Here is a 55,764-nt window from a genome sequence, read left to right as displayed (position 1 = left end):
ACTTGCGCGCGGAAGGCACAACATGACTGCCCTAACCGCGTGTTTTCCCTCAAGCGAGATGTAGGAGGCAGCGCCTATCTCTCGGATGGGCGTTACCTCGTTCGCGTATCGAGTGGCGCAAAGAAAAAGCCGGGGCAAGCCTCGGCTTTTTTCATACATTAGTCAGACAGGACCAACTTCATCGTTCCGTCTACATCCCTATAAACGTCCCGCTTGAAGAACTCGCAATCTCTCCAATACCACTCCACGCGCCCCTCAACCTGCACATCCGGAGCTTTTTCTTCGACGTAAAGATAGTCAATGGAAAGAACCATTTCAGAGCCGTCTCCATTGCTGTATGTCAGTTGTGTTGACTCCAGAAACGCAACCCCCGTCCGGCACCAATAGATAGTGAGGTGGCACTACTGCCGTGCAGGATGAATGGGAAACGGATGCGCTTTCTAGCCCTGCACCTGGGGACTCGACATGCACCCTGTAGCCACCCCTGGCGGAGAAATCCAGCACCTGCCAATCAGGCGTAATAACGGTGTCCTGGGATTGCACGTCACATGCGAGGATTGCCGCGAACAATCCGACGCAGAAAGTTCTTGGGGAAGTCATGTTCTATCGGCCTATTCTTCTGCTTGGGAGAACACACGAGGGAATACAGAAAACGCACTATATCGATGTTGTCCGACCCGCGCCGACATCCTCTCTGGACCCGCTCGCGTAATCCGTTCGGCGACAAAGAAAAAGCCGGGGCAGGCCCCGGCTTTTTCGTGCAGCCATGAGGACGAAAGCAACTACTGCGCTTTCAGATTGAAATCGCCATAGGCCTTCAGCTGTTCGGCGACCGCCGACGGATCACCGACGACGACGATGGATTGCGATTCGGGCGAGAAGTATTTCCTGCCCATCTCGCGCACCTGCTCGGCGTTCACCTTCTGAATCAGGGGCACGTACTGACCGAGGAACTCGGCCGGCAGGCCAAGCAGCCAGTTGCCGGCCAGCGTGCCGGCGACCGAGGCCTGCAGCTGGTTGTTGATCAGATAACCGCCGGCGACGTAGCGCTTGTTCATGTCGAGCTCGGCCGGCGACACCAGTTCCGTGCCGATGCGGTTGTATTCGCCGAAGAACTCCTTCAGCGCCGCGCCGGTCACTTCGTTGCGCACGTCGGCGCCGCCGACGATGCTGCCGCCGTTGCGATAGGTACGCGAACTGGCCGAGGCGCCGTAGGTGTAACCCTTGTCCTCACGCAGGTTCTGATTCACGCGGCTGCTGAAACCGCCGCCGAGGATCGTACCCGTCAGTTTCAGCGGCACGTAGTCGGCTTCGGTGGCGGCGATGGCCGGACGACCCAATCGAATCGTCGACTGCACGCTGCCCTTGCGCTCGAGCAATTGTTTGCTCACCGACGTGCTGCGAACGGAGGCAGCGGTGTCCGGCAGCGCCGTGCCGCTGGCTTTCCAATCCCCGAACGCGGCTTCGGCCAGCTTGAAGGCCTCGGCCTCGCTGATGCGCCCGGTGATCACCAGCAAGGCACGGTCGGGACGGAAACGCTGGGCATGCGCGGCTTTCAGGCCGTCGCTGCTGGTCGCCGTGATCGAGGCCTGCGTCGGCTGCGTGCGCGCGTACGGGTGGTCTCCGTACAGCGACGCCGCCAGGGCGCGTTCGGCGCGGAAGCCGGGTTGAGCCTCCGAGACTTTCAGCGATTGCAGTGCGTTCTTCTTCGCCAGTTCCACCTCATTGGCGGGAAACGCAGGATGGCGGGCCACGTTCGAAAGCAGCTGCATCATCGGGCCGGCGTGCGAAGCCAGCGCGTCGCTGTACACGGTGATGCCGTCGAAACCGGCGGCCGCACCGACCGAACCGCCCATGCCCTGCGCCGTTTCGGCGATCTGGCGCGAATCGAGCTTGTCGGTGCCTTCGTTCATCAGGCTGGCGAGCAGGGTCGCGAAGCCCTGTTGTCCGTCGCCGTCGGCGGCGAGGCCGGCGCCACGGAAAGCGAGCACGTAGTCCACGCGCGGCAATCCTTCACGCGGCAGCACCCATACGGTCAAACCATTCGACAGCGTGCGCTTGGCGATCTGCGGCACCGGCAGCGGTTTGTCCTGCGCGTACGGCGGCAGTTCCTTCGGCAAGGCGACATCCGCGCCAGCGAAAGCGACCGGCGAAAGCAGCGAGGACACGATCAGGGCGAGCAAAGTCTTCTTCATGGTCGTCTCCTCAGTTCTTGGCCGCAGGCGCGGCGGCGGCCGGGGCGGCCATCATCGCGGCCGGCTTGCGGTCGATGACGGTGCGGTTGGCCTTGGTCAGGTAGGTGGCGGCAACGCGCTTGATGTCGTCGGACGTCACGGCTTCGATCCAGCCGGGAATCTTGTTGGCCACGGCGGCGTCGCCCCACAGCGTCTGCAGCTTGGCCAACGTATCGGCGCGGGCCAGAAAGCCTTCAAGACCGTTGTACCAATCGGCCAGCATCTGCGTCTTCACGCGCTTGAGCGTGGCTTCGTCGACGCCGTTGGCGGCGATCTTGGCGATGTCCGCGTCCATCGCGGCGAGCAGCGCATCGGCGCTGCTATCAGGCTTGTACAACGCGAACACGGTGAACAGGGTCGGGCCGTCGTATTCCCAGGGGCTGGTCAGGCCGAACAGCACGTCCATGTTCAACGCGAGTTCCTTGCCCTTCACCAGGCTCTGGTAGAACACGGAAGCATCGCCGTCGGCGAGCATCGTGCCGAGCACCGCCATCGGCACCTGATCCTTGCTGCCGCGGTCGGGCATCTTCCAGGCCGCCGCGATCGCCGGCACCTGGGCCAGCGCATCGCTCTGCTGCACGCGCTTCTCGGCCGTGTTCAAGCCTTCGCGATAATCGGGGGCGGCCGGGTCGGACGCGAGGCGATGCCGCCGAAATATTTCTGCGCCAGCGCGAAGCCCTGCTCCGGCGTCACGTCGCCGGCGATCGACAGCACGGCGTTGTTCGGGCCGTAGTAATCGCGATGGAAAGCCTCCACGTCGGTCAGGCTGGCGTTTTCCAGATCCTGGAAACTGCCGTAGCCATCGTGGTTGTTCTCCCACTTCTGGAAGGCGTGCTGGCCGATGTCGATCCACATGAAGCCGCCATAGGGCTGGTTCTTCACGTTGACGCGGATCTCTTCCTTCACCACGTCCTGCTGGTTCTTCAGCGTTTCGGGATTGAAGTCCAGCGTGCGCATGCGGTCCGCTTCCATCCACAGGATCGGCTCGATCGCCGATACCGGCGCCGTTTCGATGTAATTGGTGAAGTCGGCGCGGGTCGAACCGTTGTTGCGGCCGCCGCCGCCAGTGATGACATTGTCGAAGACGCCCTTCTTCGCATTCGGGGTGCCCTGGAACATCAGGTGCTCGAACAGATGGGCGAAGCCAGTACGGTTCTTCGGCTCGAGGCGCATGCCGACGTGATAGACGACGCTGACGCCGACGGTCGGCGAGCTATGGTCTTCGGACACGACGACGGTCAGGCCGTTGTCGAGCTTTTTCACCGCGACAGGCAGGTTCCAGCGATCGGTTTCTGACGCGGAGGCCGATGCGGCGAGCATCAGCCCGGCGATCAGCAGGGAAAGAGGACGGCGACGCATGGCAACCTCGGTTTCAGGGACGAAGCGGGCAGGCTACCGCCCGGCCGGGGCCAGCGGCCCGTGACTGAAGTCACGGATGTCGCGAACAGTTCGCCGCGCGGGTCGCCCAACCCGTCCGCCCATCGCCGGCCAGGCGCGAAGCGAGCGCAGGAGGCGCGAGCATCCGCGAGTCGGTGGCCATGGATGGCGTTCCGACCGAGCGGTCGGCCTGCCGGCTGGGCGGTCTGGGTCAATTGGGCCGCAACTGCACTGCTTCTCATGAACGATGGTTCAGCCCCGATTGGCGCGACGCAGCAAATTCGCGTAGAGTGCGCCCCGTTTGCTGCTCCGGGTTCGTTTTCCCCTCGGTGGCCGCCTGCCGGTTCCCAAGAACCCGCCCGGCCCCCTCCCGCACGTTTCGCAGCGCAAGCCGCCCCGATTCAATACAGAGTCGCTGGCGACAAACTGAGTAACAGACTCGCAGCGCGGTTCCAGGGAACGCTCCGGGTAAAAACGGAGCAACACATGTCCTTTGAATCGCTCGGGCTTGCGCCCGCGCTCGTTCGCGCGCTTGCCGAACGCAACTACACCGCGCCCACGCCCATCCAGGCCGAAGCCATCCCGCTGGTCCTCGCCGGCCACGACCTGCTCGGCGGCGCCCAGACCGGCACCGGCAAGACGGCCGCCTTCGTGTTGCCGATGCTGCAGCGCCTGCATGCCATGGGCCAACGCAACGACCGTCGTCCGCGCGCCCTCATCCTCGTGCCGACCCGCGAGCTGGCCGTGCAGGTCAACGACAGCATCCGCGCGTACAGCAAGTACCAGCGCTTGCAGGTCGCCACCATCTACGGCGGCGTCGGCATGAATCCGCAGGTCGATGCCCTGCGTCGCGGCGTCGACGTCGTCGTCGCCTGCCCCGGCCGCCTGATCGATCATCTCGACCAGCGCAACGTCGATCTGTCGGGCGTCGAAATGCTCGTGCTCGACGAAGCCGACCGCATGCTCGACATGGGCTTCCTGCCTTCGATCAAGCGCATCCTCGGCAAGTTGCCGGGCAAGCGCCAGACCCTGCTGTTCTCGGCCACCTTCGAAGACGCCCTGAAGAAGCTCGCCCTGGAAATGCTGCGCGACCCGCGCGAAGTGCAGATCGCCGCGCGCAACACCATCGCCGAGAAGGTCACGCACCGTGCGCACCCGGTCGACGGCAATCGCAAGCGCGACCTGCTGATCGACATCCTCAGCCAGCGCTGGCAGGAACAGGTACTGGTGTTCGGCAAGACCAAGCACGGCTGCAACCGCCTGGCCGAACAGCTCGAGAAGGCCGGCATCAGCGCCGTCGCCATCCACGGCAACAAGAGCCAGGCGCAGCGCCTGAAAGCCCTGAAGGAATTCAAGGAAGGCAAGGCGCGCGTGCTCGTGGCGACCGACGTCGCCGCGCGCGGTCTCGACATCCCGCTGCTGCCGCTGGTGATCAACCACGACCTGCCGATGGTCGCCGAAGACTACGTGCACCGCATCGGCCGCACCGGCCGCGCCGGCGCCAACGGTGAAGCGATTTCGCTGGTCTCGCCGGACGAAGCGCAGCTGTTGCGCGCGATCCATCGTGTACTGAAGGCCGACATCGAGATGATCACGGTCGAAGGCTATGCGCCGAGCCGCCCGATCCGCATGGGCAACGACGGCCCGTCGGCCGGCCGCCCTTCGGGCAATCGACCGCCGAGCAAGCAGCGCCGTCCGCACGCGCAGCAGAACACGCGCCATGCGCATGCCGGCAATCGTGGCGGCGCGCAGGGTCAGGAACAGCGCCAGCGTCGCGACGCCCGTACGTCGCGCTGATTCCGCCTTCCATCCGTTCCGAAGCCAGGGGCCGCATCGCGGCCCTTGTCTTTTTCCGCCAGCGATTCGACACTCGCCGCGAAGCGGGGAGGCGAAAACCATGATGCGGACGTTCCTGGCGGTACTGGCGGGCCTGATAGTGATGTTCGTCAGCGTGGCGGCGATCGAGATGATCGGCATCTACCGTTACCCACCCCCGCTGGGCCTGGACGTCAACGACGCACGCGCGATGAATGCCTGGATCGCCACCCTGCCGGTGGCGGCGCTGGCGATCGTGGTGGCGGCCTGGGCGGTCGGCGCTTTCGCCGGCGCCTGGACGGCGGCGCGCCTGAGTCGGCGACACGCCCTGCCCTCCGCGATGATCGTCGGCGTTACCGTACTGGTAGCGACGGCCACGAACTTTTTCCAGTTCGCGCATCCGGCCTGGATGATGCTCGCGGGCCTTGCTCTGCCGCTTCCCCTGGCCTGGCTGGGCTATCGCCTGGCGTCGGCGAAGCGCGAGCCGGAGCAGGATCGCGAATGGCGCGGCGGCGATCGCTGACCCGCACGATCGTTCAGAAGGGTTTGGCGATCACCAGATAGATGATGGCCAGCAGCAGCAACACCGGCAGCTCGTTGATGATCCGCAACGCCTTGGCCGACGGCAGCGCGCTGCCTGCGGCGGCACGCTTGAGCAAGCGTCCGCAGAAAACGTAATAGGCCATCATCACTATCACCAGCGTGAGCTTGGCATGGATCCATTTCATGCCGCCGACGATGTCGGGCCACCACTGCGGTGCGACCAGATGCCCGAGCCACAGCGTCAGGCCCAGCAGGAAAGCCAGGCCGAACATGTTGTGCCCGAACGAATACAGTCGCTTGCCCATCAGCAGCAGGCGTTCGCGCACCGCCGGCGCATCGCCGGCCTCGGCGATGTTCACCAGGATGCGTGGCAGGTAGAAGACACCGCCCATCCAGGCCATCACGAAGAGCAGATGCAGGGATTTGGTCCACAGATAGATCATTCGGGCGCTCCATGGCAGGCCCGAAGCATGCCACGAAAGGCCGAAAAAGCGCGGTCTGGAGCGAACAGGTAGAATAGGCACCCATTCCTCCCTCCCCGCCCGGCCGTCTGCGCCCCGGCGCACCGCGAGCACGCCATGACTTCCGAATCCACCGCCTCCGCGGTCCCGTCCTCATTCCGCGAACTCGGCCTCGCCGAGCCGCTGCTGCGCGTGCTGGCGGAAGTCGGTTACGAATCGCCCTCGCCCATCCAGGCTGCGACCATCCCGGAATTGCTGGCCGGACGCGATGTACTGGGCCAGGCGCAGACCGGTACCGGCAAGACGGCGGCCTTCGCCCTACCCCTGCTGCACAAGCTCGACCTGTCGAAGTCCAAGCCGCAGGTGCTGGTGCTGGCGCCGACGCGAGAACTGGCGATCCAGGTCGCCGAAGCCTTCCAGCGCTACGCCTCGCAGATGCAGGGCTTCCAGGTGCTGCCGATCTACGGTGGCCAGAGCTACGGCCCGCAGCTGTCGGCATTGCGCCGCGGCGTGCACGTCGTCGTCGGCACGCCCGGTCGCGTGATCGATCACCTCGACAAGGGCACGCTCGACCTGTCGCAACTGTCCACGCTCGTGCTCGACGAAGCCGACGAGATGCTGCGCATGGGTTTCATCGACGATGTCGAGAACATCATCAAGAAGACGCCGGAGAATCGCCGCGTCGCCCTATTCTCGGCCACGATGCCGCCGGCCATCCGCCGCATCGCCCAGACCTACCTGAAGGATCCGGCCGAAGTCACCATCGCCGCGAAGACGCGCACCGCCGACAACATCCGCCAGCGCTTCTGGCAGGTCAGCGGATTGCACAAACTCGACGCCCTGACCCGCATCCTCGAAGCCGAACCCTTCGACGCGATGATCGTGTTCGCACGCACCAAGCTCGCCACCGACGAGCTGGCGGAAAAATTGCAGGCGCGCGGTTTCTCGGCGGCCAGCATCAACGGCGACGTGCAGCAGGCCCAGCGCGAACGCACCATCCAGCAGCTCAAGGACGGCAAGATCGACATCCTCGTCGCCACCGACGTGGCCGCGCGCGGCCTGGATGTGGACCGCATCAGCCATGTGCTGAACTACGACGTGCCCTACGACACCGAGAGCTACGTGCATCGCATCGGCCGCACCGGCCGCGCCGGCCGCAGCGGCGAGGCGATCCTGTTCATCGCGCCGCGCGAGCGAAACATGCTGCGTTCGATCGAACGCGCCACGCGCCAGCCGATCGAGCCAATGGAATTGCCGACCGTCGAAGCGATCAACGACGTGCGCATCGCCAAGTTCAAGAACCAGATCAGCGAAACCCTGGCGAGCGGCGAATTGGGCCTGTTCCAGCGCCTGATCGAGGATTTCGAGCAGGCGCACAACGTGCCGGCGATCGAGATCGCCGCCGCCCTGGCCAAGATGGCGCGCGGCGACGTGCCGCTGCTGCTGGAAGCGCCGAAGCGCGAGCCGAAACCCGCGTTCGCCGAACGCAAGTTCGAGCAGGGCGAACGTCCGCAGCGCAAGGAGCGCGGCGAACGTTTCGAGCGCACCGAGCGACCGGAACGTCCCGCCTTTCCGAAAAAAGAACGCATCGCACGCGAAGCGGACGCCGGCATGCAGACTTTCCGCATCGAGGTCGGCTACGACCATGGCGTGAAGCCGGGCAATATCGTCGGCGCCATCGCCAACGAAGCCGGGCTCGACAGCAAGAACATCGGCCGCATCGAGATCTTCGAAGACCATAGCCTGATCGACCTGCCCGAGGGCATGCCGCCGGACATCATGTCCCACCTGAAGACGGTCTGGTGCGCGGGGCAGCAACTGCGCATCACCCGCGATGGCGAGGCGCCCGACACCGCCGGCAAGAAACCTGCGGGGCGCAAGCCTTTCGCCAAGAAGGAATTCGGCGGCAAGAAATCCTTCGGCGACAAGCCGCCGTTCAAGGGCAAACGCGAGGGCGGCGACGCCGGCGCTGGCAAGCCCTTCAAGTCCGGCAAACCCAAGCCGCATCGCAAGGGTCCGCCGCGCGACTGACGGACTCGGGCTAATCTAGGGGTATGGCCACCGTGCTGATGCCCCTGCCCCTTCACGATTTCGATCCCACCGAGAGCGGCGTGCCCTGGCGCGTGCTGGAAAGTCGCGGCCATCGCGTCGTGTTCGCGACGCCCGACGGCCAGCCGGCCGAAGCCGACGCGCGCATGCTGACTGGCGAAGGCCTCGGTCCCGCGAAACCCGCGCTGATGGCCGACGCCAACGGACGCGACGCCTATGCCGCCATGAGCCGCAGCGACGCCTTCGCGAAACCGATCCGGCACGACCAGATCGATCCGAACCACTACGACGCTCTGTTGTTGCCCGGCGGGCATGCGCCGCGCATGCGCGAATACCTCGAATCGCATCTGCTGCAAGGCGTCGTCACCGCGATGTTCGCCGCCAACAAGCCGGTCGCCGCGGTCTGCCATGGCGTGGTGCTGGTGGCGCGCTCGCTGGGCAAGGACGGCCTGTCGGTGCTTCATGGCCGCAAGACCACGGCCCTGCTCGAGCTGCAGGAAATGCTTGCCTGGAACGTGACGCGGCTTTGGCTCGGCGACTACTACCGGACCTATCCGCAATCGGTCCAGGAAGAAGTCACGGAAGCGCTGGCCTCGCCGGAGGATTTCATCGCCGGCCCCGCACCCCTGTTCCGCGACGCCCCGGGCAAGCTCGATCGCGGCTTCGCATTACGCGACGGCAATTATCTTTCGGCGCGCTGGCCCGGCGATGTGCACCGTTTCGCGGAAGAATTCGCCGGCATGCTTCCGGCGCGCTGATCGGGCAGGCCGCCGACCTCAGGCCTTGAGCAGCAGGCCCAACATCAACACAGCGAAGGCCAGGGCGATCATCACTCGCACGCGTACCGTACTCATGCCCCGTCCTCCCAGAGTCGCCGCCACCCGTCCCGTCCGAGGCGGCGCAGGGTATCGATATTACGCTCATAGATGCTGGCTGCGTCGGGGAAGGCCTCGACCGCCTTGTCGATGCTGCTTTCGCGCAGCAAGTGCAGGGTCGGATAGGGCGAACGATTGCTGAAGTTGTCGATATCGTCCGAGCGACTGTCGGCGAAGCGGTAGTCGGGGTGGAAACTCGCCACCTGCAGCTCGCCATCGAGTTCGAGTTCGGACACCGCCGCATCGGCGATCTCGAGGAAATCGTTGTAGTCGAGGAAATCCGCCAGCACATGAGGATGGATCAATAGCGTCGTCTCGATCTCGGCCGGATCGGCATCGGCCAGCAGGCGCAACTCATGCAACAGGTCCGCCAGCAGGCCCTCGACGTCGCTCGCATCGCTGACGACGTAGCGGATCTGCCTCTTCGCATGCACCGCCTTCGCGAACGGACACAGGTTCAGGCCGATCACGGCCCGTTCCAGCCATTGCTGCGTCGCATCGAGGATTTCGCGTTCGGAAGTCATCGTCGTCCGTTCCCGTCCGATCGTCAGTTTACGCCTGGCCGCCGACCCTGACCGATACGGCCATGGACGCGCGCGCGCCCTTCTCCCAGAATGACCGCAGTCCCTGGGGAGAGACCCGATGCACCTGCACGCCGCACTGATCACCACCCTCGCCGTCCTGCTCAATATCCTCGCCATCTATTTCGTCGGTCGGGCCCGCGGCAAGTACCAGATCAAGGCGCCCGCCACCGCCGGCCATCCCGATTTCGAGCGCGTATTCCGGGCGCACCAGAACACGCTGGAGCAGACCGTGTTGTTCCTGCCGGTCCTCTGGCTGGCGTCGAGCTACGCCAACGAGACGACGGCCATGGGCCTGGGCTACGCCTGGTTGGTCGGGCGGACCTGGTACCTGTTCGGCTACATGCAGGAAGCCGGCAAGCGTTCGATGGGCTTCCTGATCGGCGCGCTCGCCGCGGTAGGCCTGTTGGGCATGGCGATGGTCGGTATCGTCATGCGCATGCTGGGCTGATCCACGCGACCTGCACGAAGACAACGGCCGGGATTCCCGGCCGTTGCCTTTTCCGCGGCTTACTGCCGCGCGGACATCACCAGCAGGCTCTTGGCGACCTGCGAGTGCACGTAGCCCACGCCGCGGGCGATATGCAAGCCGATCGCGAACAACACGATGGCTACGCCCAGGAAGATCGGGAAGCTCCACCAGGGCGCGGTGAAATACCAGTTGCCGATACTGATCGTGCCATGGTGATTGAACTGGTCGACGATCGGTATCGCGGCGATGCCGAAGCAAAGCGCCAGCAGTGTCACGGCGTAACTGAAGTAGGCCGCGCCGAGCGGCTGCATCAGCAACATGTACAACATCGAGGACCAGCTGCGCGGATCGGTGAACAAGGCCTTGATGCGCTCGAAAGCCGGCACGTCCTGGCTCTTCTGCTGATAGGTCGGGCGACGTGGCATGCGCTCGCCGAGCAGGGCTTCGACCAGGCGTCCTTCGAACAGCGCGATGCCGCGCACGCTGGCGAAGAACAGGATCGCCACCGGAATGCCGATGATGAGGATGGCCAGGCCGAGGCTCAGGCTCATGCCGGTCACGACCCAGGTGAAGTACAGGATGCCCGTCACCAGCGAGAGCAACATGTAGAACAGCGACGAATACGCACGAGCATCGATCAGCACGCCGAAGAACCTGCCGAGGGCCGAACGCTGCGGCTTGCGCGGCGGCGGTTGCAGGGCCTTCGCCACCGTCGTCTCGGTCTGGCGGTAGATGTCGGCCACTTCTTCCGGGTCGCCGTAGCTGCCCGCGATGGACGCGAGCACCGTGGCCTCGTCGAGGCCGGGATTCTCGGCCAACTCGGATCGCAGATACTCCTCGGCGTCGTACAGGGCGTCCTGCACCAGGGCCGGATCGGATCCCGCAAGCGCGCGACGCAGTTGCTCGAGGTATTCGGGAATGGTTTTCGGCATCGGGGCGTTCATGGCGTCCTTCCTTCAAGGATGTTGTCGACGGCGTCGCGGGCGGCGGTCCAGTGTTGGATCCATGCCGACAGGATTTCGCGTCCCTGTGGCGTGATCCGGTAGTAGCGGCGCGGTGGCCCGGCGACCGACGGTTCGACTTCGCTCGCCAGCAGGCCGGAAGCGTCGAGATTCCGCAGCACGGGATACAGCGCGCTCTGCTTGCCGCTCAGGAAGCTCTCGCCCCCGTGTTCGAGGCGCTTGGCGATCTGATAGCCGTACATCGGTTCTTTGGCCTGATCGAGCACGGCCAGCAGCACGAGCGAGACCGTGCCGGTGCTGAGCTCCTTCTGGAACTTCTTGGTGTGGCTTTCTAGTTCGGACATGGGAGGGTCCCGGTTCGGGTAGGAAGGACCTACTGGTGAGGCGATACTATTACCAATCTAACTATAGTGAACCTGCCAGAAGTCATAGCCCCACCTGGGCCGTCCCGGTATCGTGCTTCCAGCCCGTCTGGAACCTCGCCCATGGCCGATCGCAAGCTGCCGGTGCTGTTCCTCGGGCACGGCTCACCGATGAATGCCATCGAGGACAACGCCTGGCGCCGCAGCTGGCAGGCGCTCGGCAAACGCCTGCCGCGACCGAGGGCCATCCTCTGCATTTCCGCCCACTGGGAAACCGAGGGGCCGCGACTGACGTCGAGTCCGCAGCCGGACACAATCCACGACTTCTACGGCTTCCCGAAGCCGCTGTTCGACATGCGCTATCCCGCGCCGGGCAGCCCATCGCTCGCGCAACGCGCGCAGGCGCTGCTCGGCCAGCAGGCGAGCCTGGACGAACATCGCGGCCTGGACCATGGGGCCTGGGCCGTGCTCGAGCCGATGTATCCGGCCGCCGATATTCCCGTCGTGCAACTGGGCTTGGACACGCGCCAGCCCGGCGAGTGGCATTACCGGCTTGCGACGAAGCTCGCGCCCCTGCGCGATGAAGGCGTGCTGATCGTCGGCAGCGGCAATATCGTGCACAACCTGCGTGTCTTCCGCTTCCAAGACGCCAAGCCCTACGACTGGGCGCAGCGTTTCGACGAAGCGGTGGCGCAGCGGATCCGCGAGCGAGCGCACCAGGACTTGCGCGACTATTCCCGCCTCGGCGCGGACGCCTCGCTGTCGATCCCGACGCCGGAACACTACCTGCCCCTGCTCTATGCGTTGGCGCTGCAGGAACCCGGCGAAACGGCGGCTTTCTTCAACGAGGAAGTTCAGAGCTCGATTTCGATGCGCTCGGTGCTGATCGGCGCTTAGCGCCGGAAACCTTCTTCCGGGGCGGCTTGGCCTGCGCGGCGCGTTGTGCGGCCCCGATCGCCAACAAGGCCCAGGGGCGCATGGCCTCGGCCGAATCCATCGCTTCGTCCGGCGCATTCCAGTAACTCATCTCGATGCGACGGCCGCGGCCGTCGTAAACGAAGGGCGCACTGCCAGCCTGTTCGAAACGGATACGCGACTCGCCGTCCACCTTCAGGTAAAGGCGATCTTCGACCAGGATGGCGAAGAACACGCCGTCGCAATACAGGCCGTGGCCGCCGAACATGCGCCGCACGGCGATGCGGCCCAGCGGATCGAGCAGTTCATGCAGATAGTCGATGAAGCCGTCGTCGCGCATGCCGCGTCTCGCCTCCCCTGCGCGATGACTGTACTCTCCTTTCCATGCGAAAAAACTATGACCAGGCCTATTTCGCCCATTGGTATCGCCGTCATGGCCGGGGCCACTCGTCGATGCTGCGACGCAAGGTCGCGTTGGCGGTGGCCGCGGCCGAGTACTACCTCGAACGCCCGATCCGCAGCGTCATCGACATCGGCTGCGGCGAAGGCGTCTGGCGCAATCCGCTGCTGGCGCTGCGCCCCCGCCTGCACTACCAGGGCGTCGATGCCAGCGAGTACGCCGTGCGTCGTTTCGGACGGTCGCGCAATATCGCGCTGGCCGGGTTCGGCCAACTCGCCGAACTGCGTTTCGGCCCGCCGGCCGACCTGCTGGTCTGCTCCGACGTGCTGCACTACGTGCCCGATGCCGAGTTGCGCCGGGGCCTGTGCGGCTTCGACGACCTCTGCGATGGGGTCGCCTTCATCGAAGTCTTCACGAAGGAAGACGATATCGTCGGGGACTTCGAGGGCTTCCTGCCGCGCAAGGCCGATTGGTACCGCCGGCAATTCCGCGAGGCCGGCCTGCGCGCATGCGGATCGCACCTCTACTTGAGCCCGCATCTGTCGGGCCACGGGGCCAGCCTCGAAACCGCCGGCTGAACCCGCGAACCGCAGGCAAGCCTGTGCAAGAATCCGGGCTCACCCTCAGGACACCGCCAATGAAACCGATCGCCGCGACCGCGCTCGCCCTTGCCCTGTCTTCCCTGCTGTCCGGCGCCCAGGCCGAAGAGAAGCCGGCGCCGCCGAAGAAGCCCGTCACGATGGCGGACATCCTCGCCGCTTCCAGTGCCGCGGATTGGCGCCCGCTCGATCCGCAGAACACGCTCTACCTCGAACTCGCCAGCGGGCGCGTCGTGATCGAGCTCTCGCCGGGCTATGCGCCGCTGCACGTGGACAACATCCGCACACTGGCCAAGCAGGGCTATTACGACGGCCTCGCCATCGTGCGCTCGCAGGACAACTACGTCGTGCAATGGGCCGATCCCAACGATGACGAGAAGACGCCGGAGAAAGCCAAGCCGCTCGGCGGCGCCAAGGCGCAATTGCCCTCCGAATACACGGTGCCGATCAGCGATGCGACGCCCTTCACCCGCCTGCGAGATGCCGACGGCTATGCGCCGCAGGTCGGCTTCGCCCAGGGCATGCCGGCCGGCCGCGATCCGAAGGCGAACCAGACCTGGCTGACGCATTGTTACGGCGCGCTGGGCGTCGCTCGCGGCAATGACCCGCTCAGCGGCAGCGGCACCAGCCTGTACGTGATCATCGGTCACGCGCCGCGCCAGCTCGATCGCAACATCAATGTCGCCGGCCGCGTGGTCCAGGGCATGGAGAAGTTGTCGATCCTGCCGCGTGGCACCGGGCCGCTGGGTTTCTATGAAAAGCCGGAACAGTACGTGCCGATCACATCGATCAAGCTCGCGGCTGACGTGCCGGAAAGCGAACGCACCAGGATCGAAGTGTTGCGTACCGACACCGCAACCTGGGATGCGCTGGTCGCGTCGCGCCGCAACCGCAAGGACGATTGGTACCAGGTGCCGGCCGGCCATGTGGAGCTCTGCAACGTGCCCATTCCGGTGCGACCGATCGACGCCGCGAAACCCGCCATCGCCAAATAACCTGAAAAAAACGAGGGGCGGGTTTCCCCGCCCCTCGTCTTCCCTCCCCACTCCTGACGCTTAGAACTCCTGCGAGAAGCGGATGCCGAACGTGCGCGGCTGCGCCACGACGGTATAAGGCTGGTAGCCGCAGGTCAGTGCCGCGCACTGCGCGAAGCGGGCCAGCTCGGCGCGCTCATCGAAGACGTTCTTGATGTAGAAGTCCAGGGACCACGAGTCGCGGCGCACGCCGGCCGACAAGTCCGTCAGCGTGTAGGCATCCAGTTCGCCCAGCAACGCGCTCTGCGCTTCGCGCAGATCGTTGGTGCGACTGCCCTGGTGCGAGACCGCCACCTGCCAATACGCCTCGCCACCGGCGAAGTCGAAGCTGTAGCGCGCATTGAGGTTGCCCTTGACGCGTGCGGTGACCGGCAGACGCGTACCAGCGAAGGCACGATCGTACGGCGACACCGGCAGGTAGCAGTCCGGATCGAGATTGCCGTTGGCATCGGTCGCCGCGCAATAGTCCTTCGTCAGCTCGGCGTCGTACCAAGCCATGCCGCCGCTGATCATCAGGTTGTAGGTCGCCGCCCAGTTGATCTCCGCTTCCAGGCCGCGGATGCGCGCCTGCGCCGCGTTGCGGATCTCGGTCAGGCCGTTCTGGCCCAGGTAGGAGAATTGGAAGTCGTCCCAGTTCTCCTGGAAGATCGCGCCGTTGAACGACAGCCGGTTGTTCGCCCAGGTCGTTTTCCAGCCCAACTCGTAGTTGGTCAGGAAGTCGGAGGTGTACGGCGCCAGCGTGCCCTTGCGGTTGATGCCGCCGGGGCGGAAACCTTCGGACCAGGTGAAATACACCAACTTGTTGTCGTCGATTTCGTAGGTGAAGTTCAGGCGGCCGACGTGGTCGCTCTCGCTGACCTTCTTGTCGAGGTTGACGCAGGGCCCGCCGTTGAACTGCTCGCTGGAGAAGCAAGCCGCTTCGCCGGTCGATCCGCTGAAACCGGCGCCATAGCCGAAGAAGCCCTTCAGCGCGCTCTTGACGCGGAAGAAGCGCAGGCCGGCGGTGACGGTGAACTTGTCGGTGAAGTCGTAGGACAGTTCGCCGAAGATCGCCTCGTCATGGTCCTTGCGTTCCTGCGCGGTCAGCCAGATGGTGTCCGACCAACCCGGCACTTCGAGCGAAGAAGCCAGGTCGTCCACGCGATAGCGCTGGAAGATCTCATGGCCCTGCTGCTGCCAGAACACGCCGCCGACGAAACGCAGGCGGTTGTCCTTCGGCGAAGCCAGGCGCAGTTCGTGGCTGGTCTTGCTGTAGCCGTCGCGCGCCTGGATGTATTGCGCGGGATTGATCAGGTCGCCGTTGTCGTCGTAGAAATAGGCGCCGTAGCCGGCCAGCGTGTCGTACCAGAAGCCGTAGTCGTTGTAGTCGGACTCGGAGTCGACGGTACGGTTCAGGCGGGAGAACGCATACGTCAGGTCGAAGTTGCCGATCTTGCCCTGCACGGTCAGCGCCGCCTGGGTCCAGTTGTCGTTCGACTGTTCCGGATAGAAATGCGTGACGGCCAGGTCGCCAACGCCCGGATCGAAACCGGTGCTGCCGTGCGCGCCCATGTGCTGGGCGATGATCGACGGCGTGACGGTCCAGTCCTCGTTGAAATTGATGCCGAGGGCGGCGCGAATGCCGTAGGTGTTCGAATCGTTGTAGTCCTGCTCGATCCGGTTGTTGTTCTCGATGGTGATGCCCGAGGTCGGGAAGGTACGGCGACCGAAGACATTGTCGACGTAACCGGCCTCGTGCTTCTCCCAACCGACCAGGCGAACGGCCACCTTGTCGTTGATCGGCAGGTTGAGGAAGCCCTCGGCGACGTGGCCGACGCCACCGCCGTCGATGCTGTTGGCCTCGAGGCTGTAACCGCTCGACCGCGCCGACGGATCCGGCTTGCGGGTGATGATGCGCACCGTGCCGGCCTGCGAGCTGGCGCCGTACAGGGTTCCCTGCGGACCGGCCAGCGCTTCCAGGCGCTCGATGTCGTACATGTGGATGTCGAGCGCGCCCTGGATTGTCGTGATCGGCTGCTCGTCGAGATACATGCCGACGCTGGGCTGCGAGCCCGAGTGGTTGCCGTCGCCGCCGCTGGCGACGCCGCGCATGTAGACCTGCACGAAACCCGGACCGGAGAACACGCCGCCACCGGCCGTGCCGTAGGACAGGCTCGGGATCATCTTCGCGTAATCGTCGAAGTCGGCGACGTTCTGCTGCTCAAGCTGGACGTTGCCGATGGCCTGGATGCTGATCGGCACCTTCTGCAGGTTTTCCTCGCGCTTCTGCGCCGTCACGGTCACCGTGCCGATGTTCGTGGTGCGTTCCTTGGATGCGGCCGGCTGGTCCTGCGCCGTTGCGCTGGCATCCTGGGCGGCACTGGTTTCGTCGGCGGCGTACGCAGGCGCGCTGATGGCGAAACAGATCGCCAACGCGAGCGGCAGCTTGGCGGGACGTTGCCGCCTGGTGGTTCTGTGTCTGGCATGGTGCATCGTCTTACTCCCCGGCTGTGGTTCGGTTCAAACGCGTGGATGGGCAAAAGAATCCGGCACCGCCGGATAGGCATCGAGTACGGGCCCCAAGGCGAGTTTCAGCGGCTCCAGCCACGGCGCGAAGTGCCGCCACTGGTTCACGCCGTCGCGATTGATCGGGCGCCGTACCTGTTCCGAACTCGCGGTACGCACCGCGCGTTCGTTTTCGTGGAAACGCAGACAACGTTCGTCGAACGGCAGGCCGCAGGCCTCCAGCAGGTGGCGGATCTCGCCTTCGCTGTCCTCGACCATGCGTTCGTGGAACGCACGGTGCACCGCGCCCGGCTGCACGCGGTCGTAGTGCGCCATCAGCCCGATGTAGTCGTGGTAGTAGCGACCGATGTCCTCAAGGCTGTAGCTGAAGTTCTGCCCGCGGGCGAAATGCTGCTTGAAGTTCGACAGGCAGCAACCCAGGGGATGCCGACGCGCATCGACGATCCGCGCGTTCGGCAGGATCAGGCGGATCAGGCCGAGGTGCAGGAAGTTGTTCGGCATCTTGTCGATGAAGAACGGCGCGTCGGTCTTGCGCTGGATGCGCGTGCGCTGCAGATACTCGCGACCGAGCGCGCGCACTTCGTCGGCACCGAGTTCGGCCAGCGCACGGTGGTATCCGCCGATCGAATCGTCGGCGGCCCGGCGCCGCAGGGCGCGCGTGATCGAAATGATCTCCGGCAACTCCTGCGTGCCCTCCACCTGCGGATGGCTGGACAGTATCTGCTCGATCAGGGTGGAACCGGCGCGCGGCAAGCCGACGATGAAGATCGGATCGGGCGAAGGATCGCCCCAGCCGGCGCGATCGGCGAAGAAGGATTCGTCGTAGGTCTTCTTCGCGAACTCGACGCGCGCGCTGGTTTCGCCGGCGCTGTACGGAACGCGACGCAGGCGCAGGCGGTTGCCCGCATCGTAATGGCGAAAAGAAGCTTCGTACTCGCCAGCGTCTTCCAGCGCCTTGCCGAGCGCGAAATCGAAATGCAAGCGGTGTTCTTCGTCCAGCGAATCGCGCGCGAGTTGCCTGCGCATCGCCGCGATGTCGTCGGCGGAGAACCGGTAGGTTTTCAGGTTGGCCAAGCTCCACCACGCTTCGCCGAAGGCCGGATCGCATTCGATGCTGCGGCGGTAGGCGCGGACGGATTCGTCCTGGCGCCCCTCGGTCTTGAGCGTATGCGCGTAACTGAGCCAGATGCGCGGGTGCGTCGGATACTCGCGCAGCAGCTGTTCGTACAGGGCGATGCCGGCCGCGAACTCGCCGATGCGGCAGAGGATCGCCGCCTTCAGATTGCGCATCGCCGGATTGCGCGCATCGTCGGCCAGCAGGACCTCGATCTGTTTCAGCGCCTCGTCCGGCTGATTGCCGCGGTACAGGACCAGGGCCAGGTTCTGCCTCGCTTCGCGGAAACCGGGCGCCAGTTCCAGTGCGCGCGCAAGCAGGTTTTCGGCGTCCTCGTTGCGGCCCAGGCGCACGGCCAGTTCGGCCAGCATGCGCATCGCCGCAACATCGGTCGGCATGCGATACAGGTGTTGCTTGAGCAGGCGCTCGGCCTCGGGCAGCCGGTTGTCGTGCAGGGCGGCAGCCGCCGACATCAGGGCCGGATCGCGGATCGAATGACGGACATGGCGCGAGTAAGCCTCGGCCGCGCCCGTATTGTCGCCGACTGCCGTCAGATGATCGCCGAGCGCCAACCAGGCCTGCGGCAGATCGGCCTTGAGTTCGATCGCTCGTCGCAATGCGGACAAGGCCTCGTCGCCCTGGCCCGCCCGCCCCAGGGCGATGCCGAGCTCGTACTGGGCCAGGGCCCATTGCGGCTGCTTGGTCGCCAGTTGCCGAAGCACCTCGGCCGCTTGCATCGCTTCGCCGCGCGCCGCGTGCGAACGCCCCAGCAGCAGCAGGGCCATGGGATGATCGTGCACGGCCTTTAGGATTTCGCCCGCCTGTTCGCCGGCTAGCGCGGGGTCGGTGGCGAGCAGCCGCGAGGCGTGCGCTAGCGCAATCTCGACGGAGGCGGTCGACTCGGGCACGGCTTTCCTTCAGGGGCAGAACCAGATCCGGTCGCGGGCATCGCGGCGGCCGGACCGGGGGATCCGGATACCCCTGCGATGGGATCGCCGACACATAATCAGATTGTCCCGAAGGCGTCAATATTCCGTTAACAGGGGCTGCCTGGCCGGGTTCCAGGAAGGGTTCGTCATGCCGTGGTTCGTCTACCTGATCGAATGCCGGGATGGCAGCCTCTACACCGGGGCGGCGACCGACGTGGCGCGCCGCTTCGAGGAACATCGCCGCGGCAAGGGCGCCCGCTATACGCGTTCGCACCCGCCGCTCGCACTGCGTGCCGTCATCGCCTGCGAGGACCGGTCCGACGCCCTCCGGCGCGAGTGGGCGATCAAGCGGCTCGATGCGGCGGAAAAACGACGGCTCTGCCTGCAGCATCCGCCTGCTCCGGAAATATCGGCTAGGCTTGGCGACCCGCCGCAGGCTGCACTCCGCACTGTGGCCGTCACGCGCAAGGAAAGCAGCATGCTCAAGATCGGCGACAAGGCCCCGGATTTCTCGCTGTCCAGCGATACCGGCCACATCATCGGCAGCGATTCGCTGAAAGGCCAACGCTATGTGCTGTACTTCTATCCGAAGGACGAAACGCCCGCCTGCACGCGCGAGGCCTGCGCGTTTCGCGACAACTTGCCGGGCTTCGGCGAACTTTCGGTGCCCGTGTTCGGCGTCAGCGCGGACGAGGAAAAACGGCATGCGAAGTTCGTGCACAAGTACTCGCTCAACTTCCCGCTCCTGTCCGATCCCGACCACGAGCTGATCGAGGCCTATGGCGTCTGGGTGGAGAAGAGCTTGTACGGACGCAAGTACATGGGAATCGCCCGCTGCACGTTCGTCGTCGACGCCCGTGGCCGCATCGAGCAGACCTGGGACAAGGTGAGCGTCGATACGCATGCCGCCGATGTCCTGGCCTATCTGGGCGGCGAGCCGGTCGCGGCGACCGCCGCCAAGCCGGCGAAGAAGGCGAACGCGAAACCTGCCGTCGCGAAGAAGGCGGCGAAGAAGACCGGCAAGAAGCGCGCCGCGGCAAAGCCCGCAAAGACAAAAGCCGCGGCGAAAAAAGCGCCGGTGAAGAAGGCCTCGACGAAGAAGGCCGCTACCAGGAAGCCGGCGACAAAGGGCATCGCGAAAAAGAAGTCCGCCGCGCGGCGTTGAGCGGAGAACGAAGTGCAGCCGCAGGCGCGCGCCTACGCACAGATCCATCTCTGTGTCCTGCTCTGGGGCTTCACCGCCATCCTCGGCAAGCTGATCAGCCTGCCCGCCCTGGCCCTTGTGTGCTGGCGCATGCTGCTGGTCTGCGCGACGCTCTGTCTTTTGCCTCGTGTCTGGCGCGGATTGCGCGCCTTGCCGAGCCGGCTGCTGGCCGTCTATGCCGGCATCGGCGTCGTCGTCGCCCTGCACTGGCTGACGTTCTACGGCGCGATCAAGCTCTCGAACGCTTCCGTCGCCGCCAGTTGCCTGGCGCTCGGATCCGTTTTCGCGGCCGTGCTCGAACCCTGGATCGCCGGTCGACGTTTCGACCCGCGCGAGCTGTTGCTGGGCGCCATCGCGATTCCCGGCATCGCGTTGCTGTTCGGCGGCGTTCCTGCCGGCATGCATGCCGGCATCGCCATCGGCGTGCTTTCCGCCTTCCTGACGGCACTGTTCAGCGCCCTGAACAAGCGCTACGTCGAACAGGCCGAACCGCTGACCGTCACCGGCGTCGAACTCGGCGCCGGTCTGCTCTTCCTCGTGCTCGCTTCTCCGCTGTTGCCGGGTGGCGACGCACCGCTATTCCCGATGCCCGACCTGCGAGATGCCGCGCTGCTGCTGACTCTGGCCTGGTTCTGCACCTTGCTGCCGTTCTCGCTGTCCCTGGTGGCGCTGCGTCACGTCAGCGCTTTCAGCGTGCAGTTGGCGCTGAACCTGGAGCCGGTCTATGCGATCGCCATCGCGATCGCCCTGCTGCGGGAACAACACGAACTGTCGCCACCGTTCTACGCCGGCGTGGCGCTGATCCTGCTGGCCGTGTTCGCCCATGCCTGGCTGGCGCGCCGCTCGCAACAACGCGCGCAATCGATTCCCATCGAAAGCTGAGGCCGGATGGCCCATGCGGGAAAACGGCCGAGGCACTATGCTCTGCCCTCTTCCTGCCGACTGAGCCCCGTCCATGACCCGCAAGCTGCTCTGCCTCGCCCTGACCGCCGCCATGCTGGCGGCCTGCCAACCAGCCGGATCGCCCGACGCCAACAAGCCCGCCGCCGATGCGCCGGACGCACGCACGGACGCTGCCTTCGCCGATCTTTCCAAGCGCTGGCTCGACGGCGGCATGGCGCTGAGCCCGGTGGCCGCGACGCAGATCGGCAACCACAGCCACGATGGCGAACTGGACGACCTGAGCGCCGAAGGCCGCGCCAAGAGCGTCGCCTTCTCGCAATCCATCCTGGACGAACTCGGCAAGATCGATCGCGACAAGCTGTCGCGCGAGAACCAGGTCGATGCCGCCGTGCTGGAGAACCAGCTGCGCTACGACTTGTGGACCGCCAATACGCTGCAGTCCTGGGCCTGGGATCCGATGATCTACAGCTCGTTGGCCGGCGGCTCCCTGTATTCGCTGATGGCGCGCGAGTTCGCCCCTCTGCCCGATCGCCTGCGTTCGGCGACCTCGCGCATGGAGAAATTGCCGGCGCTGTTCGCGCAGATGCGCGCCAACATCGATCCGGCGCGCGTGCCGAAGACGCACGCCGAAACCGTCGCCCGCCAGAACAACGGCATCATCGCCGTGGTCGACGGCATGATCCTGACGCACGCCGCGGAATTGCCGGCGGAGGACAAGCAGCGGATGGAAGCGGCCGCCACCGCCTTGAAGGCCGCTGTCGCCGAGCACCAGACCTGGCTGGACCAGACGCTGGTGCCGAACGCCAAGGGCGATTTCAGGATCGGCCAGAAGCTCTACGACGAAAAGCTGGCGTTCGCGCTGAACTCTCCGCTCGGTCGCAAGGAAATCCGCGAACGCGCCGAGAAGGAACTGGCCAGCGTGCGGGAACAGATGTACGGCATCGCCCGCGAGGTGCTGGCCGGCCAGAAGGGCGCGCCGGCCACGCCGGAAAAACCCGACGCCACGCAGCAGCAGGCGGCGATCGCCGCGGCGCTGGAACTCGCCTATGCCGACCGGCCGACGCGCGACAAGGTCGTCGACCTGGCCAAGTCCTCGACCGCGGAAGCCACCGATTTCGTCCGCGAGAAGGACCTGATCACCCTGCCCGACGCACCGGTCGCCATCATCCTGATGCCTGAGTTCCAGCGCGGCTTCAGCGTCGCCTACTGCGACTCGCCGGGTCCGCTGGACAAGCACCTCGACACCTTCTATGCCGTTTCGCCGATCCCCGACCAGTGGAAGGACGAGCAGGTCACTTCGTTCCTGCGCGAATACAACACGCGCTCGATCCACGAACTGAGCGTGCACGAAGCCATGCCCGGCCATTACGTGCAGATCTGGCACTCGAACAAATATCCGTCCGTGCTGCGCGCGGTGCTGTCGTCCGGCGCCTTCGTCGAAGGCTGGGCGGTGTACGCCGAAAAAGTCATGGCCGACGCCGGCTACATGGACAACGACCCGTTGTACCGCCTGATCCAGCTCAAGTGGTACCTGCGCACGATCGCCAACGCCATCCTCGACCAGGCCATCCACGTCGACGGCATGAGCCGGGAAGACGCGATGAAGCTGATGACCGAACAGACCTTCCAGCAAGAGAGCGAAGCGGCCGGAAAATGGACGCGCGCCCAGCTCAGCTCGACCCAGCTGCCGACCTATTTCGTCGGCGTGCAGGAGCACCTGGACCTGCGTCGCGAGGTGGAGAAGCGCGAAGGCGCGGGCTTCCAGCTCAAGGCCTACCACGACCGCGTGCTTTCCTTCGGTTCGCCGCCCGTGCGTTTCGTACGCCAGCTGATGCTGGACGAGCCCATCCGCTAAGTCCGGAAGCGCTCCCCATTGCGCGCCCGGCGCGCAATGGCGACACTCGGCGCGGGGAAGTCCCTGGGGAGTGGACGACGTGGGCCTATTCGACAAGATCCGGCGGCTTTTCGGCGATGCGAACGCTGCCCAGGTCGGGCGAACCACTGGCCCTGCGCCGACGCCGGCCTACGTTCCGCTGGCCGACCGGCCGGTCGATGCCTCCGAGCCCATCGAATACACGCCGCCGCTCGCGTCGTCGTCGGATGCCGCACCCGCGCCCGAAACGGCGCTCGACGACGAGCCAGAAGCCGAGACCGAGGCGAGCGGCCCCGATGGCAAGGAACGCCGGCAAAAAACGCGGCGCATGCCGCGGCCAGGTACGCGCGTCCTGATCATCGACGATTCGGCGACGATCGTCGCCCTGCTCGGCCGCATGCTGAAGCAGAACAACTGCGACATCCTGGAAGCCGGCGATGCCGAGACCGGACTGGCCATGGCGCGCAGCGAAAATCCGGAACTGATCTTCCTCGACATCGTGCTGCCGGGCATGAACGGCTTCGCCGCCCTGCGCCACCTGCGCCGCGAAGCGGGCACCAAGGACACGCCGGTGATCATGATCAGCGGCAACGAACAGGCGACCGAGCAGTTCTACGTGCAACGCATCGGCGCCGACGATTTCATGAAGAAACCCTTCTCGCGCCCGGAAGTTTTCGCCCGCGTCGAACGCTTGCTGGACGACGACCTGATTCCTCGCCGGCAGCAGACCGCGCCGGCGATCGTGCCGCCGACCCGCTAACCCGCGTCGGCGTTCAGTCCGCGCCGGTTGCCCGGGGCCGGTATCGGCGCGCAGTGCTGCGCCAGGAACTCTTCGGCGGGAATCGGGCGCCCGAAGAAGAAGCCCTGGGCGAAATCGCAGTCCATTTCGGCCAGCATCAGCGCCGTCTCCGGCGTTTCCACGCCCTCGGCGATCGCGTCGAGGTCGAGGTTGTGCGCCAGGTCGACCATCGACCGCACGAGCTGCGCGGCGCGTACGTCGCCGGTCATGTCGAGTACGAATTCCTTGTCGATCTTGAGTTCGGTGGCCGGAAACTGCTTTAGATAGGCGAACGAGGAATAGCCGCTGCCGAAATCGTCGATGGCGATGCGCAGGCCCTGGTCGCGCAATCGCTTCAGCACGCGCGCGCTGAGCTGCGGGTCGGCCATCAGCGCGTTTTCCGTCACTTCCAGCACGACCGCGTCGGGCGAGACGTTCCAGATTTCTATCGCATCCAGGATCTGCTCGACGATGCCGGTTTCGTGGAAGACGCGCGCCGACAGGTTGATCGCGAACGGCATGCCGCGGCCGGCCTGTCGCGCCTGGCCGCAGTAACGCAGCGTGGCATTGAGACTCCAGCGAGTCAGCTCGCTGATCAGCCCGGTCTGCTCGGCATAAGGAATGAACTGGTCCGGGCTGACCCAGCCGAGCGCCTGGCTGTTCCAGCGCGCCAGCGATTCGGCGCCGGCGACGCGGTCGTGGCGCAGGTCCCAGATCGATTGCAGGTAGACGTTGAGGCGATTATTGGTGACCGCCTCGCGCAGGTCGGTGTAGGCGAGTTCGGGGCGATCGGCGCGCGGCGAATAGACCGCGTAACGATCGCTGGACTGCTGCGCCTGCGCGAACGCGGTCTCCGCGCAACGACACAGCGCCATCGGCGTTTGCGCATGGTTCGGGAACACGGCGGCGCCGGCGGCGATCACCATCTGCGCCGGACGGCCTTCGAAACTCAACGGCTCCTGGAAGGCACGGACCAGGCGATTAGCCGCCAGGGCCGCGTGCCCGGCGCTGCGCACGCCGGCGAGCAGGATGGCGAACTCGCATTCGCCGACCTGGGCGAGACGGTCGTCGGGCAGCAAGGCCTGCTCGATGCGCTTGTGCGCCGCACTGGACAGGGATTCGTCCAGCAGGATGTTGACCTCGCCGAGGCGCTGCACGCGCGCGAGGATCACGCCGAAGGAACGGCCTTCGCCCTGGGCGATCAACCGTTCCAGCGTTGCGATGAATTCCGTCCGGTCAAGCATCGATGGTTCCTGTCCGCGATGCGCCCGCGCGCGGAATGCCGCAATCAGATCAGATACAACTCGGTCGGGTCGATGCCGTAGGCGCCGTGTTCCAGCGTACCTACCACTTCCACCGGCCTGCCATCGGCGCCCTTGGTGCCGTCGTCGAGCAGATCCATCTCGCGGAACTCGTCCGCCAGCTTCTTGTCGGGCGTGGTCAATACCATCACCCGCGGCCGCAGCCGGCGGGCGAAGTTCTGCGCCATCACGATCGCGATCTCGCCGGTGCTCAGTTCGACCAGGGAACCGGTCGGATACACGCTCAGGCATTGCATGAACTGCTCGACGATCTCGCCGTGGTAACGGCGGCCGCGCTCTCGATAGATCTGCTGCAGGGCCTGGTGCGGCGCCAGCTTCTTGCGATAGGGGCGCACGCTGGTCAGCGCATCGTAGCTGTCGATGACCGAGGCCATGCGTCCGAACAGGGGGATCTCGTTGCGCGCCAGGCCGTCGGGATAACCGGCGCCGTCGTAGCGTTCGTGGTGCGTGCGCACCATGTCGATCACGTCGGGCGCATAGACGCCCGATTGCTCGAGCAGGGCCAGCCCATGGGTGACGTGCGTGCGCATCTCGCGCCGCTCCGAATCCGTCATCGCGCCTTCCATCTGCAGCAGGCTGTCCGGCAAGGCCGACTTGCCCACGTCGAGCAACAATCCGCCGGTCGCCAGGTTGATCAGGGTCTCTTCGCCGAAACCCATGTGCCGGCCGAAGGCCGCGGCGAGCAGGCTGCAATTGATGGCATGGTCGTATTCGTAGACGTCGCGCTTGCCGAGACTGCTGATCCATAGAAAAGCGTCGGCATTGCGCATCACGCTCTTGACCACCGGCATCACCGCCTCGCGCACGTCCTCGACGGCGATCTTCTGGCCCTCGCGGACGTCGGCGATCACCTTGCTGGCGAACGCGGCCGCGGTTTCGTGCGCCTCGCGGGCGCGCGGCATTTCCTCGGCCAGGGTGGTCGTATTGCGGTATTCGGTGACGCGCAGGCGCACTTCGCGCGGCTGCATCAGCATCTCGGCAGTGACGGCCAGCGGAATGTTGCTGCGCGCCCGATCGACGATGACGTAGTCGCAGAGCTTGCGCAGCCCGGCGATCTGCTCGTCGTCGTAAACGTAGAAACCCTGCAGCGGGAACGGCGTTCCGAGCCAGTCGCGATCCAGGCCGCAGACGTACATGCCCACCGTGAGGTTGGCGACGTCCACCTGCACTTCCGATGCCACCAGCGTCACCATGGGGCGTCCGCAGCTCCAGTTCGCCGACCACCAGGGGAATGCCGCGATGCGGGGCAGGACGCCCCGCTCAGCTAGGCTAACAGCACTCGCGCGATGCCCACCAGCCCCGCGCCCTCAGGGCAGGGCCTGGAGCGCCTCCCGGGTCGATCCGGCCAGGGACTGCATCACTGGCTGCTCGCTATCGCGCGTATTGGCGTACAGCGCCAGCAGGAACGCCTGGGTGTTGTGGCGCTTGGCCAGGCCGGCTTGCGAGGAGAAGGCCGAATCCCAGGATGGCAGGGGCGCCGGTGCGATCAGGTCGGTCAACCATGCCTTCCAGAACGCCTCGTCGTGCAGCCCGCGCTGCGCTATGAACAGCATCGGCCGGAGCAGGCGCTCGGATTCGCCATAGATGTAGAAATGCTCGCCCGCCGGAGCGATCTGCTTGCGCACGGCGGCCAGCAGGCGATCGAGTTGAGCGCGATCGAGTTGCGGATTCAGGGCCAACTGCATGGCCAGGTCGGCGCCATGCGCGACGCCGTGCCGCCAGCCTTCTTTCGCGTCGAAACCGCGATAGTCGTTCACGCCTTCGAGGAACTCCGCGGCCGCCGTCACCAGCTCCGTGCGTTGCTCCGTCGTCATCCAGGCCGACAACCGATCCGTGCGTGCGACTTCCGCCAATACCAGCGCAGCGAACGGAGCGGTGAAGCCCTCGCGATCGCTCGCGTCCTTGCGCAGTTTGGGCAACAGCGCCTGCAGGATCGCCTGCCGCGTCGCATGATCGAACTGCCCGCTGCGCAACCAGCTGGTTTCCGCTTCGAAAGCGATGCCATCGCGCAGTTGCGGATCGGGCGAAGACAGGCAGGCCAGCAGGTCCACGGCGAGACTGCTGCGTGCCGCGAAGTCCTCGACGGCGAACTTGTTCGCCTTGAGTTCGAGCAGTTTCTCCTTCGTCCAGCCCGGCGGCGGACAGTCGGCGCTGGCGGAACCGGCCGCCGCGAGGAGGGCCAGGGCGAGCAAACTCGTGCGAATCGACAGGCGCATGCGCATCAACCCCAGAAAAAGACGTTGAGTTTGTTGCCGTCCAGGTCGCGGAAATAACCGGCGTAGAAATTGTCGCTGCGCGGACCGGCCGGGCCTTCGTCCGTCGCGCCCAGTTCCATCGCCTTCTTGTAGATGCGATCGACCTTTTCCTTGCTGTCGACCACGAGGGCGACCATGGTGCCGTTGCCCACCGTCGCCGCCTGGCCGTTGTGCGGTTTGATCACGCCGAGACTAGGCTGCGTCGGCGACACCCCCCAGGCGATGAAGCTGTCGTACTCCATGAAACGCTTGGCACCGATCTCCGCCAACAGGGCATCGTAGAAACCCGCCGCGCGGGCCATGTCGTTGGTGCCGAGGGTGACGTAGCCGATCATCGCGCGCTCCTGCCTGAGGGTGAGCGGGCAATCTACACCGTCGCGCCGGCTTTGGGAGGCGTGCCGGAAGTCACCAAAAAAAACCCGGTCCGCGTCCTGCGACGCGAGACCGGGTCAGGGGAAGAAACCGAGAGGGAGTCAGTTGCCGCGCTGGCTCAGGGCGACGCTGCCGATGATCAGGGCGCCGGCGATGCCCATCGGCAGGGTCAGCGGTTCGCCCAGCAGCAGCCAGGCCCAGGCGACGGCGAACAGGGGCACCAGGTAAGTGACGGTCACGGCGCGGGCAGCGCCGATGCGCTGGATTAGGCGGTAGTAGAGGGCGTAAGCGACGCCGCTGCAGAGCACGCCGAGCATTACGACCGAAAACCATGCGCGCGGTTCGGGGGTTTGGGCCGGCCAGTACGCGATCGCCATCGGCAGCATGAAGATCGCCGCGGACGACAGGGTCGCGGCCGCGACGGCGGCCGGCGGCAATCCCGTCAGGTGGCGGCGGACGAGGTTCGCGCCGATGCCATACAGGAATGCCGCCGTCGTACCCGCCGCCACGGCACCGCCGACGCTGGCGCCTGCGGTCTTGGCGCTGGCCAGGACCACGACGCCAACGAAACCCGCCACTAGCGCAAGGCTGCGCCGCGTGCCGATCTTTTCGCCATAGAACAGGAAGGCCACCAGGGCGGTGAACAGCACCGCCATCGAATTGGTGATGGCGCCGATGCCCGCCGGCGCGCGTTGCGCGGCCCAGGCGAACAACGCGAAGGGGATGGCCGAATTGATGATGCCGATCAGGGCCAGCTTGGGCCAGATGGCGCGCGGGAACGAGGCCCGCGCCTTCCACAGGAAGGGCAGCAGCACCACCGCACCTAGCGCCAGGCGGATCTCGACCAGGGGCATGGCGCCGAACTGCGGGGCAGCCACGCGCATGAACATGAAGGAGGCTCCCCAGATGGCGGCCAGCAGGGCCAGCTCGAGCGGCGACTGCCAGGCGCGGTCGCGTGCAGTGGAAAGTTCGGAAACGGAGGCAGGGGTGGCAGCCATGGTCGCAAGCCAGATTCGTGACTGGCGCCTATTTTCCGCGCATGGATTACCGCCACAAGCGCATACTTTGGGTCCCAGCCACAAGTTTTGTTTGAGGCTTCCATGGCCCTGCGTTCCGACTCCCTGTCCGCCCTCGCCGCCTTCGAATCGGCTGCCCGCCATCAGAACTTCGCCCACGCGGCGGACGAGCTTCACCTAACCGCCAGCGCGGTCAGCCACCATGTGCGCAAGCTGGAATCGCGCTTGGGCGTGACGCTGTTCACCCGGCATGCGCGCGGCGTATCGCTGACGGCCGAAGGCCGGCAACTGGCCGATGCCGCCGGCAGCGCGCTGGCCGATATGGAAAGCGTGTTGCGCGGACTGCGCCATGCCAAGGACGAACGCGAGCGCGTCCGCATCACCACGCTGCATTCGCTCGTCTACACCTGGCTGCTGCCCCTGCTGCCGCGTTTCGCGGCCCTGCATCCGGAAATCCATATCAGCGTGGATACCGAGATCGCGCTCGCGCGCTTCGACGACGGCGGCCCGGATCTCGGCATCCGGCACGGGCCCGGGCAATGGCCAGGCCTGAGCGCGCAGCATCTGATGGACGATGCGCTGTTCCCGGTGACTTCACCGCGCTATCCGAATCTCGATGCCGTGAAGACCGCGGCCGATGTCGCCCGATTGCCGTTGATCGCCGACCGCGCGCGCCAAGGCTGGCAGGACTGGTTCCGCGCGGCGGGCGTGCATGGGGCTCGCCTCGACGAGCGCTATACCTTCGGCGATACCACCGACGCGCTGAAGGCCGCCGCGGTCGGCCTGGGCGTCGCGCTCGCCCGCGAGCGCATCGTCGCGCCGTACCTGTCCGATGGCGAACTGGTCCGCCTGCCCGGGCCCAGCGTGCCGACGCGCTGGAACTACTACATCGTGCACCCGACGCATCGGCGCCTGCGACCTGCCGCGAAGATCTTCGCGGACTGGCTGCTGTCGCTACCACGCTGAGTGCGCGTTTATCATCGGACGCCCGGACGCGGAGAATGGCCATGGCGCAGGACTTGTTCGCGAACGAATCGGCGGCACCGTTGGCCCATGTCGGCATCGGCGGCTGGGTGTATGCCCCGTGGCGGAACAACTTTTATCCGCCGAAGCTCGTGCAACGCCGCGAACTCGAATTCGCCAGTCGTCATCTTACGAGCATCGAAGTCAACGGCACCTACTACGGTGCGCAGAAACCGGCGACCTACGCGAAATGGCGCAGCGAAACGCCGGACGGTTTCGTTTTTTCGCTGAAGGCGCCGGGCCGCATCACGACGCGCCGCGACCTCGCCGGTGCCGGCGGCGAGATCGACGCCTTCGTGTTCGGCGGCCTGGAAGAATTCGGCGACCGGCTCGGGCCGATCCTGTGGCAGTTCGAACACGGCATCCGTTTCGACGCCGACGCCTTCGCCGCCTTCATCGACCGATTGCCCGCCGAACTCAACGGCCGCAGGCTGCGCCACGCCGTCGAAGTTCGCGACGAGAGTTTCCTCTGCGATCGCTATTTCGCACTGATGCGCCGCCGTGGCCTGCCCAGCGTCTTTACCGACTCGGACAAGTACCCTTCCTTCGCCGATCTCACCGGCGATTTCGCTTATGCGCGCCTGATGCGTAGCCGCTCCACCCTGCCCGAGGGCTATACGGACGCCGAGCTCGACGCCTGGGCCGGACGCGTACGCGGCTGGCGCAGCGGCCAGGCCCCGACCGACCTGCCCCTGCAACAGGCGCCGGCGGAGGCGAAACCGCGTGAGGTTTTCGCCTATTTCATCAGCGCCGCGAAAGAGCGGAACCCCGCCGCAGCCATGGCGCTTGCCCGTCGCCTGGGCTGGACGCCGGCGCCCTGGAAATAGTTTCTCCGATCGCTGTGACGAATCGCCTCCTGCCGCGAATCATGGTTTCGAAGCAGCCATGCGGCTGTCCGGAACCCTCCCGATGCTCGAAGCCGTCGCCAGCATGAATCACGACGCCCGCCAGTCCTTCGGCGAGCTGCTCGAGCGGCATCGGCGCATCGTGTTCAAGGTCGCGCATACCTATGCCTGGGACCCGGACGATCGCGACGACCTCGCGCAGGAGATCGCGGCCCAGCTCTGGCGCGCGTATCCGGACTACGACCCGTCGCGTTCGTTCTCGACCTGGATGTACCGCATCGCCTTGAACGTGGCGATCTCGCATGTCCGCTCGACGACGCAACGCGATCGCCATTCGGTGGCGCTCGACGACACATTGCACGACGTCGCCGACGAACGTGGCGGCGATCCGGAAACCGAACAGCAGTTGCGCGCCTTGCAGAAGGTCATCGCCGGACTCGACCGCATCAACCGCGCCCTGCTCCTGCTCTACCTGGAAGACCGCAGCAATCGCGAGATCGGCGACATCCTCGGCCTGAGCGAAAGCAACGTCTCGACGAAGATCAGCCGCCTCAAGCAACGCATCCGCAACGACCTGTCCTGAGCGACACACGAATCAAGCACGGAAAGAAGACCATGGAACTCGACGACCTCAAGAACGCCTGGCAGACCCTCGATCGCCGGCTGGAAAAGCAGAACTCCCTGCAGTTGCAGATCTATCGCGACGGCAAGCTCGACACGCTGCGGCGCAGCCTGCGCCCGCTGCGCTGGGGCCAGGCCCTGCAGATGATCCTCGGCGCTTGCCTCGTGATCCTGTCGGCGGGATTCTGGAACCGCTATTCCTACGATACGGCCATGCTGATCGTCGGCATCGTCATGCATGTCTACGGCATCGCCTGCATCATCGCCGGTGGCATCGTGCAGGGCGGCATCAGCGAAATCGACCACTCGGCGCCGGTGTTGACCATCCAGAAACAGCTCGCCATCGTGCGCCGCCGCTACGTGCTCAGCGGCATGATCGTCGGCCTGCCCTGGTGGTTCCTGTGGGTGCTGGTACTCGTGATGCTGACCAAGGCCGGCACCGGCATCAACCTGTTCGCCAGCGCGCCCTGGCTGGCCTGGGGCGGCATCGCCGGCGGCTTGCTCGGCCTGCTCGGCACCTGGTGGTTCCATCGTTGGTCGCGCGACCCTTCGCGGCCAAAGCTCGCGAAGTTCATGGACGACAGCGTGACCGGGTCGAGCCTGCGCAAGGCCGGCGCCTTGCTCGACGAGATCGCCGCGTTCGAGAACGACTGAGCGCGTTGCGTTGAACCAGTCGCGTTGAACGCGACATCGTAAATCCCGCGCGGCTCGCCGCGCTCCCCGAAAACTCGCCCGCCGTCGGAAGGCCCTGCCTTCCGCGTCGGCCTCGCTCATCCCGCTTCCGGAGAAACACGATGCAAACCGCTCCGCTTTCTTCCCTCGAACGCCTGCACGGCCTCGACGCCCTGCGTGGCATCGCCCTGATACTCGGCGTCGTCGTGCACGCCAGCATGGCCTTCCTTCCCGGCGCGCAATACTTCTGGGTCGCCCACGACACGCAGCCCGAAGCCGTGCTCGGCCTCGCCTTCTATGTGCCGCACATGTTCCGCATGCTGCTGTTCTTCCTGCTGGCGGGGTTTTTCGGCCGGATGGCACTGCATCGCCTGGGCCTGCGCGGCTTCATCGTCGATCGCGCGCGTCGCATCGGCCTGCCGCTCGCGGGTGGTTGGTGGATGTCGCTGACGGCCATCGTGCTCGTGCTGGCCTGGGGCGCGATGCTGGCCAACGGCGGCAGCCTGCCGAAGGAAACGCCACCCGGCCCCACCTTCATGCCGGACGATTTCCCGCTGACGCATCTGTGGTTCCTGTACGTGCTGCTGCTTTGCTACGGCGGTGCGCTGCTGGTGCGCGGGGCCGTCATCCTCGTCGATCGCAGCCAGAAGCTGCGTGCAATGATCGATCGCATCGTGCGGATGGTGATGACGCCGTTCGCACCGGTGCTGCTGGCCGTGCCGCTGGCCGCAAGCCTGTTCTTCCAGGCGAAGTGGTATGCCTGGTTCGGCATCCCGACGCCCGACCAGTCGCTGTATCCGAACCTGCCGGCGCTCGTCGGTTTCGGCAGCGCCTTCACGATCGGCTGGCTGCTGCATCGCCAGCAGGACCTGCTGCGCGCGCTCGAGGGCCGCTGGCTGTTCAACCTCGCGCTCGCCATCGCTTGCACGGCCAGCTGCCTGTCGCTGTCGGGACTGTCGCCCTTGCTTCTGCCGGCGAAACAGGACGCGCAATACCTCGCATACACCATGAGTTACACGATCGGCGGCTGGAGCTGGAGCCTCGGACTGATCGGCCTGTGCCTGCGTTTCCTGTCGGGCTTCAGCCCGGCGCGGCGCTATCTCGCCGATGCCTCGTACTGGATCTATCTCGCGCACCTGCCGCTGGTGATGGCCTTGCAGGTGGCCATGACGCAAGTCGAATGGTCGGCCTTCGTCGAGTTCCCGCTGGTGCTGGCCGCGTCGATGGCGCTGTTGCTGGCCAGCTATCACTGGCTCGTGCGCGGACGCTGGCTGGGCAACCTGCTCAATGGTCGCAAGCCGGCGAAAGCGACGGCGCATACCGCCTTGGCCGCCAACGCGAGCTGAGAGCCCTGCCGCAGGCGCCGCACGGCGCCTGCGGTTTCGGGCATCATGCGCCGATGCAGAACATTCAATTCCGCCTCGACCCCGACCGCGACCATGTCGAACTGCACCACCTGCTGAAGCTGACCGGTATGACCGACAGCGGCGGCATGGCCAAGCAGGTCGTCGCCAGCGGCGATGTCACGGTCGACGGCGTGCAGGAATTGCGCAAGACCTGCAAGATCCGCGCGGGCCAGGTCGTGCGCATCGAAGACATCGAGATACGCGTGCTCGGCGCCTAAGCCGCCAGCAGGCGATCGATCTGCCGCGTCTCCGCCGTCTCGCCGCCGGCTTCGCCCAACAGCTTCCAGTTCATGCGCGGATAGGTCCCGACCTCACGGCCCAGGCGACCGGTGATCAGCGTCAATCGTTCGATCGTGCGTGCATGAATCAGCGAGCCGGCATCGATGTAGCGGAAGGGCGTTCCTTTCGCCAGCGCGAGGAAATAGTCCTTCGCCCGCGCATCGTTGCCGACGATGATGACGTCGCCCGCGCGCCCTTCGAGCAGGGGCGCATCGAATACCTGGGCGAAGACGTGCTTGTACGCACCCACCACCGACGTGCCCGGCAGCAGGCGCTGCAGCAGTTCGGCGCTGCTGTCGTCCCAGGGCAGGATGAAATCGGAATAATCCTCGTTGAAGGGATTGCTGATGTCGATCAGCAGTTTGCCGTCGAGCTGCCGACCGAACCGCTTGAGCAACTCGTCGAGGCCGTCGCGCAGGAAGATCGCCGGTAGAACGGCCGGGGCGGCGATCGCGTCTTCATAGCTGCCGGCGGAAAGATTGGGGATGCCGAGCTCGGCGACGATGCGCTGCGCCTTCACCGGGTCGCGGGCGCCAAGCACGACGAGCCGCCCCGCACGCGCGAACATCACCGCCAGGCGCACGCCCATGCGGCCGGCACCCAACACGCCGAGTTCGATGCCGCGGTGGCTGGCGGGAAGTGGAATGAGTGCTGAATCGTTCGACATGGCGACCTCGTGCATGCGACCGGACCGGTCGTGCCGCGCAGACTAGGCTTCGCCTTTCCGTCCGGCAAACGAGATTTTCGCAGGGGGACGGCAAGATTTTCTTGTCGCGGGCCGTCGGGCTATTGCCGTGATTCGGCCATCAACCAATCGTGCACGAGCTTCGCCGCCGCGCGATCCAGGGCGCCTGGCGGATGCAGCAGGTAGTAGGCGCAATCGGTCGGTTCGCTTCCAGCAAACGGACGGACGAGCCGGCCGGCGCGCAGGTCGGCCTCGACGACGATGCTGCGCCCGAGCACGACGCCCTGCCCTTCGATCGCGGCCTGCGTGGCCAGTACCGAGGAATTGAAATGCAGTCCGCGCGAAACGTCCTGCGCCGGCAATCCACGCGCGGCCAGCCACTGCGGCCAATCCGGAAAGCCGGGATCGAAGGCGATCGTCGCGTCGTGGATCAGCTTGAAGCCGTCGATCGCTTCATCCGGCAATTCGCGCGTGCCATCGGGGATCAGCGCAGGACTGCAGACGGGAAAAACTTCTTCGCGGAACAACAGGGTCGATTCGACGTCCCCGTAACCGCCGCGACCGTAGCGCACGCCGAGATCGATGCCTTCGGCCGCGTAGTCGGCCAGGCGATCGCTGGTGTCGATGCGCAGATCGATATCAGGATGCGAGCGCCGAAATGCTTCCATGCGCGGCAGCAGCCATTTGGCCACGAACGAAGTCGGCGCGGTAAGCGCAACCGCATTGCCCTGCCAATCGGCTTTCATCTTGCCCAGTCCCGCAGCGAGCCGGGCCAGCCCGTCGCGCACGTCGGCATAGGCCTCGCGCGCGGGCGGCGTCAGGGCGATGCCGGCCTTCGTGCGCAGGAACAGTTCGACGCCGAGATATTCTTCCAGCGTCCGAATCTGCTGGCTGATCGCCGACGCGGTGACGTTCAGCTCCTCGGCGGCGGCGGCGAAACTCGACAAGCGCGCGGCCGCCTCGAACGCGCGCAGCGCATTGAGATGCACGAGGGGCTGGCGGCGCGAAGGCATCGTCAGTCCTTCGTCCGCCGCAACGACCAGAACGGAATTTCCACACGCGTTTCGTAACCCATGCGCTCGTACAGGGTCTTCGCGCGCGGGTTTTCCAGGCTGACGTGCAGGAAAGGCGTGCGGCCCCGGGCGAGGATGTCGTTGCTCAGCATGGCCAGCAGTTGTCGCGCATAGCCGCGCCCGTTGAAATCCGGATGCGTGCAGACCGCGCTGACCTCCTGGTACTCGTCCATACCCAGGCGTTCGCCGATCATTGCCGCGAGCCGCCCGTCCTGGTAGATGCCGAAGTAGCGCCCCATGTCCATTGTGCGCTGGCGGAAATAATGCGGATAGACCAGCGCGGTCAGCGCCAGCACATCGGCGCGGTGCGCATCGGTCAGCGCGATCATCTCCGGGCCCTCGATCGGACCGAGGCGCTCCGCGCAAACCATCTGCGCCAGGATCGCCGGCCCGCCAAGACGCCAGCCCGCAGGCATCGCCGGCGCGATGCCCAGCAGGTAGACGGAATCATCCGGCGGCACCAGCGCTTCGAACGCGGCCGCCGCATCGACATCCTTGTGCCGCACGCCGAGGAAAGGCGCGTATTCGCCCGGGAAACGCGCCGTCTCGCCGTGACGCAGGGCGAGATCGCAATGGCGCGACTGCAGCGATTCCCAGAATGGATTGTCCAGCACCATGGCCTGCGCCTCAGTCCGCCGGCGCGAAACTGTAATCGAAGGAATAGAAGTGCTTGCCGCCCTCGATGAGGATGTCCATTCGTCCGGACAGGCCCACCAGGTCGCCGGTGCCGGAGTCCGGCACCACGGTCACGCTGAGCGAAGGCTTGCCGCGATCCATCGTACCGCTGTGCTGCAGGGCGAACGTGCCTTCGCGCCCGGCGAGTGCGCCGCTCACGCGTTCCATCGCGACATAACCCGCCGAGCCGTCGACACCGCTGCGGATCGCCAGCATCTGCCCACGGCTCGTCGCTTCCAGGTCGCCATGGAAATGTTTGTCCAAGGTCATACGCCCCGGTTCGGGGGATCCCTCTTCCGCCGCCTGCGGCAGCAGCTTGACGTCGAACTGGCCACTGGCACGCTTCATCGGCAACCTCCTCGGCGGAGCGAGGATTCTCTCACGCCAACGGAAGATCGGATTCGGCGCGGCACAACCGGTCGTGCAGCTCGCGCACGGCATCGACAGCCGGGTCCGTCTTGCCGCTGCCTAGTTCTCCCGCGCTGGCGCAGGCGGCATAGTCCCGCGCCCTCGTTTCGTAGTCCGCGACCCAGCGATCGCGCTCGGCGCGACGCTCCGGTCTTACCGGCCAGATGCCCGGTCGCGGCTTGATATGGCCAGGCATGCCGATGCGCCAGGGCTTCGGGCCGAGCCGCGCCCGGAAGCACTGCTGGTGCTGGCACATACGTACGTATTCGGGATCGGCCGAGACCGCCTTGAAGAACTCGGCGACCACCGATTCGCTCGGGTCGAAGCGCCGATGCATGGCCAGCACGCGCATGCCGGCTGGCGTCCGGTACAGGCGCAGCAACCAGTCCGGGTGCGATTGCAGGAAACGTTCGATGCGCGCGACGGCCTGCTTCTCCGGCCCGCCCGCCGCTTTCGTCCTTGCGCCGAGGAACAGCCGGGCCAAAGGAATCGCCACGATCACGCCGACGAAAACCAGCAAGATGGCCAGGCCCCAACCAGCGAGCCAATGCCCGGTCACGAATCCAGTCAAACCGAGCACGATCACCAGCACCAACAACCAGGACGAGGCCGGTTCCACCTGGAAATCGATATCCGCGAACAGCGCGTCAGGCGTATTCAAACAGGGCGCGCCGTAGAGATTGCGTGTGATCACGACTTCGCCATGCCGTTCGAGGATTTCCTCGCGGATCGGCACGCCGTCGGCGCCGTTGTAGGGGACCTTCGGCTCGCGCCGCACCAACGGCGCGCCGGTCATGATCAGGATCAGCGCTTCTTGCGCGCGCTCGTCGGCATGCGCCTGAGCGGCCTGCTCGCTCTCGTCGGACCAGCCGAAACGCCGCACGGTGATCTGCTTGCGGCCTTCGCGATGCCGTGCGCTCGCTTCCGCCCAGTATGCCGGTACCTGCATGCCGAAACTCCGCCTGCCCCGAGGGAGTCAGCTTAGCCCGGACGCACGGTCATGTCAGTGTGGCCACCCCAAACAAAAAGGCGCCGGCGATAGTGCCGGCGCCCGTTCCAAAACGACCCTGTCGGCTTAGCGCCTTTCGTCGTTCAAGATCGTACCGACGGCGCTCCCGTCCGAAACCGTCGCTCCGCTGACGCCGCTCACGTTGACCGTGAAAGTTTCGTCCGGTTCCTGGACCCGGTCGCCGTTGATCGTGACGACGAAGGTCTTGTTGAGCGTGCCCGCCGGAATGGACTGACCACTCAGGCTGGCGGCGACGTAGTCGCTGCCGGCGGTCGCGGTGCCATTCGCGGTGGCGATGTTGTAGGTGACGGCGCTGGTGGCGGCGGCGCTGAGCTTGACGGTGAACGTCATCTTTCGCGTGCCGATCTGGCCCTCGGCGACCGAAACATCGGCGATGCTGAGACTGGGCTGGCTGGCGGTATCGTCGTTCGTGATCGTGCCGATGGCGCTGCCGTCCGATACCGTCGCGCCGCTGACGCTGCTCACGGTGACATTGAAGGTCTCGTTCGGCTCGACCGTGGTATCGCCGTTGATCGTCACGACGAAGGTCTTGCTGGTGCTGCCGGCCGGAATGGACTGGCCCGTCAGGCTGGAGGCGACATAGTCGCTGCCCGCCGTCGCCGTGCCGTTGCTGGTCGCGATGTTGTAGGTCACCGCCGTCGAAGCGGCGGCGGAAAGCGCGACAGTGAATGTCAGCGTCTTCGTGCCGCTGTTGCCTTCGCTGGTCGAGACATCGGCGATGCTCAACGAGGGCGTCGGGGCCGTATCGTCGTTCGTGATCGTGCCGACGGCGCTGCCATCCGCGACCGTGGCGCCGCTGACGCTGCTCACCGTGACGTTGAAGGTTTCGTTCGGCTCGACCGTCGTATCGCCATTGATCGTGACGACGAAGGTCTTGCTGGTCGCGCCGGCCGCGATGGACTGGCCCGTCAGGCTGGAGGCGATGTAGTCGCTGCCTGAGGTCGCCGTACCGTTGCTGGTGGCGATGTTGTAAGTCACCGCCGTCGATGCCGCCGACGACAGGCTGACGGTGAAGGTCAACGTCTTCGTGCCGCTGTTGCCTTCACTGGTGGATACGTCAGCGATGCTCAGCGAGGGTGTCGGGGCCGTGTCGTCGTTCGTGATCGTGCCGGTGGCGCTGCCGTCGCCGAGCGTGGCGCCGCTGACATTGCTCAGCGCCACGTTGAAGGTCTCGTTCGGCTCGACCGTCGTGTCGCCATTGATCGTCACGTTGACCGTCGCCGAGGTGCTGCCGGCCGGAATCGTCACGCCGGTCTGCGACAGGGCCGAATAGTCGCTGCCCGAGGTCGCCGTGCCATTGCTGGTCGCGACATTGAGCGTCACCGCCGTGGCGGCCGCCTGCGACAGGCTGACCGTGAAGCCCAGGGTCTTGGTGCCGCTGTTGCCTTCGCTGGTGCTCGCATCGGCGATGCTCAGCGTCGGCGTGCCGCCGCCCGGATCGGGATTGCGCACGCAATCATAGGTTTCGATGATGCGCGCGCCGGTGTCGATCACCTGGAAATCCTGGATGCGCACCGGCGAACCGGCCACTTCCTGGTCGAAGGTGCGGGCGCTGACGCCGACATCGGACCAGCGGTGCATCGTGAACAGGTCGCTTTCGGCCGTCAGCGCGACGTTGCCGCCGTCGGCCAGCACGATGCCGTAGCGCTGCATCGTGCGCAGGATCACCTGTGCGCCCGGCGAGTAGAGATTGACAGGGAAATCGGCGCGCAAGCGCAGGCGCGAACCATAAGGCACCGTGCCTTCCGGACCGGACGGCCCGCCGGCATGGCTGGCAGGCCGCACGTACTGCTTCTTGCCGCCGGAGGTGGCCATGCGGCTGTTCGGCAGGATGAAGCGGATCGCATGGCCGAGATCGCTGTTCGGCGTCTGCATCGCCGTGAAGATCTCGTCGGCATTGAACAGCAGGGGCGCCATCGGGAAACCGGCGGCATCGGCGCTGGTGCAATGATCGCCGCGATTGTCGATGGGATAGACCGCATCGAGCTTCCACACGGCCAGGCATTGCGCCTGCAGGCCGGAGCTGCCGCTGGCGTTGGCACGATAGGCCTCGTACAGCTTGTTGCCCTGCACGACGAGCAGGTGGCAATCCTCGTCTTCGTTGTTGCAGGTCAGTCCGGTATTGCCCTCGATGGCCGAATTCGCCGGCACCGGCATCTGCGTGCCGACCGCTTCGCAATCGGGGAAGTAGTAGTCGCCGTTCGACGGATAGCCGACGATGCTGCGCAGCGGCGCATTGGCGTCGGCGCGCACCACGTGAATGCTGAAGTCGATCTGCATGCGCCCGTTGCCGAAACCGCCGAGGCCGGCCAGGGTGTTGATCATCGAAGACGAATTGGGATGCAGCGCAGCCTGGCTGATGTCTTGGTGCCAGACGGCACCGGGCGGGAAACGCGGTGGCGCATCAGCGGAGGCGAAGGTCGTACAACAGGCAGCCGCGAGCAGGGTAAACGCACGCAGGGTCGATCCACGGCGAAGGAAAAACATCGGGGGGCTCCTTGTGGCCGGGGGGAGGCACGCCCCCGACACTAGACTCCGGTCACCGGGAAATGTGTGACGGAGTGCTCACTTTTATTTCATTGCCCGTTCCCCTGGGCAACGGCAACTTCCACTCCCCGTGGAAGCGCGGACGTTGTGACACGCCCCAACGAAAGTTTTCTTAGCGGTGCATTAACGAGAATGGCGCCCTGCACGCCAGGCCCAGCAAGTCAGCGATTTCTCACTGCGTAATGCTTTTCGAATACTCGCCAAATAGATCGACACATTTCAAAGTATTTCTCAATTCTACCGACAATTCACCGTCATGCTTCATGAGCGCGCGCCGCACCTCGGAAGAAATAACTGCACAATCACTATTCGAGAAACCGTAGGCTGTGGAGAAAACACGATCTGCTGACGACTTATCCGTGACACTCAATAAGTCCATATTCTGCGCCTGAAAACTAAATCCCAAGAAAACGACTGTTTGCGCCTTCTGGACAAGCATCTTCATGCTTTCAAGCTGATCACCCTCATCAATTCTCTCAGTAAACGTTTTTATTCTTTCAGAAACTTGCAAGAGCCCTGTGCCCTCAAGAGTCGAGCCGAAAGGCACTTGAATACCCTCGCCCTCTTGCCAAGGCAATCTGCCAACAACGCCATAGGGATGACGTATTGGAAGCTTCTTCATCAATTCCGCGGCTTGAGAATTCGATATTCCGTAGTAGTCCTGCAGTGCGTGATAAAGGTAGAGCTCAATACAACGGTCATAGTTAAAACAAACAAATGAGAGGTTATTGAAAATCGATTCTAAATCGCCCTTCCCCACGCCCTCGACCATTCGGGAAGCTAGTGCAGGCAGCCAAGTTCCTTCAGCCCGCTCCATTTCTGGCTTATCGCCATACCGGTAGTCCTTGAACAGCTTGCTATTTGACTCGGCCTCCAGAATTGCGCTTGCGATGCCCAGCTTTCCGCACGCGACCACATGGCCGTCCTCCTTGTGAGCGTCGAGAAACGTGTCGATCGAGGGAGCTATTTGCATCCCCGTATGAATGCGACGCCCTGCTTGAACGTAAATGTTCGAATTTTGAGACTTTTCTTGGGCCAGTGAACGAAGGGCCTCATAAACTCTCCAGTCCCCTCCAGTTAGCTCATAACCATGTTGGAACGAAAAATTGAGCTTGTCGGCAATCTGAGACTTGAGCCCGGCGCCCACCGGCAGTCCTAGCTCAGCGCTAGCTCCTGCTCCCACGACAAACAGCGTTCTTGACTTGAACATGAGGAACTAGGAGCTCAACATCGGCAAATCTAGCCCCTGCTCATTCGCACAGGCTTTCGCAATCTCGTAACCCGCATCGGCATGGCGCATCACGCCGGTGCCGGGGTCGTTCCAGAGCACGCGGGCGAGACGGCGATCCGCCGCTTCGCTGCCGTCGCAGACGATCACGACGCCGCTGTGCTGCGAATAGCCCATGCCGACGCCGCCGCCATGGTGCAGCGAGACCCAGGTCGCACCGCCGGCGACGTTGAGCATCGCATTCAGCAGCGGCCAGTCGGAGACGGCATCGCTGCCGTCCATCATCGATTCGGTTTCGCGATTCGGCGACGAGACCGAACCGGAATCGAGGTGGTCGCGACCGATGACGATCGGCGCGCTGACTTCGCCATTGCGCACCATCTCGTTGAAAGCGAGCGCAAGGCGATGGCGGTCGCCGAGGCCGACCCAGCAGATGCGCGCCGGCAGGCCCTGGAAGCTGATGCGCTGGCGCGCCATGTCCAGCCAGCGATGCAGATGCTTGTTGTCGGGCAGCAGTTCCTTGACTTTCGCGTCGGTCTTGTAGATGTCCTCGGGATCGCCGCTCAGCGCCACCCAGCGGAAGGGGCCGACGCCGCGGCAGAACAGCGGGCGCACATAGGCCGGCACGAAGCCCGGGAAGTCGAAGGCGTTCGTGCAGCCGACGTCCTTCGCCATCTGGCGGATGTTGTTGCCGTAGTCGAAGACCGGAATGCCCTGGTCCTCGAAATGCAGCATGGCTTCGACATGCGTGCGCATCGAATGTTTGGCGGCATCGACGACGCGCTGCGGATTGTGTTTCTGCTCGCTGAACCATTCTTCCAGCGTCCAGCCGGCCGGCAGGTAGCCGTTGAGCGGATCATGCGCCGAGGTCTGGTCGGTGACGGCATCGGGGCGCACGCCGCGGCGCACGAGTTCGGGCAGGATTTCGGCCGCATTGCCGAGCAGGCCGATCGAACGCGCCTTGCCTTCCTTGCAATATTTTTCCAAGCGCGCGAGCGCGTCGTCGAGGTCGGTCGCCTGTTCGTCGAGGTAACGCGTTTTCAAGCGGAAGTCGATGCTGGTCTGGCGGCATTCGATGTTCAGCGAGCAGGCGCCGGCGAGCGAGGCCGCGAGCGGCTGCGCACCGCCCATGCCGCCGAGGCCGGCGGTCAGAATCCACTTGCCGGTCAGGTCGCCCTGGTAATGCTGGCGACCCATCTCGACGAAGGTCTCGTAGGTACCCTGCACGATGCCCTGCGTGCCGATGTAGATCCAGCTGCCGGCCGTCATCTGGCCATACATCATCAGGCCCTTGCGATCGAGTTCGTTGAAATGCTCCCAGGTCGCCCAGTGCGGCACGAGATTCGAGTTCGCGATCAGCACGCGCGGCGCGTCCGGATGCGAGGGGAAGATGCCGACCGGCTTGCCGGATTGAACCAACAGGGTCTGGTCGTCTTCGAGACCGCGCAGTGATTCGAGGATCTTGTCGTAGCAGGCCCAGTCGCGCGCGGCACGCCCTATACCGCCGTACACGACGAGTTCCTGCGGATTCTCGGCGACTTCGGCGTCGAGATTGTTCTGGATCATCCGGTAGGCCGCTTCGGTGAGCCAGCTCTTGCAGTTCAGCGTGTTGCCGCGCGGCGCGCGGATGTGGCGGGTCGGGTCTTTGCGGCTCGGGGCGGACATGGACGGCTCCTGGGACTAAGCCGCAATTATAGGTCGCTGGCGAGCCGGACCGACCCTCGGCATTCATGTCCGAAAACGGCGAGTCGGGGCCGCCCGGCCGTCCTATCATGGCGCCATGGCCTACGAATCCATGCCGCCGCCGGAAGTCTGCGACCGCGCCCGCCGGGCGAAGGACGCGCGTTTCGACGGCCTGTTCTTCACCGCGGTGCGCAGCACGCGGATCTATTGCCGGCCGGTCTGCCCCGCACCGACGCCGAAGCAACAGAACATCAGTTACTACCCTTCCGCCGCGTCAGCCGCCGCGGCCGGCTATCGCCCCTGCCTGCGCTGCCGTCCGGAGCTGTCGCCGGAAGTCTGGCAACGCGGCAGCGACGACGGCGTGCAACGTGCGCTGGCCCTGATCGCCGAAGGTGCCTTGCAGGAGGGTTCGATCGAAGACCTCGCGGTTCGCCTCGGCATCAGCAGCCGGCAGTTGCGTCGGCAATTCCTGGCCAGCACCGGCGCAACGCCCATCGCCGTGCATACGACGCGCCGCCTGCTGCTGGCGAAACAATTGCTGACCGAGACACAGCTCCCGGTCACGCAGGTCGCGTTGGCGGCGGGCTTCAACAGTCTGCGCCGCTTCAATGCCGCTTTCGTCGAAGGCTGCGGCATGCCGCCGACGCGCATCCGGCGCCAACGCGTCGAAACGCCGGACAATGCGTTGGTACTACGGCTCGGCTATCGCCCGCCGCTGGACTTCGCGGCGATGCTCGCGTTCCTGGCGAAACGCGCTATCCCGGGCATCGAACGCGTGACGTCCGAGAGCTACGAACGCGTGCTCGGCCCGCGCGAGGCCTCGGGTTACATCCGCGTGACGGCGGAAAAATCACGGCCCGAGCTGCTGCTGCAGATCGCCGACAGCGATCCGCGCGCTATCCCGGATATCGTGCGCCGCGTTCGCCGCATCTTCGACCTGGATGCCGATCTCGTCGCCGTGCATGCGGCCCTGCGCGAATCGCCCCTGCTCGCGCGCGGCATCAAGCAGCGGCCCGGCCTGCGCGTGCCCGGTGGCTGGGACGGCTTCGAAACGGCCGTGCGAGCCGTGCTCGGCCAGCAAATCAGCGTGGCCGGCGCAACGACGCTGGCGCGCAGGCTGGTGGAGAACTTCGGCGAAAGGCGCGAACCGGCGCGCGAAGGACTGGACCGTGTGTTCCCGACGCCGGAGCGTTTGCGCGACGCAGCGTTGGAAAGCATCGGCCTGCCGAAATCGCGGGCCGCGACCCTACGCGCTCTGGCGCGGGCCGTCATCGACGGCCGCATCGATTTTCGTGGCGGGCAAAGCCTCGACAGCTTCGTCGAACGTTTCGTCGCCCTGCCCGGCATCGGCCCGTGGACGGCGCAATACATGGCGATGCGCGGCCTCGGGCATCCCGATGCGTTCCCGGCGGGCGACCTCGTGCTGCAACAGGTGCTCGGCGGCGACAAGCGCCTGACCGAACGCGAAACCGATCTGCGCTCGCAGGCCTGGCGCCCTTGGCGCGCCTACGCCGTGCTGCACCTGTGGCACCTGAGCGGCGAACTGAAGAAGGGGAAATCCGATGTGGTTCGATGATTTCAAGACGCCGGTCGGCCTGCTCACCGTCGCGGTGGATCGACGCGGCGTGCGCCATATCCGCTTCCAGAGCGAACGCCATCCGATCCGCATCGAGAGCGAATGGAAACGCGATGCGGGCGCGGCGCGCGAGGTGCGCGAGCAGTTGATGCAGTATTTCGCCGGCGAGCGCCGCGAATTCGACCTGCCCTTGCACCCGGTCGGCAGCGAGTTCCAGTTGCAGGTCTGGAACACCTTGGCGGAAATCCCCTTCGGCCAGACCTGGTGCTACGAAGACGTTGCGCGACGCCTCGGCGACCTGAAGGCCACGCGCGCGGTCGGCGCGGCGAACGGCCGCAATCCGCTGCCCATTGTGTTGCCCTGCCACCGCGTAATCGGCAAGGACGGTAGCCTGACGGGATTCGGCGGCGGCCTGCCGATCAAGCAATACCTGCTCGAACACGAAGGCGTCGGCCAGGCGCGGCTGAAGTTCTGAGGCGTGCCTCTTTCAAGCCGGCAGCGTTCGCTGCCGGCTATTCAGGCGGCCGACGGTACGCGGAGCGCCGCACCATCCATTCCGAGGCGATCAGTGCACCGAGTGACAGCAGGATCGATACGATCGCGAGGCGACCGATGCCGGATTCGCCGCCAGGCACCTGGGTCAGTGTGTGCACCGCCAGCGAAATCGTCTGCGTTTCGCCCGGAATATTCGAGACGAAGGTGATCGTCGCGCCGAATTCGCCCAATGCCTTCGCGAATGCGAGCGTCATGCCGGCGGCGATGCCGGGAAAACTCAGCGGCAGGATCACGTGCCAGAACTTCGCCCAGGGCCGCGCGCCGAGGCCGGCGGCGGCTTCGTCGAGTTCGCGCGGAATCGCTTCGATCGAGAGGCGCACGGAGCGGACGAACAGCGGGAAGGCCATCACCGCGGCGGCGATCACCGCGCCGGTCCAGCGAAACGCGAAGCTGATGCCGAACCACGATTCCAGCCAGTGGCCGATCGGCCCGTTGCGTCCGAAGAGCAACAACAAGGCATAACCCGTCAGCACCGGCGGCATCAGCAAGGGCAGATGCACGATCGCGTCGAACAACACCTTGCCGCGGAACTGCCAACGCGCGAGCACATAGGCCGCCGCGACGGCGAACGGTGTCGCGCAGATCATCGCCATCAAGGCGATGCGCAGGCTCAGTGCGACAGCAGTGGATTCTTCCGGTGTCAGCACGTCACGGCTGGCGGAAACCGGCGCGGCGGAAAATGGCGCGCGCCTTCGCGCCTCGCAGGAAATCGAGGAAACCCTTCGCCTTCTCCGGCGTGGTCGCGCTCACGCGCGCCACCGGATAGACGATCGGATCATGGCTGGTTTCCGGGAAACGGGCTATCACCCGAACCTTCGGCTCGGCCATCGCATCCGTCGCATAGACGATGCCCAACGGCGTCTCGCCTCGCGCCACGAAGGCCATCGCGGCGCGGACGTTTTCCCCCTGTGCGAGCCGGTTCGACACCGACGGCCACAGCCCGAGCTTCTCCAGCGATTGTTTGGCGTAACGGCCAGCCGGGACCGAAGCGGTTTCGGCTGTCGCCAGTCGACCATCGGCCAGGGCCGCGAGCAGCTCGCCGGGCCGGTCGAGTTTCAGCGATTTCAGCTTCGAATCGGCCGGTGTGATCAGCACCAGGGCATTGCCGACCAGGCGGAAGCGCGAGGCCGCATCGATCAGTTTGCGTCCTGCAGATAGTCCATCCATTCCTCGTCCGCCGATACGAACAGATCGGCCGGTGCGCCCTGCTCGATCTGACGGGCCAGCGCCGAACTCGCTGCGTACGAAATGATCACCTTCTGGCCGCTGCGCCGCGTCCATTCGGTTGAAACGGCGTCCAGGCTTTCCTTCATGCTGGCGGCGGCGAATACCGTCAGGCTCGGTGGTGCCGATTCCGCGGCGAAACCCGGCACCACGCACAACAGGACGAGAAGGAACGCGAAACAGCGAAACGACTTCATCGGCGTCGGCCTCAATGTTTCGCCGGAGCACCGCTACGCGACGTCGTGGCCGCGTCCAGCACTTCGATGCGCACGACGTTGCGCACCCAGCGACCTGCACGCGCGTCTCCGGGCACGACGAGGCGGTACGGGCCGTCTTCCTTCGTCAGCGGCTGGTCTTCGTGACGGTCCACCAACAGCACCTCGGCCTTGCCGAAGTCGGCATCGAGTTCGGCAAGGCCGAAGACGACCTGATAGCCGTCCGACGCGGTGATGCGCACATACTTCGCCAGATGGGCACCGCGCAATGCCTTGTCCATCGGCACGCCGGCGTTGCGCAATACATCGGCCAGGGCCACGCCCTGCCAACGACTGGGTTTGTCGCCATGCGAACCGGCACTGACTTCCCGGCGCGGCAAACCCTCGAACACCGTCGCGTCCATGTCGATCGCCCAGGTACCGATCGCAGTGGGCGCTGCCGGTTCGTGCGCGGGTACGGGGGATGCGACCAGCGAGAGCATCGCGGCCAAGGAAAAAGCGAGCAGTGTTTTCATGGCGACGGCCCAGGGGAGACGCGCCTACTTTACCTGCCGGCGAACGCGCCGACGAGCGCGTTCACATGCCGCGGAAGCGGTGCTGGAAGGCCTGGCTGACCGGCAGTACCTCTTCGCACCCGCGCAGGCGCAGGCCGTACCGGCCGAGCTCGTCGCGACGAACGCGATCGACGGCCGACGCGCGCACGATCACGCTGCGGTGCACCTGCCAGAATTCGTCGCGATCCAGCCCGGCCAGAAGTTCCTTCAGCGACATCCGGATGATGGCCTCGTCCGTCGCGGTGACCACGCGCGTGTACTTCTCCTGCGCCTGGAAGAACAGCACATCCTCGACCGGGAACATCTTCACCGTATCGCCGACGCTGGCGGTGATCCAGCGCAGGGCCTCGGACCCGCGTCGCGCCTGCAGATGCTGGTGCAGGCCAGCGAGCACCGTGGCGATGTCCGCCGGCGGACTGGCCAATCGGCTTTTCAGGCGTTCGATCGCCAGCGAGAGGCGCTGCTCGTTGACCGGTTTCAGCAGGTAGTCCACGGCGCCGGTCTCGAAGGCGCGCACCGCGTACTCATCGTAGGCGGTGGTGAAGACGATGTGCGACGAATCCTGCAGCGCGCGCGCCACTTCCAGCCCGCTCATGCCTGGCAGACGGATGTCGAGGAAGGCAACGTCGGGCATCCGCGCGTCGATGCACTCCAGCGCCGACAGGCCGTCTTCGCAGACATCGACGTCCTCGGCCGCCGGCCAGAGTCGTTGCAGCATGGCGACGAGGGCTTCGCGCTGCGGCGCTTCGTCCTCGACGACCAGCAGTCGCGGCGTCGCGCTCATGCCCCGGTCTCCAAAGGCACGCGGATCGTGGCGACCACGCCACCGCCGGGTCGCGATTCGATCGCCAGCGAACCCCGCGCACCATAGCGCGTGCGCAACTGCTCGCGGATGTTCGCTAGACCGATGCCCTTGCCGCCTTCGCCGGCCACGAGCCCGCGACCATCGTCTTCGACGCGCACGGACAGCATCTCGCCTTCGCGCGCGGCCCCGACCAGGATCTGGCCATGGCCGGCCTTGGGCTCGATGCCGTGTTTGATCGCGTTCTCGACCATCGAGATCAGCATCAGCGGCGGAAACGGCAAGGGCGCGAGCGCATCGTCCACCTCCAAGCGGCAGGCCAGTCGCGATCCCATGCGCACCTGCATCAGGTCGAGGTAGCTGCGGCAGATTTCCAGTTGCTGGCCCAGGGTGGAATCGACCCGACTCGCGATCGGCGCGCAGGCGCGGGATGGTCGCGCGCAAGTGGTCCGCCAGGGCGTCGAGCGCGCGTTCGGCGCGCTCCGGGTCCTGCCGGATCAGCGAGCGCACGGAAGCCAGGGCATTGAAAAGGAAATGCGGTTCGACCTGGGCCTGCAACACCGCCATTTTCAGATCGGTGGATTGCATGCGCCGCCGCAATTCGTCGGCTTCGCGCAATTGTCGCGCGAGCTGGAGCCGCCGGGGTTCGGAGAAATAGCTGCCCAGCGCCAAACCGCCGCCGATCATGGCGTAGATGCCCACGACCAGCACGAAGTTCGCCGCGTTGCGTGGCGAGACCGCCGGTTGCGGCGAACGCCGCACTGTCACGTGCACGGTGCCACCGGGCTTGCTCACCAAGGGCTTCATCAGGTCGCCGAGATAGGCGGAAGACCAGGCATCGACGGCGTACCCGGCCGCCACGCCGATCGCGATCGACAGCACGACCGCGAAACGTTCGCGGCGCAAGGCCAGGCGCGCATGCCGCGCCAGCGTCGCGAGTCCAGGTCCGACCAGGGTCATCGTCAGGAAAGCGGCGGCGAAGTGTGCGCCGGCCTTCAGCGCCAGCCACCAGGCGCCGAGGGCGGCCCCGATGCCGATCGTCACGACGCTGGAGAAACCGATGATGACCGTCGCGAACAGTACCGACCGCCGCCAGAACCAGGGCGTGCTGAAGACCGGGAAATTGCGATACGCGAACCAGCGCCGACCGCCGGCCACGACCTCGGCCGGCAACGGAGCATCCAATGCGTCGTTCCCGGCCTGCATCGTTACTGCTTCGGCGCGCGCTGCACGGCGCCGCCCTGCTTGAGCAGCATCAGGTTCACGACGCCCTTCCCGTCACGCTGGAATTCCATTTCGGCCCCGACCTTTTCGGCGACGAACGAGTCCTTGCCAGCATACGTGATCTCCAGCGCGCCCTGGCCCGTGCCCTGCGCGAAGAGCTTGCCGTCCTTCGCGAAGACCGTGATCGCGAACGAGGGCGCGAGACGGAACTCGCCTTCGTAAGCCTTCAGCGCCGCCGCATCGAGGGCGGCGACCTTCGGTGCCGCCGATGCGTCCACGCGCTTGGCCGGCATGGCGCCGCCGCCCTGCAACCAGAGGAATCCGTAGCGCCCGTCGGCCTGCTTCTGCGGCCGCAGGATCGCATCGAAGTTGGCCGGAAAGAAATCGCCTGCGCTGTCCTGCCGCATCTCGATCTCGCCCTGCCCCTTCACGTCGACCAGCAGCAGGCCGCTGCCGCCCTTGAGCTGCATGCGCATGCCGTTCTCGAGCTGATAGTCGCCGGCGAGACCATCGAGCAGTTCCTTGGGCGCGGCGACAACCGTGCGCGGCGTGCCGAGCGGCACCTTGTCGTCGAGCAGGTGCAAGCCCAGGCTACCGAGCCCGCCAACCGAGGTCATCGCCGTATCGGACAGGATCACGACGCCGCGCTTCTTCGCCGGGTCGAAAGCAACGAAGGACGAGAAGCCCCCGGTGCCGCCCTCGTGGGCGATCGTGTCGGCGCCGTTGAGCGGCGCGATCATCCAGTTCATGCCCATGCGGCGCGAGCCGAGCTGCAGGATCTGCTGTTGCGTCTTCGCCAGCGGCAGCGGCGAGGCACGTTCGCCCATCTCCGCCTGCAGGTAGAGCACCATGTCGTCGAGCGACGCGCGCACGCCACCGACGCCGGCGAAATCGACCGGGATGTTCCACTGCGAGGTGACCTTGCCGTTCGGCAGGTGGCCCTCGGCCGTGCGCGTGCCCTGCGGCGACTTGGCGATGAAGCTGTCGCGCATGCCCAACGGCGCGAACAGTTCGCGTTGCAGCAGGGTTTCGAAATCGGTACCGCTGCGCTCCGCCAGCACCATCGTCATCAGCATCATCGCGTAGTTCGAATACGCCCAGCGCTCGCCCGGTGCCTGCGCCAGCTTCACGTCGGCCAACGAATCGAGCAGATCCTGGCGCGTGACGTTCGCATACGGATCGGCCGGATTGGCGGGCCGGAACTTCGCCGGCAACGCCGGCAGCCCGGACGTATGGGTCACGATGTGGCGCAGCAGGATCGGCTTGCCTTCGAACTCCGGCAGCTTCGTGCCGGCCGGCAGGTACTTCGACAGCGGGTCGTCCAGCGACATCTTGCCGGCGTCGATCTGCTGCGCCAGCAAAGCGGCAGTCATCGTCTTGCTGACCGAACCGATCTCGAACGCCGTGCGTCCGTCGTAGGCGCGCGCGTTCTTCGGATCGGCGCAGACGAAAGCCCGCGACACCGTCTTGTCGACCACGGCGACGGCGAAACAGGCGCCGGTGCGATCGCCAGCCAGGCGCTTGGTGGCGATCGCCTGCAACTCGGTGTCCGTCATCGCGTGGGCGAGCGAAGCCGGCAAGGCCAGGGCCATGGCCAGCAAGGGCATGTAAGGGGTCATCGGAAACTCCGCGTGGTAGGGCATGCGCAGACTGCCCAGCCGGGGGAGCCCTGTGGAAGTTTGCGACGAACGCGCCGCAGCGGGCGACGAACCCGCCGGAAGCATGGACGACCGGTGCGGCTCAGGCCTGGGCCAGCAGGTGGGTCAGCGTCTTTCGATAGGCGGCGGCGATCTCGTCCCGGCGCGGATGGCGGCCGTCGCGGACGGCGACCTTTCCGCCGACGTGCACTTCCCGGATCAACGACCGGTTGCCGCCGAAGACGAAACGATCGTGAAGATCGTCGCGCGTCGCGCCGAACAGCGCAGGCGCGTCGGGATCGAGCACGATGCGGTCCTCGGCCTGCGCTGGCTGTCCGCAGGATTGCAGGCCGCCGGCCACGGTCTGCTCGAACAGGCAACGACCGACGCTGGGTTCGGCGATGGTGATGCCGATGGCGCGCTCGTGCGTGATCAGGCGCTGGCCGTATTCGAGCCAGCGCAACTCTTCCACGGCCGAGACCGATACGTTCGAATCCGAACCGATGCCGATGCGCCCGTCGAGGTCGAAGAATTCCCGCAAGGGGAACAGGCCGTCGCCGAGATTGGCCTCGGTCGTCGGGCACAGCGCGACGATGGCCTTGCGTTCGGCGACGCCGTTCGCTTCCGCCGGCGTGATGTGGGTGGCGTGCACGAGCGTCCAGCGGTCGTCCACCGGCATGTTGGCCAGCAACCACTCGATCGGCCGGCAGCCGCGCAGGGCCTTGCATTCGTCCACTTCGGCCAACTGCTCGGCGATGTGGATATGGATCGGCGTGCGGTCCTTACCGATTTCGTCCAGCACTTCGCGCATCGACAGTTCCGGCACCGCGCGCAGGCTGTGGAAAGCGATGCCGATCTTCAGGCGATCGTCTTCCTCGCGCTGCAGCAGGCTCACCAGATCGAGGTAATCCTCGACTTCGTGGCCGAAGCGGCGCTGGCGTTCCGACAAGGGCCGTCCGTCGAAGCCTCCGGTCATGTACAGCACCGGCAGCAGGGTGAGGCGGATACCGGTGTCGCGCGCGGCCCGGATCAGCGCATGCGACATCGCCGCCGGATCGGCATAGGGCTGGCCGCCCGGCTGGTGGTGCAGGTAATGGAACTCGCAGACGCAGGTATAGCCCGCTTCCAGCATCTCGACGTAAAGCTGGGCGGCGATGTCGTATTGCGCTTCCGGCGTGATGCGGCCGGCGAAGCGGTACATCTGCTCGCGCCAGGTCCAGAAACTGTCGGTCGGATTCTTGTGCCGTTCGGCCAGGCCGGCCATCGCGCGCTGGAACGCGTGCGAATGGATGTTGGGCATGCCGGGCAATTGCAGGTCGGGTGCGTGCATGGGGCGATTGTAGAACCTAAAGCCGGCTTTACGGACGAGCCGGCCGCGACCGGCCAATCGCGCAGGCTACAATGCCGCCATGTCCGCCCTCTCCGGCATCGTTGTCCTGGAACTGTCCCGCGTACTGGCGGGGCCGTGGTGCGGAATGATCCTGGCCGACCTCGGCGCCGACGTCATCAAGCTCGAGCCCTTCGACGGAGATGATACCCGCGGTCTCGGGCCGCCGTTCAAGGACGGACTCTCGGCCTATTTCGCTTGCTGCAACCGCAACAAGCGCTCGGTCGCGATCGACCTGCGTTCGCCGGCCGCGCGGCCCCTGCTCGAAGCCCTGGTGCGCGAGGCCGACGTGCTGATCGAGAACTATCGCACCGGCACGGCCGAGACGCTGGGCGTCGGTTTCGACGGACTGGCGGCGATCAATCCGCGGCTGGTGTACTGCTCGATCTCCGGCTACGGGCGCGATGGGCCGGGCGCCATGCGCCCGGGCTACGACTACGTCGTGCAGGCGCAAGCGGGCCTGATGTCGATCACCGGTCAGGCCGAAGGCGAACCGCACAAGGTCGGCGTGGCCGTGTCCGACCTGGCCACCGGACAGAACGCCGCGATCGCGATCCTGGCCGCGTTGCGCCATCGCGACCGCACGGGCCAGGGCCAACGCATCGACGTATCGCTGTTCGATTCGCAACTGGCCGCGCTGGCCAACGTCGGCAGCAGCGCGCTGTTCACCGGCGAGGACGCTGGGCGTTACGGCAATGCGCACGCGAGCATCGTGCCCTACCAGGCCTTCCACGGCCGCGACGGAGCTTTCGTGCTGGCGGTCGCCAGCGAAAAACTGTGGTTGCAGACTTGCGACGCGCTCGGCCGCGAGGACTGGTTGCGCGACCCGCGCTACGTCAACAATGCCGCGCGGGTCAGGCATCGCGATGCGCTCTGCGCCGAGATGCAGGCGGTATTCGAAAACGAATCCTGCGCGCATTGGCTGGCGCTGTTCGAATCGGCAGGCGTTCCCTGCGCGCCGATAAACTCGGTGAAACAGGCACTTGAGGATCCGGTCGCACTGGCCCGCGGCATGCGCATGGAGATCGGCGGCGTGCCGATGGTCGGCAGCCCGCTGCATCTGACGCTGACGCCCGTGCGCTACGAACGCGCGCCGCCCGACCTGGGCCAGCACAGCGACGAGATCGCCGCGCACTACGGCATGGATGCGGCCGCACTACGCGCGGCGGGAGCGATACGATGAAGGATCCCGGCGCGATCGTGCATGCGCGCATTGCGACGCTGCGCGACCAGCGTGAGTACGGACTGATCGAGGACGGCGCGGTCGCCTGGCGCGACGGGCGCATCGTTTTCGTCGGAGCGAGCGACGATTTGCCGGCGGAGTTCGTCGGCGCGAGCACCGATGCCGCCGGACGATTGCTCACCCCGGCCCTGGTCGATTGCCACACGCACCTGGTGTTCGCCGGCGACCGCGCCGTCGAATTCGAACGCCGGTTGCAGGGTGCGAGCTACGAACAGATCGCCCGCGAAGGCGGCGGCATCGTTTCCACCGTGCGGGCCACGCGCGCAGCCTCTGAAGACGAGTTGTACGCGCAGTCCCTGCCCCGTCTGCTGGCGCTGCGCGCCGACGGCGTGGCGACGGTCGAGATCAAGTCGGGCTACGGGCTCGACTTCGACAACGAGCGCAAGATGTTGCGCGTGGCACGGCGTCTCGGCGAAACGACCGGCGTCGCCGTACGCACGACCTATCTGGCGGCGCACGCGTTGCCGTCGGAATTCGCCGGTCGCGCCGACGAGTACATCGCCCGCGTCTGCGACTGGCTGCCGGCGCTGCACGCCGAGGGGCTCGTCGATGCCGTCGATGCTTTCTGCGAACGCATCGGGTTCACGCCGGAGCAGACGCGCCGCGTATTCGATGCGGCGCGCGCACTGGGCCTGCCGGTGAAGCTGCATGCCGACCAGCTCAGCGATCTCGACGGCGGCGCGCTTACCGCCGAGTTCGGCGGCCTCTCGGCCGATCATCTCGAATACACCAGCGAGGCCGGTATCCGCGCGATGGCCGAACGCGGCACCGTCGCCGTGCTGTTGCCCGGCGCGTTCCACGTACTTCGCGAAACGAAACTCCCGCCGCTCGATGCGATGCGCGCGCACGGAGTCGCGATGGCGGTCGCCACCGATCTCAATCCCGGCACGTCGCCCCTGCAATCGTTGCGCCTGGCGATGGCGATGGCCTGCACGCACTTCCGCCTGACGCCGGAGGAAGCTTTGCGTGGCGCGACGGTCCACGGCGCGCGCGCGCTCGGATTGCACGATCGCGGCCGCATCGATGTCGGACAACGCGCCGACCTGGCCCTGTGGGATGTCCGTCATCCGGCGGAATTGTCGTACTGGTTGTCAGGCGAACTGCTCTGGCGATTGCTGGTCGCGGGAGCGCCGATTCACTAGCGTATCGCCGTCGGCGAGCCGGGGCGATGCGCGCTCGCCCTGGAGTTTCCATGGAAGTCGCGCCTGGCCCGTCCCGCATGCTATTGCCGATCGCCCTGGTCGTGCTGGCCCTGCAGGCGTGGATCGTTTTCCGCATCGAAAGCCGTAGCACGGACGCGCCCCCGGCCGACGTCGCGCCGGCGACGTCAGTGGGACTGAGCGCATCTTCGAACCAGGCCGATGCGATCGCGGCTGCGCTGACGCGCATGGACGCGCGCCTGGCTGCGCTCGAACTGCAAGCGGCGCGATCGGACGACGGAGCAACCAGGCCTGCGCAAGCCAGCGCGATCGACGAGGTTCTCGTGGGGAGTCCCGCCGCACTGGCCGCGGACAAAGTCATCGCGCGTTTGCTTCCGAGTGGGAACCTGACGCAGGAAGAGTTGCAGCAGGTCTACGTCGCGATCGGACAGCAGCCGGCCGAGCAGCGAGGCGCACTGATGGCTGCCATGTCGCGCGCGATCAACGATGGCCGCGTGCGGATCCGCCCTTGAACCATTGGAGCCCAGCCCATGAACGCCAAGCTGTTCGCCCTCGCCTGCCTGTTGGTTGCCGGCACCGCCAACGCCGGCTACCAGCAACGCCCGCAAGTCGTCGTCAGCACCGCCAACCGCACCGCGCAAGGCAGCCTGATCGGCGCACGCCGGTCGCCCGATTTCATGCAGCGGATCGGCTGCTACTTCGTGGAATTCGAACCCTCTTTTTCCATTGCCGTTTGCGAGGCCACCGATGCGCAAGGCAATACCGTCAGTTGCCAGACGCAGTCGCCCAAGCTGATCGCCATCGCCCAGACCGTGCAGCCGGGGTCGTGGCTGTTCTTCTCCGCCAACGCGTCCGGCTACTGCAACTACATCCAGGTCACGCAGTTCTCCTTCACCATCGAATGACACCAGACAGGGAAGCCCATGAACCCAAGACTCGCGCTCGCAAGCCTGATCCTCGCCGCCGTCGCGGCTCCCGCCATGGCCGGTTACGAATTCCTGCAGGAAGTTTCCGTCACGCCGACGTCCGCGCAGGGCTCCGTCAGCGGAGCGCGACGCGCCG

The 55,764-nt window shown here is 65.7% G+C and carries 54 protein-coding genes and 2 pseudogenes (1 of these 56 cut by a window edge); 25 read left to right on the top strand and 31 right to left on the bottom strand.

All coding sequences use genetic code 11. From position 1 onward, the window contains the following. Positions 1 to 782 precede the first annotated feature (782 nt). The 3 genes from QM707_RS12070 to QM707_RS12060 are packed head-to-tail and all read right to left on the bottom strand — an operon-like array spanning position 783 to position 3,593. Complete coding sequence (locus QM707_RS12070; RefSeq protein WP_415002117.1) at positions 783 to 2,195, bottom strand: M16 family metallopeptidase; 1,413 nt, start codon at positions 2,193 to 2,195, stop codon at positions 783 to 785. Positions 2,196 to 2,205: 10 nt separating this feature from the next. Further along, positions 2,206 to 2,835, bottom strand: a complete 630-nt coding sequence (locus QM707_RS12065; RefSeq protein ID WP_415002116.1) for a M16 family metallopeptidase — start codon at positions 2,833 to 2,835, stop codon at positions 2,206 to 2,208. Further along, on the bottom strand, positions 2,832 to 3,593 hold the full coding sequence (locus QM707_RS12060; RefSeq protein ID WP_415002115.1) for a M16 family metallopeptidase: 762 nt from the start codon (positions 3,591 to 3,593) through the stop codon (positions 2,832 to 2,834). The genes QM707_RS12065 and QM707_RS12060 overlap by 4 nt, the downstream gene beginning before the upstream one ends. A gap of 504 nt (positions 3,594 to 4,097) precedes the next feature. On the opposite strand from QM707_RS12060, the gene QM707_RS12055 reads away from it, so the two are divergent. Next, entirely contained in the window at positions 4,098 to 5,408 is a 1,311-nt protein-coding gene (locus QM707_RS12055) for a DEAD/DEAH box helicase (protein WP_415002114.1), read from the top strand. Between the two features lie 100 nt (positions 5,409 to 5,508). Next, positions 5,509 to 5,949, top strand: coding sequence for a hypothetical protein (locus tag QM707_RS12050; RefSeq protein WP_415002113.1), 441 nt, complete (start codon positions 5,509 to 5,511; stop codon positions 5,947 to 5,949). A gap of 13 nt (positions 5,950 to 5,962) precedes the next feature. Here the strand turns inward: QM707_RS12050 and QM707_RS12045 are convergent, their stop codons facing one another. Next, a complete protein-coding gene (locus tag QM707_RS12045) occupies positions 5,963 to 6,412 on the bottom strand; it encodes a CopD family protein (protein WP_415002112.1) in 450 nt (149 codons plus the stop codon). 135 nt (positions 6,413 to 6,547) lie between these two features. On the opposite strand from QM707_RS12045, the gene QM707_RS12040 reads away from it, so the two are divergent. Beyond that, the gene (locus QM707_RS12040) at positions 6,548 to 8,461 is read left to right on the top strand and encodes a DEAD/DEAH box helicase (protein WP_415002111.1); all 1,914 of its coding nucleotides are present in this window, start codon (positions 6,548 to 6,550) and stop codon (positions 8,459 to 8,461) included. Between the two features lie 38 nt (positions 8,462 to 8,499). Continuing rightward, positions 8,500 to 9,237, top strand: a complete 738-nt coding sequence (locus QM707_RS12035) for a type 1 glutamine amidotransferase domain-containing protein (RefSeq protein ID WP_415002110.1) — start codon at positions 8,500 to 8,502, stop codon at positions 9,235 to 9,237. A 92-nt stretch (positions 9,238 to 9,329) separates the two neighbouring features. On the opposite strand, the gene QM707_RS12030 is transcribed toward QM707_RS12035, so the two are convergent. Then, entirely contained in the window at positions 9,330 to 9,878 is a 549-nt protein-coding gene (locus tag QM707_RS12030) for a DUF1415 domain-containing protein (RefSeq protein ID WP_415002109.1), read from the bottom strand. Between the two features lie 118 nt (positions 9,879 to 9,996). Between QM707_RS12030 and QM707_RS12025 the strand changes: the two genes are divergently transcribed. After that, positions 9,997 to 10,386 carry an MAPEG family protein gene (locus QM707_RS12025; protein WP_415002108.1) on the top strand — a complete coding sequence of 130 codons (390 nt, stop codon included), beginning with the start codon at positions 9,997 to 9,999 and terminating at the stop codon, positions 10,384 to 10,386. Positions 10,387 to 10,445: 59 nt separating this feature from the next. Here the strand turns inward: QM707_RS12025 and QM707_RS12020 are convergent, their stop codons facing one another. Both QM707_RS12020 and QM707_RS12015 read right to left on the bottom strand, forming a co-directional pair. Next, positions 10,446 to 11,351, bottom strand: a complete 906-nt coding sequence (locus QM707_RS12020; protein WP_415002107.1) for a sensor domain-containing protein — start codon at positions 11,349 to 11,351, stop codon at positions 10,446 to 10,448. Next, positions 11,348 to 11,713, bottom strand: a complete 366-nt coding sequence (locus QM707_RS12015; protein WP_415002106.1) for a PadR family transcriptional regulator — start codon at positions 11,711 to 11,713, stop codon at positions 11,348 to 11,350. The genes QM707_RS12020 and QM707_RS12015 overlap by 4 nt, the downstream gene beginning before the upstream one ends. Before the next feature lie 141 nt (positions 11,714 to 11,854). On the opposite strand from QM707_RS12015, the gene ygiD reads away from it, so the two are divergent. Next, positions 11,855 to 12,628 carry a 4,5-DOPA dioxygenase extradiol gene (gene ygiD, locus QM707_RS12010; RefSeq protein ID WP_415002105.1) on the top strand — a complete coding sequence of 258 codons (774 nt, stop codon included), beginning with the start codon at positions 11,855 to 11,857 and terminating at the stop codon, positions 12,626 to 12,628. On the opposite strand, the gene QM707_RS12005 is transcribed toward ygiD, so the two are convergent. Continuing rightward, positions 12,573 to 12,986 carry a TfoX/Sxy family protein gene (locus QM707_RS12005; protein ID WP_415002104.1) on the bottom strand — a complete coding sequence of 138 codons (414 nt, stop codon included), beginning with the start codon at positions 12,984 to 12,986 and terminating at the stop codon, positions 12,573 to 12,575. The genes ygiD and QM707_RS12005 overlap by 56 nt on opposite strands. 44 nt (positions 12,987 to 13,030) lie before the next feature. Here QM707_RS12005 and QM707_RS12000 point away from each other — a divergent pair, with 44 nt between their 5' ends. Beyond that, positions 13,031 to 13,624: a methyltransferase gene (locus QM707_RS12000; RefSeq protein WP_415002103.1), complete on the top strand. Its 594-nt coding sequence runs from the start codon at positions 13,031 to 13,033 to the stop codon at positions 13,622 to 13,624. 59 nt (positions 13,625 to 13,683) lie between these two features. Beyond that, positions 13,684 to 14,640, top strand: coding sequence for a peptidylprolyl isomerase (locus tag QM707_RS11995; protein WP_415002102.1), 957 nt, complete (start codon positions 13,684 to 13,686; stop codon positions 14,638 to 14,640). A gap of 60 nt (positions 14,641 to 14,700) precedes the next feature. On the opposite strand, the gene QM707_RS11990 is transcribed toward QM707_RS11995, so the two are convergent. Together QM707_RS11990 and QM707_RS11985 are read right to left on the bottom strand one after the other, a co-directional pair. Next, positions 14,701 to 17,151 carry a TonB-dependent receptor gene (locus QM707_RS11990; RefSeq protein WP_415002101.1) on the bottom strand — a complete coding sequence of 817 codons (2,451 nt, stop codon included), beginning with the start codon at positions 17,149 to 17,151 and terminating at the stop codon, positions 14,701 to 14,703. 27 nt (positions 17,152 to 17,178) lie between these two features. Beyond that, a complete protein-coding gene (locus tag QM707_RS11985; protein ID WP_415002100.1) occupies positions 17,179 to 19,083 on the bottom strand; it encodes a tetratricopeptide repeat-containing sulfotransferase family protein in 1,905 nt (634 codons plus the stop codon). Positions 19,084 to 19,144: 61 nt separating this feature from the next. On the opposite strand from QM707_RS11985, the gene bcp reads away from it, so the two are divergent. From bcp to QM707_RS11965, 4 genes are all read left to right on the top strand, one after another. Further along, positions 19,145 to 20,392 (top strand): thioredoxin-dependent thiol peroxidase, encoded by a 1,248-nt coding sequence (bcp, locus tag QM707_RS11980; RefSeq protein ID WP_415002099.1) that lies wholly within the window; start codon positions 19,145 to 19,147, stop codon positions 20,390 to 20,392. Positions 20,393 to 20,404: 12 nt separating this feature from the next. Further along, complete coding sequence (locus QM707_RS11975) at positions 20,405 to 21,313, top strand: DMT family transporter (protein WP_415002098.1); 909 nt, start codon at positions 20,405 to 20,407, stop codon at positions 21,311 to 21,313. A gap of 73 nt (positions 21,314 to 21,386) precedes the next feature. After that, complete coding sequence (locus QM707_RS11970) at positions 21,387 to 23,189, top strand: DUF885 domain-containing protein (RefSeq protein WP_415002097.1); 1,803 nt, start codon at positions 21,387 to 21,389, stop codon at positions 23,187 to 23,189. Positions 23,190 to 23,268: 79 nt separating this feature from the next. Next, on the top strand, positions 23,269 to 23,967 hold the full coding sequence (locus QM707_RS11965) for a response regulator (protein WP_415002096.1): 699 nt from the start codon (positions 23,269 to 23,271) through the stop codon (positions 23,965 to 23,967). Here the strand turns inward: QM707_RS11965 and QM707_RS11960 are convergent. The 5 genes from QM707_RS11960 to QM707_RS11940 all read right to left on the bottom strand — a co-directional run bounded on the left by QM707_RS11960 (position 23,964) and on the right by QM707_RS11940 (position 28,932). Next, complete coding sequence (locus tag QM707_RS11960) at positions 23,964 to 25,229, bottom strand: putative bifunctional diguanylate cyclase/phosphodiesterase (RefSeq protein WP_415002095.1); 1,266 nt, start codon at positions 25,227 to 25,229, stop codon at positions 23,964 to 23,966. The two genes, QM707_RS11965 and QM707_RS11960, sit on opposite strands and share 4 nt — an antisense overlap. A 44-nt stretch (positions 25,230 to 25,273) precedes the next feature. Then, entirely contained in the window at positions 25,274 to 26,500 is a 1,227-nt protein-coding gene (locus QM707_RS11955) for an HD-GYP domain-containing protein (RefSeq protein WP_415002094.1), read from the bottom strand. Positions 26,501 to 26,614: 114 nt separating this feature from the next. Then, the gene (locus QM707_RS11950; RefSeq protein ID WP_415002093.1) at positions 26,615 to 27,523 is read right to left on the bottom strand and encodes a DUF2785 domain-containing protein; all 909 of its coding nucleotides are present in this window, start codon (positions 27,521 to 27,523) and stop codon (positions 26,615 to 26,617) included. 5 nt (positions 27,524 to 27,528) lie between these two features. Continuing rightward, positions 27,529 to 27,897, bottom strand: a complete 369-nt coding sequence (locus QM707_RS11945) for a VOC family protein (protein ID WP_415002092.1) — start codon at positions 27,895 to 27,897, stop codon at positions 27,529 to 27,531. A 138-nt stretch (positions 27,898 to 28,035) separates the two neighbouring features. Next, entirely contained in the window at positions 28,036 to 28,932 is an 897-nt protein-coding gene (locus QM707_RS11940) for a DMT family transporter (RefSeq protein ID WP_415002091.1), read from the bottom strand. Positions 28,933 to 29,034: 102 nt separating this feature from the next. Here QM707_RS11940 and QM707_RS11935 point away from each other — a divergent pair, with 102 nt between their 5' ends. The 6 genes from QM707_RS11935 to QM707_RS11910 all read left to right on the top strand — a co-directional run bounded on the left by QM707_RS11935 (position 29,035) and on the right by QM707_RS11910 (position 33,735). Beyond that, positions 29,035 to 29,916, top strand: coding sequence for a LysR substrate-binding domain-containing protein (locus QM707_RS11935; protein WP_415002090.1), 882 nt, complete (start codon positions 29,035 to 29,037; stop codon positions 29,914 to 29,916). Positions 29,917 to 29,957: 41 nt separating this feature from the next. Continuing rightward, positions 29,958 to 30,800 (top strand): DUF72 domain-containing protein, encoded by an 843-nt coding sequence (locus tag QM707_RS11930; protein ID WP_415002089.1) that lies wholly within the window; start codon positions 29,958 to 29,960, stop codon positions 30,798 to 30,800. Positions 30,801 to 30,882: 82 nt separating this feature from the next. Next, positions 30,883 to 31,401 carry an RNA polymerase sigma factor gene (locus QM707_RS11925; RefSeq protein ID WP_415002088.1) on the top strand — a complete coding sequence of 173 codons (519 nt, stop codon included), beginning with the start codon at positions 30,883 to 30,885 and terminating at the stop codon, positions 31,399 to 31,401. Positions 31,402 to 31,433: 32 nt separating this feature from the next. After that, the gene (locus QM707_RS11920) at positions 31,434 to 32,093 is read left to right on the top strand and encodes a serine/threonine protein kinase (RefSeq protein ID WP_415002087.1); all 660 of its coding nucleotides are present in this window, start codon (positions 31,434 to 31,436) and stop codon (positions 32,091 to 32,093) included. Positions 32,094 to 32,233: 140 nt separating this feature from the next. Further along, positions 32,234 to 33,457 (top strand): acyltransferase family protein, encoded by a 1,224-nt coding sequence (locus QM707_RS11915; RefSeq protein WP_415002086.1) that lies wholly within the window; start codon positions 32,234 to 32,236, stop codon positions 33,455 to 33,457. A 53-nt stretch (positions 33,458 to 33,510) separates the two neighbouring features. Next, on the top strand, positions 33,511 to 33,735 hold the full coding sequence (locus QM707_RS11910; RefSeq protein ID WP_415002085.1) for an RNA-binding S4 domain-containing protein: 225 nt from the start codon (positions 33,511 to 33,513) through the stop codon (positions 33,733 to 33,735). Here QM707_RS11910 and QM707_RS11905 read toward each other — a convergent pair. From QM707_RS11905 to hutU, 8 genes are all read right to left on the bottom strand, one after another. Then, positions 33,732 to 34,463: an NADPH-dependent F420 reductase gene (locus tag QM707_RS11905; protein ID WP_415002084.1), complete on the bottom strand. Its 732-nt coding sequence runs from the start codon at positions 34,461 to 34,463 to the stop codon at positions 33,732 to 33,734. The genes QM707_RS11910 and QM707_RS11905 overlap by 4 nt on opposite strands. A 119-nt stretch (positions 34,464 to 34,582) precedes the next feature. Beyond that, positions 34,583 to 35,494, bottom strand: coding sequence for a LysR substrate-binding domain-containing protein (locus QM707_RS11900; protein ID WP_415002083.1), 912 nt, complete (start codon positions 35,492 to 35,494; stop codon positions 34,583 to 34,585). A 2-nt stretch (positions 35,495 to 35,496) separates the two neighbouring features. Beyond that, on the bottom strand, positions 35,497 to 36,171 hold the full coding sequence (locus tag QM707_RS11895) for a GNAT family N-acetyltransferase (RefSeq protein ID WP_415002082.1): 675 nt from the start codon (positions 36,169 to 36,171) through the stop codon (positions 35,497 to 35,499). Positions 36,172 to 36,181: 10 nt separating this feature from the next. Next, positions 36,182 to 36,577 carry a DUF3224 domain-containing protein gene (locus QM707_RS11890; protein WP_415002081.1) on the bottom strand — a complete coding sequence of 132 codons (396 nt, stop codon included), beginning with the start codon at positions 36,575 to 36,577 and terminating at the stop codon, positions 36,182 to 36,184. 31 nt (positions 36,578 to 36,608) lie between these two features. Then, positions 36,609 to 37,586 (bottom strand): hypothetical protein, encoded by a 978-nt coding sequence (locus QM707_RS11885; protein WP_415002080.1) that lies wholly within the window; start codon positions 37,584 to 37,586, stop codon positions 36,609 to 36,611. 126 nt (positions 37,587 to 37,712) lie between these two features. Next, a complete protein-coding gene (locus tag QM707_RS11880) occupies positions 37,713 to 40,154 on the bottom strand; it encodes a Calx-beta domain-containing protein (RefSeq protein WP_415002079.1) in 2,442 nt (813 codons plus the stop codon). A 232-nt stretch (positions 40,155 to 40,386) separates the two neighbouring features. Continuing rightward, positions 40,387 to 41,424, bottom strand: coding sequence for a hypothetical protein (locus QM707_RS11875; RefSeq protein ID WP_415002078.1), 1,038 nt, complete (start codon positions 41,422 to 41,424; stop codon positions 40,387 to 40,389). Positions 41,425 to 41,430: 6 nt separating this feature from the next. Next, the gene (hutU, locus tag QM707_RS11870) at positions 41,431 to 43,107 is read right to left on the bottom strand and encodes a urocanate hydratase (RefSeq protein ID WP_415002077.1); all 1,677 of its coding nucleotides are present in this window, start codon (positions 43,105 to 43,107) and stop codon (positions 41,431 to 41,433) included. A 115-nt stretch (positions 43,108 to 43,222) separates the two neighbouring features. Here hutU and QM707_RS11865 point away from each other — a divergent pair, with 115 nt between their 5' ends. Together QM707_RS11865 and QM707_RS11860 are read left to right on the top strand one after the other, a co-directional pair. Next, a complete protein-coding gene (locus QM707_RS11865) occupies positions 43,223 to 44,701 on the top strand; it encodes an AlkA N-terminal domain-containing protein (protein WP_415002076.1) in 1,479 nt (492 codons plus the stop codon). Continuing rightward, positions 44,688 to 45,176: a methylated-DNA--[protein]-cysteine S-methyltransferase gene (locus QM707_RS11860; RefSeq protein WP_415002075.1), complete on the top strand. Its 489-nt coding sequence runs from the start codon at positions 44,688 to 44,690 to the stop codon at positions 45,174 to 45,176. The genes QM707_RS11865 and QM707_RS11860 overlap by 14 nt, the downstream gene beginning before the upstream one ends. A gap of 37 nt (positions 45,177 to 45,213) precedes the next feature. On the opposite strand, the gene modB is transcribed toward QM707_RS11860, so the two are convergent. From modB to QM707_RS11820, 8 genes and pseudogenes are all read right to left on the bottom strand, one after another. After that, entirely contained in the window at positions 45,214 to 45,903 is a 690-nt protein-coding gene (modB, locus tag QM707_RS11855) for a molybdate ABC transporter permease subunit (protein WP_415002074.1), read from the bottom strand. Between the two features lies 1 nt (position 45,904). Next, positions 45,905 to 46,677, bottom strand: a pseudogene (gene modA, locus QM707_RS11850) (molybdate ABC transporter substrate-binding protein). Positions 46,678 to 46,688: 11 nt separating this feature from the next. Then, positions 46,689 to 47,210 carry a molybdopterin-dependent oxidoreductase gene (locus QM707_RS11845; RefSeq protein WP_415002073.1) on the bottom strand — a complete coding sequence of 174 codons (522 nt, stop codon included), beginning with the start codon at positions 47,208 to 47,210 and terminating at the stop codon, positions 46,689 to 46,691. 61 nt (positions 47,211 to 47,271) lie between these two features. Next, positions 47,272 to 48,033, bottom strand: coding sequence for a LytR/AlgR family response regulator transcription factor (locus QM707_RS11840; RefSeq protein ID WP_415002154.1), 762 nt, complete (start codon positions 48,031 to 48,033; stop codon positions 47,272 to 47,274). After that, positions 48,030 to 48,386, bottom strand: coding sequence for a sensor histidine kinase (locus tag QM707_RS11835; RefSeq protein ID WP_415002153.1), 357 nt, complete (start codon positions 48,384 to 48,386; stop codon positions 48,030 to 48,032). Before QM707_RS11835 ends, QM707_RS11840 begins: the two co-directional genes overlap by 4 nt. A 154-nt stretch (positions 48,387 to 48,540) precedes the next feature. Beyond that, positions 48,541 to 48,618, bottom strand: a pseudogene (locus QM707_RS11830) (histidine kinase); the annotation flags it as partial. A gap of 641 nt (positions 48,619 to 49,259) precedes the next feature. Continuing rightward, positions 49,260 to 50,894: a serine hydrolase domain-containing protein gene (locus tag QM707_RS11825; protein WP_415002072.1), complete on the bottom strand. Its 1,635-nt coding sequence runs from the start codon at positions 50,892 to 50,894 to the stop codon at positions 49,260 to 49,262. A gap of 121 nt (positions 50,895 to 51,015) precedes the next feature. Beyond that, complete coding sequence (locus tag QM707_RS11820; RefSeq protein ID WP_415002071.1) at positions 51,016 to 52,242, bottom strand: formimidoylglutamate deiminase; 1,227 nt, start codon at positions 52,240 to 52,242, stop codon at positions 51,016 to 51,018. A gap of 79 nt (positions 52,243 to 52,321) precedes the next feature. On the opposite strand from QM707_RS11820, the gene QM707_RS11815 reads away from it, so the two are divergent. The 5 genes in view from QM707_RS11815 to QM707_RS11795 are tightly spaced (at most 50 nt apart) and all read left to right on the top strand, a layout consistent with a single transcriptional unit that may run on beyond the window. Beyond that, on the top strand, positions 52,322 to 53,482 hold the full coding sequence (locus tag QM707_RS11815) for a CaiB/BaiF CoA transferase family protein (RefSeq protein WP_415002070.1): 1,161 nt from the start codon (positions 52,322 to 52,324) through the stop codon (positions 53,480 to 53,482). Further along, positions 53,479 to 54,684 (top strand): imidazolonepropionase, encoded by a 1,206-nt coding sequence (gene hutI, locus QM707_RS11810; protein ID WP_415002069.1) that lies wholly within the window; start codon positions 53,479 to 53,481, stop codon positions 54,682 to 54,684. The genes QM707_RS11815 and hutI overlap by 4 nt, the downstream gene beginning before the upstream one ends. Positions 54,685 to 54,734: 50 nt before the next feature. Continuing rightward, positions 54,735 to 55,214, top strand: coding sequence for a hypothetical protein (locus QM707_RS11805; protein WP_415002068.1), 480 nt, complete (start codon positions 54,735 to 54,737; stop codon positions 55,212 to 55,214). 18 nt (positions 55,215 to 55,232) lie between these two features. Continuing rightward, a complete protein-coding gene (locus tag QM707_RS11800) occupies positions 55,233 to 55,607 on the top strand; it encodes a hypothetical protein (RefSeq protein WP_415002067.1) in 375 nt (124 codons plus the stop codon). A gap of 18 nt (positions 55,608 to 55,625) precedes the next feature. Further along, positions 55,626 to 55,764 carry the 5' portion of a hypothetical protein gene (locus tag QM707_RS11795; RefSeq protein WP_415002066.1) on the top strand. It continues 239 nt past the right edge of the window, so the window shows 139 of its 378 coding nt (coding positions 1-139); the start codon lies at positions 55,626 to 55,628; the stop codon falls past the right edge of the window.

It is taken from the genome of Arenimonas sp. (genome assembly GCF_047602345.1).
GTDB lineage: Bacteria > Pseudomonadota > Gammaproteobacteria > Xanthomonadales > Xanthomonadaceae > Arenimonas.
The sequence above is the reverse complement of the archived record's forward strand: the minus strand, read 5'-3'. Positions and strand labels throughout refer to the sequence as shown.

Bases quoted from the DNA above. Each gene is read 5' to 3' on its own strand.
- QM707_RS12070 (WP_415002117.1), bottom strand. From the start codon at position 2,195: ATGAAGAAGACTTTGCTCGCCCTGATCGTGTCCTCGCTGCTTTCGCCG.
- QM707_RS12060 (WP_415002115.1), bottom strand. From the start codon at position 3,593: ATGCGTCGCCGTCCTCTTTCCCTGCTGATCGCCGGGCTGATGCTCGCC.
- QM707_RS12055 (WP_415002114.1), top strand. From the start codon at position 4,098: ATGTCCTTTGAATCGCTCGGGCTTGCGCCCGCGCTCGTTCGCGCGCTT.
- QM707_RS12050 (WP_415002113.1), top strand. From the start codon at position 5,509: ATGATGCGGACGTTCCTGGCGGTACTGGCGGGCCTGATAGTGATGTTC.
- QM707_RS12045 (WP_415002112.1), bottom strand. From the start codon at position 6,412: ATGATCTATCTGTGGACCAAATCCCTGCATCTGCTCTTCGTGATGGCC.
- QM707_RS12040 (WP_415002111.1), top strand. From the start codon at position 6,548: ATGACTTCCGAATCCACCGCCTCCGCGGTCCCGTCCTCATTCCGCGAA.
- QM707_RS12035 (WP_415002110.1), top strand. From the start codon at position 8,500: ATGCCCCTGCCCCTTCACGATTTCGATCCCACCGAGAGCGGCGTGCCC.
- QM707_RS12030 (WP_415002109.1), bottom strand. From the start codon at position 9,878: ATGACTTCCGAACGCGAAATCCTCGATGCGACGCAGCAATGGCTGGAA.
- QM707_RS12025 (WP_415002108.1), top strand. From the start codon at position 9,997: ATGCACCTGCACGCCGCACTGATCACCACCCTCGCCGTCCTGCTCAAT.
- QM707_RS12020 (WP_415002107.1), bottom strand. From the start codon at position 11,351: ATGAACGCCCCGATGCCGAAAACCATTCCCGAATACCTCGAGCAACTG.
- QM707_RS12015 (WP_415002106.1), bottom strand. From the start codon at position 11,713: ATGTCCGAACTAGAAAGCCACACCAAGAAGTTCCAGAAGGAGCTCAGC.
- ygiD (WP_415002105.1), top strand. From the start codon at position 11,855: ATGGCCGATCGCAAGCTGCCGGTGCTGTTCCTCGGGCACGGCTCACCG.
- QM707_RS12005 (WP_415002104.1), bottom strand. From the start codon at position 12,986: ATGCGCGACGACGGCTTCATCGACTATCTGCATGAACTGCTCGATCCG.
- QM707_RS12000 (WP_415002103.1), top strand. From the start codon at position 13,031: ATGCGAAAAAACTATGACCAGGCCTATTTCGCCCATTGGTATCGCCGT.
- QM707_RS11995 (WP_415002102.1), top strand. From the start codon at position 13,684: ATGAAACCGATCGCCGCGACCGCGCTCGCCCTTGCCCTGTCTTCCCTG.
- QM707_RS11990 (WP_415002101.1), bottom strand. From the start codon at position 17,151: ATGCACCATGCCAGACACAGAACCACCAGGCGGCAACGTCCCGCCAAG.
- QM707_RS11985 (WP_415002100.1), bottom strand. From the start codon at position 19,083: ATGGCCCTGCTGCTGCTGGGGCGTTCGCACGCGGCGCGCGGCGAAGCG.
- QM707_RS11970 (WP_415002097.1), top strand. From the start codon at position 21,387: ATGACCCGCAAGCTGCTCTGCCTCGCCCTGACCGCCGCCATGCTGGCG.
- QM707_RS11960 (WP_415002095.1), bottom strand. From the start codon at position 25,229: ATGCTTGACCGGACGGAATTCATCGCAACGCTGGAACGGTTGATCGCC.
- QM707_RS11955 (WP_415002094.1), bottom strand. From the start codon at position 26,500: ATGGTGACGCTGGTGGCATCGGAAGTGCAGGTGGACGTCGCCAACCTC.
- QM707_RS11950 (WP_415002093.1), bottom strand. From the start codon at position 27,523: ATGCGCCTGTCGATTCGCACGAGTTTGCTCGCCCTGGCCCTCCTCGCG.
- QM707_RS11945 (WP_415002092.1), bottom strand. From the start codon at position 27,897: ATGATCGGCTACGTCACCCTCGGCACCAACGACATGGCCCGCGCGGCG.
- QM707_RS11940 (WP_415002091.1), bottom strand. From the start codon at position 28,932: ATGGCTGCCACCCCTGCCTCCGTTTCCGAACTTTCCACTGCACGCGAC.
- QM707_RS11935 (WP_415002090.1), top strand. From the start codon at position 29,035: ATGGCCCTGCGTTCCGACTCCCTGTCCGCCCTCGCCGCCTTCGAATCG.
- QM707_RS11930 (WP_415002089.1), top strand. From the start codon at position 29,958: ATGGCGCAGGACTTGTTCGCGAACGAATCGGCGGCACCGTTGGCCCAT.
- QM707_RS11925 (WP_415002088.1), top strand. From the start codon at position 30,883: ATGCTCGAAGCCGTCGCCAGCATGAATCACGACGCCCGCCAGTCCTTC.
- QM707_RS11920 (WP_415002087.1), top strand. From the start codon at position 31,434: ATGGAACTCGACGACCTCAAGAACGCCTGGCAGACCCTCGATCGCCGG.
- QM707_RS11915 (WP_415002086.1), top strand. From the start codon at position 32,234: ATGCAAACCGCTCCGCTTTCTTCCCTCGAACGCCTGCACGGCCTCGAC.
- QM707_RS11910 (WP_415002085.1), top strand. From the start codon at position 33,511: ATGCAGAACATTCAATTCCGCCTCGACCCCGACCGCGACCATGTCGAA.
- QM707_RS11905 (WP_415002084.1), bottom strand. From the start codon at position 34,463: ATGTCGAACGATTCAGCACTCATTCCACTTCCCGCCAGCCACCGCGGC.
- QM707_RS11900 (WP_415002083.1), bottom strand. From the start codon at position 35,494: ATGCCTTCGCGCCGCCAGCCCCTCGTGCATCTCAATGCGCTGCGCGCG.
- QM707_RS11895 (WP_415002082.1), bottom strand. From the start codon at position 36,171: ATGGTGCTGGACAATCCATTCTGGGAATCGCTGCAGTCGCGCCATTGC.
- QM707_RS11890 (WP_415002081.1), bottom strand. From the start codon at position 36,577: ATGAAGCGTGCCAGTGGCCAGTTCGACGTCAAGCTGCTGCCGCAGGCG.
- QM707_RS11885 (WP_415002080.1), bottom strand. From the start codon at position 37,586: ATGCAGGTACCGGCATACTGGGCGGAAGCGAGCGCACGGCATCGCGAA.
- QM707_RS11880 (WP_415002079.1), bottom strand. From the start codon at position 40,154: ATGTTTTTCCTTCGCCGTGGATCGACCCTGCGTGCGTTTACCCTGCTC.
- QM707_RS11875 (WP_415002078.1), bottom strand. From the start codon at position 41,424: ATGTTCAAGTCAAGAACGCTGTTTGTCGTGGGAGCAGGAGCTAGCGCT.
- hutU (WP_415002077.1), bottom strand. From the start codon at position 43,107: ATGTCCGCCCCGAGCCGCAAAGACCCGACCCGCCACATCCGCGCGCCG.
- QM707_RS11865 (WP_415002076.1), top strand. From the start codon at position 43,223: ATGGCCTACGAATCCATGCCGCCGCCGGAAGTCTGCGACCGCGCCCGC.
- QM707_RS11860 (WP_415002075.1), top strand. From the start codon at position 44,688: ATGTGGTTCGATGATTTCAAGACGCCGGTCGGCCTGCTCACCGTCGCG.
- QM707_RS11845 (WP_415002073.1), bottom strand. From the start codon at position 47,210: ATGAAAACACTGCTCGCTTTTTCCTTGGCCGCGATGCTCTCGCTGGTC.
- QM707_RS11840 (WP_415002154.1), bottom strand. From the start codon at position 48,033: ATGAGCGCGACGCCGCGACTGCTGGTCGTCGAGGACGAAGCGCCGCAG.
- QM707_RS11835 (WP_415002153.1), bottom strand. From the start codon at position 48,386: ATGGGATCGCGACTGGCCTGCCGCTTGGAGGTGGACGATGCGCTCGCG.
- QM707_RS11825 (WP_415002072.1), bottom strand. From the start codon at position 50,894: ATGACCCCTTACATGCCCTTGCTGGCCATGGCCCTGGCCTTGCCGGCT.
- QM707_RS11820 (WP_415002071.1), bottom strand. From the start codon at position 52,242: ATGCACGCACCCGACCTGCAATTGCCCGGCATGCCCAACATCCATTCG.
- QM707_RS11815 (WP_415002070.1), top strand. From the start codon at position 52,322: ATGTCCGCCCTCTCCGGCATCGTTGTCCTGGAACTGTCCCGCGTACTG.
- hutI (WP_415002069.1), top strand. From the start codon at position 53,479: ATGAAGGATCCCGGCGCGATCGTGCATGCGCGCATTGCGACGCTGCGC.
- QM707_RS11805 (WP_415002068.1), top strand. From the start codon at position 54,735: ATGGAAGTCGCGCCTGGCCCGTCCCGCATGCTATTGCCGATCGCCCTG.
- QM707_RS11800 (WP_415002067.1), top strand. From the start codon at position 55,233: ATGAACGCCAAGCTGTTCGCCCTCGCCTGCCTGTTGGTTGCCGGCACC.